General features: G+C 69.5%; 51 protein-coding genes and 1 pseudogene (1 of these 52 only partly in view). 27 read left to right on the plus strand and 25 right to left on the minus strand.

Annotated elements, in window-relative coordinates; all coding sequences use genetic code 11:
- Positions 1-382: pseudogene (locus tag BLT59_RS23170) on the plus strand (sugar transporter); the annotation flags it as partial.
- Positions 383-827: 445 nt separating this feature from the next.
- Here the strand turns inward: BLT59_RS23170 and BLT59_RS23175 are convergent.
- From BLT59_RS23175 to BLT59_RS23185, 3 genes are all read right to left on the minus strand, one after another.
- Positions 828-2,195, minus strand: a complete 1,368-nt coding sequence (locus BLT59_RS23175; protein ID WP_091786168.1) for an aminotransferase class I/II-fold pyridoxal phosphate-dependent enzyme — start codon at positions 2,193-2,195, stop codon at positions 828-830.
- Entirely contained in the window at positions 2,192-9,634 is a 7,443-nt protein-coding gene (locus BLT59_RS23180) for a type I polyketide synthase (RefSeq protein WP_175544109.1), read from the minus strand. Before BLT59_RS23180 ends, BLT59_RS23175 begins: the two co-directional genes overlap by 4 nt.
- Before the next feature lie 368 nt (positions 9,635-10,002).
- Complete coding sequence (locus BLT59_RS23185) at positions 10,003-11,346, minus strand: UDP-glucose dehydrogenase family protein (protein WP_091786180.1); 1,344 nt, start codon at positions 11,344-11,346, stop codon at positions 10,003-10,005.
- A 292-nt stretch (positions 11,347-11,638) separates the two neighbouring features.
- Between BLT59_RS23185 and argB the strand changes: the two genes are divergently transcribed.
- The 3 genes from argB to rplS all read left to right on the plus strand — a co-directional run bounded on the left by argB (position 11,639) and on the right by rplS (position 14,046).
- Positions 11,639-12,532 carry an acetylglutamate kinase gene (gene argB / locus BLT59_RS23190; protein ID WP_091786186.1) on the plus strand — a complete coding sequence of 298 codons (894 nt, stop codon included), beginning with the start codon at positions 11,639-11,641 and terminating at the stop codon, positions 12,530-12,532.
- 171 nt (positions 12,533-12,703) lie between these two features.
- Positions 12,704-13,453, plus strand: a complete 750-nt coding sequence (locus tag BLT59_RS23195; RefSeq protein ID WP_091786376.1) for a pyrimidine 5'-nucleotidase — start codon at positions 12,704-12,706, stop codon at positions 13,451-13,453.
- 191 nt (positions 13,454-13,644) lie between these two features.
- A complete protein-coding gene (gene rplS, locus BLT59_RS23200) occupies positions 13,645-14,046 on the plus strand; it encodes a 50S ribosomal protein L19 (protein WP_091786191.1) in 402 nt (133 codons plus the stop codon).
- 125 nt (positions 14,047-14,171) lie between these two features.
- On the opposite strand, the gene BLT59_RS31455 is transcribed toward rplS, so the two are convergent.
- From BLT59_RS31455 to BLT59_RS23215, 4 genes are all read right to left on the minus strand, one after another.
- The gene (locus BLT59_RS31455; protein ID WP_175544107.1) at positions 14,172-14,312 is read right to left on the minus strand and encodes a hypothetical protein; all 141 of its coding nucleotides are present in this window, start codon (positions 14,310-14,312) and stop codon (positions 14,172-14,174) included.
- A 75-nt stretch (positions 14,313-14,387) separates the two neighbouring features.
- Positions 14,388-14,771 (minus strand): RidA family protein, encoded by a 384-nt coding sequence (locus tag BLT59_RS23205; RefSeq protein WP_091786197.1) that lies wholly within the window; start codon positions 14,769-14,771, stop codon positions 14,388-14,390.
- A complete protein-coding gene (locus tag BLT59_RS23210; protein ID WP_091786204.1) occupies positions 14,768-15,952 on the minus strand; it encodes a lytic murein transglycosylase in 1,185 nt (394 codons plus the stop codon). Before BLT59_RS23210 ends, BLT59_RS23205 begins: the two co-directional genes overlap by 4 nt.
- A gap of 150 nt (positions 15,953-16,102) precedes the next feature.
- Positions 16,103-16,756 carry a TetR/AcrR family transcriptional regulator gene (locus BLT59_RS23215; RefSeq protein WP_091786210.1) on the minus strand — a complete coding sequence of 218 codons (654 nt, stop codon included), beginning with the start codon at positions 16,754-16,756 and terminating at the stop codon, positions 16,103-16,105.
- Between the two features lie 94 nt (positions 16,757-16,850).
- On the opposite strand from BLT59_RS23215, the gene BLT59_RS23220 reads away from it, so the two are divergent.
- Positions 16,851-17,522: an O-methyltransferase gene (locus BLT59_RS23220; RefSeq protein WP_091786215.1), complete on the plus strand. Its 672-nt coding sequence runs from the start codon at positions 16,851-16,853 to the stop codon at positions 17,520-17,522.
- Between the two features lie 66 nt (positions 17,523-17,588).
- Here BLT59_RS23220 and leuD read toward each other — a convergent pair whose 3' ends face one another.
- Together leuD and BLT59_RS23230 are read right to left on the minus strand one after the other, a co-directional pair.
- Positions 17,589-18,191, minus strand: a complete 603-nt coding sequence (leuD, locus tag BLT59_RS23225; RefSeq protein ID WP_091786218.1) for a 3-isopropylmalate dehydratase small subunit — start codon at positions 18,189-18,191, stop codon at positions 17,589-17,591.
- Between the two features lie 70 nt (positions 18,192-18,261).
- Complete coding sequence (locus BLT59_RS23230) at positions 18,262-18,993, minus strand: HisA/HisF-related TIM barrel protein (RefSeq protein ID WP_091786221.1); 732 nt, start codon at positions 18,991-18,993, stop codon at positions 18,262-18,264.
- 9 nt (positions 18,994-19,002) lie between these two features.
- Between BLT59_RS23230 and BLT59_RS23235 the strand changes: the two genes are divergently transcribed.
- From BLT59_RS23235 to BLT59_RS23250, 4 genes are read left to right on the plus strand one after another with little or no spacing between them, the layout of a single operon-like run.
- Positions 19,003-20,052 carry a hydantoinase/oxoprolinase family protein gene (locus tag BLT59_RS23235; protein WP_091786224.1) on the plus strand — a complete coding sequence of 350 codons (1,050 nt, stop codon included), beginning with the start codon at positions 19,003-19,005 and terminating at the stop codon, positions 20,050-20,052.
- Positions 20,049-20,249 carry a hypothetical protein gene (locus tag BLT59_RS23240; protein ID WP_091786227.1) on the plus strand — a complete coding sequence of 67 codons (201 nt, stop codon included), beginning with the start codon at positions 20,049-20,051 and terminating at the stop codon, positions 20,247-20,249. Before BLT59_RS23235 ends, BLT59_RS23240 begins: the two co-directional genes overlap by 4 nt.
- Positions 20,250-20,272: 23 nt before the next feature.
- Complete coding sequence (locus BLT59_RS23245) at positions 20,273-21,055, plus strand: hypothetical protein (protein ID WP_091786229.1); 783 nt, start codon at positions 20,273-20,275, stop codon at positions 21,053-21,055.
- Positions 21,056-21,089: 34 nt separating this feature from the next.
- The gene (locus BLT59_RS23250; protein WP_091786231.1) at positions 21,090-21,710 is read left to right on the plus strand and encodes a GNAT family N-acetyltransferase; all 621 of its coding nucleotides are present in this window, start codon (positions 21,090-21,092) and stop codon (positions 21,708-21,710) included.
- A gap of 81 nt (positions 21,711-21,791) precedes the next feature.
- On the opposite strand, the gene hpnH is transcribed toward BLT59_RS23250, so the two are convergent.
- Entirely contained in the window at positions 21,792-22,955 is a 1,164-nt protein-coding gene (hpnH, locus tag BLT59_RS23255) for an adenosyl-hopene transferase HpnH (protein WP_091786234.1), read from the minus strand.
- Positions 22,956-23,580: 625 nt separating this feature from the next.
- Between hpnH and BLT59_RS23260 the strand changes: the two genes are divergently transcribed.
- Complete coding sequence (locus tag BLT59_RS23260) at positions 23,581-26,247, plus strand: MMPL family transporter (protein WP_091786379.1); 2,667 nt, start codon at positions 23,581-23,583, stop codon at positions 26,245-26,247.
- A gap of 21 nt (positions 26,248-26,268) precedes the next feature.
- Here the strand turns inward: BLT59_RS23260 and BLT59_RS23265 are convergent, their stop codons facing one another.
- The 6 genes from BLT59_RS23265 to BLT59_RS23290 all read right to left on the minus strand — a co-directional run bounded on the left by BLT59_RS23265 (position 26,269) and on the right by BLT59_RS23290 (position 32,638).
- Complete coding sequence (locus tag BLT59_RS23265) at positions 26,269-27,144, minus strand: helix-turn-helix domain-containing GNAT family N-acetyltransferase (protein ID WP_091786237.1); 876 nt, start codon at positions 27,142-27,144, stop codon at positions 26,269-26,271.
- A 32-nt stretch (positions 27,145-27,176) separates the two neighbouring features.
- Positions 27,177-28,019: a hopanoid biosynthesis-associated protein HpnK gene (gene hpnK / locus BLT59_RS23270; protein WP_091786241.1), complete on the minus strand. Its 843-nt coding sequence runs from the start codon at positions 28,017-28,019 to the stop codon at positions 27,177-27,179.
- 107 nt (positions 28,020-28,126) lie between these two features.
- Positions 28,127-29,560: a hopanoid biosynthesis associated radical SAM protein HpnJ gene (gene hpnJ / locus BLT59_RS23275; RefSeq protein WP_091786244.1), complete on the minus strand. Its 1,434-nt coding sequence runs from the start codon at positions 29,558-29,560 to the stop codon at positions 28,127-28,129.
- Positions 29,561-29,617: 57 nt separating this feature from the next.
- On the minus strand, positions 29,618-30,826 hold the full coding sequence (hpnI, locus tag BLT59_RS23280) for a bacteriohopanetetrol glucosamine biosynthesis glycosyltransferase HpnI (RefSeq protein ID WP_091786247.1): 1,209 nt from the start codon (positions 30,824-30,826) through the stop codon (positions 29,618-29,620).
- An 85-nt stretch (positions 30,827-30,911) separates the two neighbouring features.
- Positions 30,912-31,535 carry an MlaC/ttg2D family ABC transporter substrate-binding protein gene (locus tag BLT59_RS23285; RefSeq protein WP_091786250.1) on the minus strand — a complete coding sequence of 208 codons (624 nt, stop codon included), beginning with the start codon at positions 31,533-31,535 and terminating at the stop codon, positions 30,912-30,914.
- Positions 31,526-32,638: a flippase-like domain-containing protein gene (locus BLT59_RS23290; protein WP_091786254.1), complete on the minus strand. Its 1,113-nt coding sequence runs from the start codon at positions 32,636-32,638 to the stop codon at positions 31,526-31,528. The genes BLT59_RS23285 and BLT59_RS23290 overlap by 10 nt, the downstream gene beginning before the upstream one ends.
- A gap of 210 nt (positions 32,639-32,848) precedes the next feature.
- On the opposite strand from BLT59_RS23290, the gene BLT59_RS23295 reads away from it, so the two are divergent.
- A complete protein-coding gene (locus BLT59_RS23295; protein ID WP_091786257.1) occupies positions 32,849-34,024 on the plus strand; it encodes an amidinotransferase in 1,176 nt (391 codons plus the stop codon).
- Positions 34,025-34,112: 88 nt separating this feature from the next.
- On the opposite strand, the gene BLT59_RS23300 is transcribed toward BLT59_RS23295, so the two are convergent.
- Both BLT59_RS23300 and BLT59_RS23305 read right to left on the minus strand, forming a co-directional pair.
- Positions 34,113-35,117, minus strand: coding sequence for an alpha/beta fold hydrolase (locus BLT59_RS23300; RefSeq protein WP_091786260.1), 1,005 nt, complete (start codon positions 35,115-35,117; stop codon positions 34,113-34,115).
- 154 nt (positions 35,118-35,271) lie between these two features.
- Positions 35,272-36,036 (minus strand): FkbM family methyltransferase, encoded by a 765-nt coding sequence (locus BLT59_RS23305; protein WP_091786263.1) that lies wholly within the window; start codon positions 36,034-36,036, stop codon positions 35,272-35,274.
- 418 nt (positions 36,037-36,454) lie between these two features.
- Between BLT59_RS23305 and BLT59_RS23310 the strand changes: the two genes are divergently transcribed.
- Both BLT59_RS23310 and kdsA read left to right on the plus strand, forming a co-directional pair.
- Complete coding sequence (locus tag BLT59_RS23310; protein ID WP_244514119.1) at positions 36,455-36,946, plus strand: hypothetical protein; 492 nt, start codon at positions 36,455-36,457, stop codon at positions 36,944-36,946.
- Between the two features lie 10 nt (positions 36,947-36,956).
- On the plus strand, positions 36,957-37,811 hold the full coding sequence (kdsA, locus tag BLT59_RS23315; RefSeq protein WP_091786266.1) for a 3-deoxy-8-phosphooctulonate synthase: 855 nt from the start codon (positions 36,957-36,959) through the stop codon (positions 37,809-37,811).
- A 5-nt stretch (positions 37,812-37,816) separates the two neighbouring features.
- Here kdsA and BLT59_RS23320 read toward each other — a convergent pair whose 3' ends face one another.
- Positions 37,817-38,491: a class I SAM-dependent methyltransferase gene (locus tag BLT59_RS23320; protein WP_091786269.1), complete on the minus strand. Its 675-nt coding sequence runs from the start codon at positions 38,489-38,491 to the stop codon at positions 37,817-37,819.
- Positions 38,492-38,824: 333 nt separating this feature from the next.
- On the opposite strand from BLT59_RS23320, the gene BLT59_RS23325 reads away from it, so the two are divergent.
- Complete coding sequence (locus BLT59_RS23325; RefSeq protein WP_091786272.1) at positions 38,825-39,163, plus strand: hypothetical protein; 339 nt, start codon at positions 38,825-38,827, stop codon at positions 39,161-39,163.
- An 85-nt stretch (positions 39,164-39,248) separates the two neighbouring features.
- On the opposite strand, the gene queF is transcribed toward BLT59_RS23325, so the two are convergent.
- The gene (queF, locus tag BLT59_RS23330) at positions 39,249-39,701 is read right to left on the minus strand and encodes a preQ(1) synthase (RefSeq protein WP_091786382.1); all 453 of its coding nucleotides are present in this window, start codon (positions 39,699-39,701) and stop codon (positions 39,249-39,251) included.
- A 193-nt stretch (positions 39,702-39,894) separates the two neighbouring features.
- On the opposite strand from queF, the gene eno reads away from it, so the two are divergent.
- Both eno and BLT59_RS31460 read left to right on the plus strand, forming a co-directional pair.
- The gene (gene eno, locus BLT59_RS23335; protein WP_091786276.1) at positions 39,895-41,184 is read left to right on the plus strand and encodes a phosphopyruvate hydratase; all 1,290 of its coding nucleotides are present in this window, start codon (positions 39,895-39,897) and stop codon (positions 41,182-41,184) included.
- A gap of 104 nt (positions 41,185-41,288) precedes the next feature.
- Positions 41,289-41,585 carry a DUF3574 domain-containing protein gene (locus BLT59_RS31460; protein ID WP_280141074.1) on the plus strand — a complete coding sequence of 99 codons (297 nt, stop codon included), beginning with the start codon at positions 41,289-41,291 and terminating at the stop codon, positions 41,583-41,585.
- A 128-nt stretch (positions 41,586-41,713) separates the two neighbouring features.
- On the opposite strand, the gene BLT59_RS23345 is transcribed toward BLT59_RS31460, so the two are convergent.
- The gene (locus tag BLT59_RS23345) at positions 41,714-42,895 is read right to left on the minus strand and encodes an adenylate/guanylate cyclase domain-containing protein (protein WP_091786279.1); all 1,182 of its coding nucleotides are present in this window, start codon (positions 42,893-42,895) and stop codon (positions 41,714-41,716) included.
- A gap of 78 nt (positions 42,896-42,973) precedes the next feature.
- On the opposite strand from BLT59_RS23345, the gene BLT59_RS23350 reads away from it, so the two are divergent.
- The 8 genes from BLT59_RS23350 (at position 42,974) to lpdA (ending at position 50,598) form a co-directional block, all read left to right on the plus strand.
- Complete coding sequence (locus BLT59_RS23350) at positions 42,974-43,285, plus strand: FtsB family cell division protein (protein WP_091786282.1); 312 nt, start codon at positions 42,974-42,976, stop codon at positions 43,283-43,285.
- 233 nt (positions 43,286-43,518) lie between these two features.
- A complete protein-coding gene (gene pdhA / locus BLT59_RS23355) occupies positions 43,519-44,496 on the plus strand; it encodes a pyruvate dehydrogenase (acetyl-transferring) E1 component subunit alpha (RefSeq protein WP_244514122.1) in 978 nt (325 codons plus the stop codon).
- Between the two features lie 55 nt (positions 44,497-44,551).
- Positions 44,552-45,997: a pyruvate dehydrogenase complex E1 component subunit beta gene (locus BLT59_RS23360; protein ID WP_091786288.1), complete on the plus strand. Its 1,446-nt coding sequence runs from the start codon at positions 44,552-44,554 to the stop codon at positions 45,995-45,997.
- Positions 45,998-46,057: 60 nt separating this feature from the next.
- Positions 46,058-46,345, plus strand: coding sequence for a DUF5076 domain-containing protein (locus BLT59_RS23365; RefSeq protein WP_091786291.1), 288 nt, complete (start codon positions 46,058-46,060; stop codon positions 46,343-46,345).
- A gap of 15 nt (positions 46,346-46,360) precedes the next feature.
- Positions 46,361-46,954 (plus strand): Uma2 family endonuclease, encoded by a 594-nt coding sequence (locus tag BLT59_RS23370; protein WP_091786293.1) that lies wholly within the window; start codon positions 46,361-46,363, stop codon positions 46,952-46,954.
- 4 nt (positions 46,955-46,958) lie between these two features.
- The gene (locus tag BLT59_RS23375; protein ID WP_091786296.1) at positions 46,959-48,386 is read left to right on the plus strand and encodes a pyruvate dehydrogenase complex dihydrolipoamide acetyltransferase; all 1,428 of its coding nucleotides are present in this window, start codon (positions 46,959-46,961) and stop codon (positions 48,384-48,386) included.
- Positions 48,387-48,687: 301 nt separating this feature from the next.
- Complete coding sequence (locus tag BLT59_RS23380) at positions 48,688-49,158, plus strand: endonuclease domain-containing protein (protein ID WP_091786299.1); 471 nt, start codon at positions 48,688-48,690, stop codon at positions 49,156-49,158.
- On the plus strand, positions 49,159-50,598 hold the full coding sequence (gene lpdA, locus BLT59_RS23385; RefSeq protein WP_091786302.1) for a dihydrolipoyl dehydrogenase: 1,440 nt from the start codon (positions 49,159-49,161) through the stop codon (positions 50,596-50,598).
- 46 nt (positions 50,599-50,644) lie between these two features.
- Here lpdA and BLT59_RS23390 read toward each other — a convergent pair whose 3' ends face one another.
- Complete coding sequence (locus BLT59_RS23390) at positions 50,645-50,869, minus strand: hypothetical protein (RefSeq protein ID WP_091786305.1); 225 nt, start codon at positions 50,867-50,869, stop codon at positions 50,645-50,647.
- Positions 50,870-51,094: 225 nt separating this feature from the next.
- Between BLT59_RS23390 and BLT59_RS23395 the strand changes: the two genes are divergently transcribed.
- Positions 51,095-52,078: a threo-3-hydroxy-L-aspartate ammonia-lyase gene (locus BLT59_RS23395; protein ID WP_091786308.1), complete on the plus strand. Its 984-nt coding sequence runs from the start codon at positions 51,095-51,097 to the stop codon at positions 52,076-52,078.
- 122 nt (positions 52,079-52,200) lie between these two features.
- Positions 52,201-52,578: a HesB/IscA family protein gene (locus BLT59_RS23400; protein WP_091786312.1), complete on the plus strand. Its 378-nt coding sequence runs from the start codon at positions 52,201-52,203 to the stop codon at positions 52,576-52,578.
- Positions 52,579-52,869: 291 nt separating this feature from the next.
- Here the strand turns inward: BLT59_RS23400 and BLT59_RS23405 are convergent, their stop codons facing one another.
- The 3 genes from BLT59_RS23405 to BLT59_RS23415 all read right to left on the minus strand — a co-directional run bounded on the left by BLT59_RS23405 (position 52,870) and on the right by BLT59_RS23415 (position 56,172).
- Entirely contained in the window at positions 52,870-53,928 is a 1,059-nt protein-coding gene (locus tag BLT59_RS23405; protein WP_091786314.1) for a GGDEF domain-containing protein, read from the minus strand.
- A gap of 101 nt (positions 53,929-54,029) precedes the next feature.
- Positions 54,030-55,574, minus strand: a complete 1,545-nt coding sequence (locus BLT59_RS23410; RefSeq protein ID WP_091786317.1) for a DEAD/DEAH box helicase — start codon at positions 55,572-55,574, stop codon at positions 54,030-54,032.
- A 220-nt stretch (positions 55,575-55,794) separates the two neighbouring features.
- Entirely contained in the window at positions 55,795-56,172 is a 378-nt protein-coding gene (locus BLT59_RS23415) for a hypothetical protein (protein ID WP_091786320.1), read from the minus strand.
- A 438-nt stretch (positions 56,173-56,610) separates the two neighbouring features.
- Between BLT59_RS23415 and BLT59_RS23420 the strand changes: the two genes are divergently transcribed.
- On the plus strand, positions 56,611-56,697 hold the start of the coding sequence (locus BLT59_RS23420; RefSeq protein WP_091786323.1) for an outer membrane protein. 780 nt of this gene lie beyond the right edge of the window; only the first 87 of its 867 coding nucleotides appear in the window; it begins with the start codon at positions 56,611-56,613; its stop codon lies off the right edge, out of view.

The raw sequence follows: 56,697 nt of genomic DNA on the forward strand, positions 1-56,697 counted from the left end.
CGCGCTGGGCAACAGCACCGAGCTGCCGTTCCAGGCCGACGGGATCACGCTGGCGCAGGCCCTGGCCAAGGCGCGCGGCCTGTCGGACTTCGCCGCCGATCCGGCCGGAACCTTCATCTTCCGGTTCGAGCCGGCCAGCGTGGTGCGCCGTCTCAGCCCCGGCTCGAAGCTTCTGGGCACGCCGCTGGTGCCGGTGGTCTACCGGATCAACATGCGCGACCCGAACAGCCTGTTCGTGTCCCAGGCGTTCCGGATGCGCAACCGCGACCTGATCTACGTGTCGAACGCCCCGTTCACCGAGGTCCAGAAGGCGCTCACGGTGTTCAGCGGTGTTACCGGCCCGGTTGCCTCCGCGGCCACCGCTTACGGCTACGCCAAGTAGCCGTAGGCCGCTTCCAGGCCGGCAATCACGGCGATTCCGGCTCCCACGACGGGCTGGCCGCGACGCCTCGGGCGGGGCCGCCCACACCGGCCGTGAACCGGTCTTGCCGGGGTCGCGCGGCGGAGCCCAGGCTTTTTGCGTCCCGATGCGCCAAAGGCTTCGACCGCGACCCCTCAGGAGCTCGGGCTCGCCTCCGCTCTGTCTTTGCGAGCAAAGCGAAACCGTCCGGTGAACGGCAGGTCTCTTGACTGCACGCCTCCCTGGCTCACTTCGATTGCTGCGTCATGACCCAATGCGCTGGGTCGACTGACGCTTTCCCTCGGGCGCGGTATCGAACCTGCGGATGCCCCTGTCCCGAACACGAAGCCGGGCGCGGATGTCATCCGCGCCCGGCTTCGCTTCGTCATTCCGCATCACGGCTCCGGGGCCCGCGGCCCCGGCGGAGTCAGACCCGCTTGGCCAGCAGCTGCTCGATCAGCGAGCCGCCCTTGTCGATGGCCGCCAGCTCCTCGGCCACCGCGTTCACGGTGTCACGGATCTGGTCGGGGGTGTGCTCGGAGGTCAGGAAGAAGCGCAGGCGCGAAGCCCGCTCCGGCACGGCCGGGTGGATGATCGGCTGAACGTTGATGCCCCGGCGGAACAGCCGGTCCGACAGCGTCACAGCCTTCAGCGAATCGCCGACGATGATCGGCACGACCGCGAGGCCGAGGCTGAAGCCGGTATCGAGGCCGAGCTTCTTGGCGGTTGCCAGGAACAGCGTGCCGTTCTGGCGCAGGCGCTCGACCCGCTCCGGCTCGGCATGCATCACGGCCAGCGCCGCCTCGGCGGCGGCGGCCAGCGGCGGCGACATGCCGACGCTGTACACGAAACCGCCGGCCGTGTGCTTGAGGTACTCGATCAGTGCGATCGGGCCGCAGATATAGCCGCCGCAGGTCGACAGCGTCTTCGACAGCGTGCCCATCCAGATGTCGACCTCCTTGGGGTCGACACCGCAATGCTCGAACAGGCCCGCGCCGGTCCGGCCGGTGACGCCGAGGCCGTGCGCCTCGTCGACCATCAGCCACGCGTCATAGCGCTTCTTGAGGGCCACGAGACCGGCAAGGTCCGGCGCGTCGCCGTCCATGCTGTAGAGGCCCTCGACCACGATCAGCGCCCGGCGATGCTCGTGGCGGGTCGACTGAAGCAGGGTTTCCAGGGCGTCGAGGTCGTTATGCGCGAAGGAGCGCCGCTGCGCACCGGAGAGCTGGGCGCCGGTGACGATGCTGTTATGGGAGAGGGCGTCGTGGAAGATCACGTCGCCGGCTTCCAGCAGGGCACCGATCGTCGTGACGTTGGTGGCGTGCCCGCTCACCATCACGATGCAGCCCTCGGAATGGTAGTGCTTGGCCAGGGCCTGCTCGAGGCTGATATGCCCCGGCCGTTCGCCAGCGACCACGCGGCTCGCCGACGCGGAGGTGCCGTAGGCGTCGATTGCCTCGCGGGCGGCGTTGCTCACCCGCGGATGGCCGTTCAGGCCGAGATAATCGTAGGACGAGAAGTTGGTGAAGGTCTTCTGGTCGATCCGCGTGGTCGCGCCGGCCTTGGCGTCGTGGACGCGGAAGAACGGGTTTCCGAGGCCGATCAGCTCGGCCGCCTGACGCTGCAGCTTCAGTTCGCGGTAGCCCGGCAGGTTCTCGAAGTTCTGAGCCGCCGACTTGCCGGCCGGGGAGGCGGCCTTGACGGGAGCCGGGCGCGGCGTCGCGCGCCCGAGCCGGTTGGTCACGAAGCCGGCGAGCGCCGCGCGCCCGCCGTCCGGCCGTGCCGTATCGGTCATGAGTTGGTCTCTTTGATCTCGCTGGACGTCTGTTCGATGAGTTCCCGGAGCGGCGCGATCATCTGCGCATCGACCTCACCGCCGACATGCTTCGAGACGAGGCTCATCGCGACGCCGGCCGTCTCGTCCATGGGCGCGGAAACCGCCTGAATTAAGGACTCCGACAGCTCATTGACGGTCATGCCTGAGGACAGGCCCGCGGGCGGCGCGTCGAGGGCGAAGCGCTCCTGCAGGCTGGCGCCGAGCTCGACGCCCATCAGCGAGTCGAGGCCGATCTCCGAGAGCTGGCGCACGCGGCTAATATCGTCCTTCGGCAGGCGCAGGATGCGGGCGATGTCCTCGACGATCGCGTCCGAGACCGTCTTGCGGGCCACATCGAGGTCGCCCCCCTTGAGGAGCGCCGCGATGTTGATCGCCTGGACGCCGCCGGCCTCCGCCTGCTGGTCCGACCCGAGTTCGGCGTAGCTCGGCGAGCGCATGGTGGCGAGACGCTCGCGCGCCTTGCCCCAGTGCATCGCCGCGATGGCGATGACGGCCTCGTCCGGCGAGGCGCCCTGGCTTCCCAGCGCCTCGGCCATCAGGTCGAGGCAGCGGCGGGCCTCCATCGGCGTGACGCCGACACGGCCGGCGAGGCCTTCCATGACCGCCTTGTTGCGGGCGAGCATGCCGACGTCGCCGATGGCGCCCCAGGCCACCGCCAGAGCGGGCAGGCCGCGGCGACGGCGCTGCCGCGCCAAGCCTTCCATGAAGCCGTTGGCGGCCACGTAGGAGCCCTGACCCGGATTGCCGATGAAGGTCGTCGCCGACGAGAACAGGACGAAGTAGTCGAGGCTCCGGTCGCGGGTGGCGGCGTCCAGGTGCTGGGCACCGATCACCTTCGGACCGATCACCGCGTCGAGCGCCGCGGCGTCGATGTTGGAGATCAGACCGTCCTGGAGCACGGCCGCCGCGTGGAGCACGCCCGCGAGCTTCTTGCCGCCCTGCTCGATCCCGGCGATGAGCCGGTCGACCGAGGCGCGGCTGGTGATGTCGACGGCCTTGGCCTCGACGGTCACGCCCCGCGCGGTGAGCTCCGCGACGATCGCCTTGGCTTCGTCGGTGGCCGCGCCCTTGCGGCCGGCGAGCACGAGGTGCTTGGCACCCCGGTCGATCAGCCAGCGGGCCGCCTCCAGGCCGAAACCGCCGAGGCCGCCGGTCAGCAGGTGGACGCCCTCGGCCGAGACCGTGAACGGCTTAGCCGTGTCCTTCATGATCGTGCCGGCCTTGGGCGGGCTGATCACGATCTTCCCGATGTGACCCGACTGCTGCATCAGCCGGAACGCGTCCGAGGTCTCGGCCGCCGTGAAGGGCTGGTATGGCAGGGGCTTCAGGCCGCCGTCGTTGAACAGGGCCATGACCTCGCGGAACATCCGCGCGCCGTCGTCGCCCTGGTGCTGGATCACCTGATCGAGGTCGACACCGAAGTAGCTGAGATTCCGCCGGAACGGGCGCAGCCCGATATGGGTGTTGGCGACATAGTCGCGCTTGCCCAGCTCGATGAAGCGGCCGAAGGGCCGGAGCGCGTTGAGCGAGCGTTCCATCGCTTCGCCGAACAGGCTGTTCAGCACGATGTCGACGCCGTCACCGGTGATCGCCCGAACCTCGTCCACGAAGGCGAGGGAGCGGGAATCGAGCACGTGCTCGGCGCCGAGCGCCTTCACCAGAGCCCGCTTCTCGCGGGAGCCGGCGGTGGCGATGACCCGCGCACCCTTCAGCTTGGCGATCTGCAGGGCCGCGAGGCCGACGCCGCCTGCGCCGCCATGAACCAGCACCCACTCGCCGCGTCGCATGCGGGCGCAGGAGACGAGGCCGTAATAGGCGGTGAGGAAGGCCACCGGCACGGTGGCGGCCGCCATCGGGTCGAGGCCCTGCGGCATCGGCGCGACGACGAGGTCGGGCACCACGATGTGCGTGGCGAAGCCCGACTGGGCGAAGGCGACGACCGGATCGCCGACCTTGAAGCCCTTCACGCCCGGGCCAACGGCCGTAACGCGGCCGGCGCATTCAAGGCCGAGACGGGGGCCGGCGAAGCCGTCCTCCAGGATCTCCTCGGGGAGCATCGAGAGCGCCCAGAGCACGTCGCGGAAGTTGAGGCCGGTGGCCTCGACCGCGATCTCCATCTCGCCCTTGCCGGGGGTGCGGCGCTCGGCCGGACCCCAGACCATCTCGCTCAAGCCGCCGGTGTTGCTGCGCTCCAGCCGCGCGGCCTCGGCCGGGACGGCATCCGCCGGATCCCGGTGCTGCGGCCGACCGGCATGGAAGCGCACGACCTGGGTCCGCTCGTCATCCAGCACGATCTCGGTCTCCGGGGTGCCGGAGAGGATGAGGTCGCGCAGGCGCTCGGAGGCGCGCTTCGACGACATCTCGGGGGAGAGGTCGATGCGGCGGACGTCGAGGTTCGGGGCCTCGTTGGCGAGCGTGCGGGAGAAGGCCCACACGCCGGCCTCGATGTTGGTGGTCTGGCCGCCGCGGTCGCGGGTGGCGCCGGGCGCCACGACCCAGAGCTTGGTCTGGCGGGATCCCAGATGCTCCGTGCAGCGCTTCAGGCTGAGACAGCGATCGCGCAGCCGCTCGGCCGCCTCGCCGCCGCGGGTGAAGGCGCCGGCCAGGAACACCACCGTATCGGGTGTCTCCTTCTCCAGCTCCATCAGCGAGGTCTCGGAGTCGAGGATGATCGAGACGTGCACGCCGCCCGCGACCAGCAGGGTCGCCAGGGACGAGGCGGTCTCCGCCGCGAACTCATCGTCGGAGCCGATGATGAAGGCGAAGCTCTGCGCCGGGGCCGGTCCCGGACGCACCGGGGCCTCGGCCGTCAGCAGCAAATCGTCGCCGTTGGCGGAGGCCGCCCGCTCGACCTCGACCTTGACGAGGCCATGGGCGCTCAGGATGCGCTGCCAGCCCTCGATATCCTCGAGCCGGCCCACCGGCATGCCGCCCGCGGCCTCCTCGAACCAGCCGGCCGTGAGGCCGAACACGAGGTCGCGGAACAGGGAAGCGCCCGGCTCCACGGCCACCAGCAGGCCGCCGGTCGCGAGCACCCCGGCGAGCTGGCCCGGAAGGGCGCGGTCGCCGCGATGCAGGCTGCCCGACGCGAGGATCAGATCGAAGCTGCCGGGAGCGAGTTCCTCGGCGCTCTCGACGACCGCGGCGGCGCGGCCGAGCGACAGGCGGGCACGCTCGGCGAGACGGCGATCGGTCTCGAAGACGGTGAGCCGGGCCTCGGCGGCGGCCGCGAAGGTGGCGGTCTGGGCCGAGAGCGGGCCGAAACCGACTTGGAGAACCCGCAGCGCGCGCTCCTTCGGAAGCTGGGCGCGGCTCCGCTCGATCAGCCCCGCGACCACGTCGGCGCCGTGGCGCGCGGTGGCGGAACGCAGCACGAAGGCGTCGATCGCCCCCTGCGGCAGGGCCGGCGCGTCGGTCAGCTTGCCGGCGAGCAGGCGGTCGACCAAGGCGCCGACATCGGCAATCAGCACCAGCTCGGCCGAGAGGTCCGGGTGGTCGCCGGCGATCCAGCGCATGATCTCGTCAGGCGCCGGCAGCGCGGAGCCGTCGCCCAGCGTCCAGTTCTGGCCGGCGCGCTCGGCGAGGCCGCTGCTCTCCAGGGCGTAGAGGGCGTTCAGCAGCCAGGGGCGCAGGGCCTCGGGCACGCGGCTGTCGGTCACCGAGACGGTCTCGCCTTGCGCCAGCCCGGAGGCGAGGCGGTAGGCGAGGGAGGTCGCCCAGCCCTCCAGCAGGAGATGACCCGGCGACAGGGCGGCGTCGGACGGTCCCTTCGCCTCGGCGGCCAGCGGACGCAGCCGCGCGGCCACGCTCGGGCGGCGCTCCATCGGGATTGCGGTCGGCTCGGTGGCGAGTTCCGGCACCTGCGAGATCGCGAAGGCCGAGAGGTCGCCGCCGCTCTTGGCGCGCAGGGCCTGGAACCGGCCCTCGCGGATCGTGGCGATCACCGCGCCCTCGGCGTCGAGGAGCGTGAAGTCCGCCAGGATCGAGCGCTCGTTGCAGCGGCGGGTGCGGATGATCGAACGGGCGATCACCACGCCGGGGCGCAGCAGCCGGACCTCGCCGAAGCGCACCGGGATGTAGGCCTTGCCGCCGTTCTCGCCGAGAAGATCGGCGAAGAGCAGGATCAGCCCGTGGAAGCAGGCATCGAGCCGGTTCGGCACCAGGCCGTAGCGGGTGTCGGGCTCGGCCGGAATCAAGTCGGACACGATGGTGACGTCGTCCAGCCGGGCGCTCATCGCCACTTGCCGGAAGCTCGGGCCGAAGGCGAGACCGGAGGCGAGGGCCTTGGCGTAGAGCGCGTCGCCGGTGAGCACGTGATCGCCGGCCGTGTCGAAGCTGAACCCGTCGAGGTCGGGCATCTTCGGGGCCGAGAAGGTACCCTCGACGATCTTGGCCTGGGCGTGGAGCTGCCAGGGGGTCTGCGTCAGGCGCGGACGGCTCAGCACTTGGATGCCGTTGCCGGAACCCGACAGCCGCACCGCGACCTCGCGCAGGGCGTCCTCCGTGAACACCATCGGCGCCACGATCTCGAAATCGGCGAGCACGACCTCGTCGTCGCGCAGGGCTTCGCGAACGCAGGCCAGCGCCATCTCGACGAACCCGGCGCCGGGCATGATCACCTGACCGTCGACCTTGTGGTCCTCCAGCTCGGGCACGGTGACCGGATCGACGAAACCGTTCCACTCCAGGCCGTCGAAGGTCGTGCGCGAGCCGATCAGCGGGTGGTAGGGGCGGGGGCTCATCGCGCCGACGCCCTCGGTGGTGTCCGCCAGCCGGAACGGGCGACGCTGCCACGGATAGGTCGGCAGGCGTACCTCGCCCTTCGGCGCGTCACCGAACAGCAGGGTCTCGTTGACCTGCGCGCCCTGCACGAGGGCGGCACTGACCGCCTTGGCGATCGGGTCGCCGCCGGAAGCCTTGCGGTGCATCACCCCGACCGTGGCGGTCTCGATGCCAAGCGGCTCGACCGCGTCGCCGACATGCGACATCAGGGTCGCGCGCGGGCCGACCTCGACGAAGACGCGGGCGCCGCGGCGGGTGGCGTCCTGCACGGCCTCGCAGAAGCGCACCGGCTCGCGGATGTTGCGCCACCAGTAGGAGGCGCCGAAATGGCTGCCGTCCAGCACCGAGCCGGTGACGGTGGAGACCATCGCGGTGGTGCCGGCCTTGGCCTTGAGCCCGGCGAGGTCGCGCAGCAGCGGCTTCTCGGTCGGGTCCATCAGCCTGCCGTGGAAGGCGTAGGCGAGATCGAGCTTGCGCCCGCGGCGGCGCTTGCGCGACAGGGCCTTCAGGGCGGCGTCGATATCGGCGACGGGGCCCGCGACCGTGACGGCCTTCGGGCTGTTGTAGGCGGCGATGTCGAGGGTCGGATAATCCTTGAGGAAGGCCTCGACCTCCTCGGACGGCATCAGCAGCACCGCCATGGTGCCCTGGCCGTGCGTCGTCTCCTGATGGTGGCTGCGGTAGTAGATGACCCGGACCGCATCCTCCAGGCTGAGGATGCCGGCAGCCTCGGCCGCCGCGATCTCGCCGACGCTGTGGCCGAGGACGTAGGATGGGATCAGGCCCTTCGCCTTGAGCGCGGCCGTGGACGCGCTCTCGATGGCGAAGATCAGCGGCTGCGAGACGCTGGTCAGGACCAAGCGCTCGTCGAGGTCGTCGGCGTAGAGGGCGTCCTTCAGCGACCAATCCGAATAGCCCTGGAACAGGGTGTCGATCCGGTCGAAGGCGGCGCGGAAGGCAGGGTTCTCCTCATAGGCCTCACGACCCATGCCGGCCCACTGGCTGCCGTTGCCGGAATAGACGAAGGCCACCTCGGCGACGCGGTCGACCGCGGTACCGGTGAAGGCATCCTGCGTGTCCTCGCCCTCGCCGACGGCGCGCAGGGCGGCGACCACATCGGCCTTTCCGTCCAGCGCGACCGCGAGCCGGGCCGGCATGCGCTCGCGGCGATGCGCGACCGCCGCGGCCATGGTGGCGGCCTGTTCGGGCGCGGCCTCGAGGCGCTCAGCGTAGTCGAGGGCGAGTTCGTTCAGCGCCGCCCGGCTCTGGGCCGAGAGCAGCAGCACCTGAGCCTGGGGCTCCGGCGCCGCTGCGGAAGGCTTCGCCCAGGCGGGCGCGTCGGTGATGACGACGTGGGCGTTGGTGCCGCCGAAGCCGAAGGAGTTCACGCCCGCGAAGCGCTCGCGCGAACCGCGGCTGATCGGCATGGCCTCCCGCACGACGTGCAGGTTGAGTTCGCCGAAGGGGATCTCGGGATTCAGTTCGGCCGCGTGCAGCGACGGCGGCACGAGGTCGTGCTCCAGCGCCAGCGTCGCCTTCATCAGGCCGGCGAGGCCCGAGACCGGCTCGGTGTGGCCGATATTGGTCTTGATCGAGCCGATCGGCAGCGGCGCCTGCCGGCCGCGGCCGAGCTTCGAGCCGATGGCCGAGGCCTCGATCGGGTCGCCGACCGGCGTGCCGGTGCCGTGCGCCTCCATGAAGGCGAGGTCGTCGAGCCGGATCTCGGCCTCGCGATAGACCTTCTCCAGCAGGGCGCCCTGGGCGTAGCCGGAGGGGAGCGAAATGCCGGTGGTGCGCCCGTCGGAGTTGATCCCCGAGGCGGCCACCACGGCGCGCACGGTGGCGCCGTTGCGCCGCGCGGCCTCGGCCGATTGCAGCACGAACACCACGCCGCCCTCCGAGCGCACGTAGCCGTCGGCGTTCTTGGAGAACGCCTGGCACAGCCCGGTGCGCGAGAGCATCTGCGCGGTGGAGAAGCAGATGAAGTTGAACGGGCTCGCCAGCACGTTGACGCCGGCGACGACGGCGGTATCCACGCGGCCCGACCGGATCGCCTGCACGGCGTTGTCGAAGGCGACAAGCGAGGACGAGCAGGCCGTGTCGACCGTGAAGCTCGGGCCCTTCAGGTCGAAGATGTAGGAGATGCGGTTCGAGATGATCGAGAGCGTGTTGCCGGTGGCGGCGTAGGCATCGCCGGACGGCGCGTCGAGGATGCGCAGGTTGCCGTAATCGAGCGAGGAGGCGCCGACGAAGACGCCGATATTGCTGCCGGCCACGTTCGAGGGGCGCAGGCCCGCATCCTCGAGGGCTTCCCAGGTCAGCTCCAGCAGCATCCGCTGCTGCGGATCCATCTGCTCGGCCTCGCGGGGCGAGATGCCGAACACCGCCGGGTCGAACGACCACACGTCGTCGATGACACCGGCGGCCCAGGTGTAGCTCTTGCCGCGCTCATGGGCGCGCGGATGCGCGAACCGCTCCAGGGAGAAGCGGTCTGCCGGAACCTTGCTGACGGCGCAGCGTCCTTCGGACAGGAGTTGCCATAGCCCGTCGACGCTGGGGGCCCCGGGCAGTCGGCATGCGCGTCCGACGATCGCAATGTCTGTACGTTGTGTCACGTTCGGTTCGCACACGCTCGTTATCGGAAGTCGGCTCGGCTCTCGACGAGTGAGTACCCTCTCACCCCTTACTGTGGCACCATTGCGGTGTCCAACCAGCCCCAACGCGAGGTCATCCCTGCGCGGCGAAATTGCCGGAGGCTGTGACATGTATTCATCAGAAGCTTATCCAATTCCTGCGGTCAAAACGCCAAGATTGAACCGCTGGACCGGCTGTCGAGACGCGAACTCGATCACGAGAAAGCCACAGTTGCGTCTCGGCGGGGGCGGCCCGTCTAGCGGCATCGCGGCTGATTCCGGAAGAAACCTTCGCGGTCCGGCGCAGATCCCACACAGAAATTCAGGCCCCGCGGCCGTCACGGCGTCGATCAAGACCCGTTCCGTGCGACGCTCTCTGCGGTTCGTCCAATCCCGCAATAGGTGAAACCGTGGCGCGCCGCGCTCGCGGGGTCGTAGATGTTGCGCAGGTCGATCAGCACCGGGGCCGATCCGCCGGACGCCATGGCCTGACGCAGCCGGTCGAGGTCCAGCGCCCGGAAGGCGTTCCACTCGGTGACGATCACCAGGGCGTCGGCGCCTTCCGCGCAGGCATAGGCGTTCTCGGCGTAATCCACAGCCGGCATCAGAATTCGCGCCTGCTCCATGCCTTCGGGATCGTAGGCGCGGACCGTCGCGCCGGCATCCTGCAGGCCGGCCACGATCGCCAGGGAGGGTGCGTCGCGCATGTCGTCGGTGTTGGGCTTGAAGGTCAGCCCGAGCAGCGCCACCGTCCGGCCCCGCACCGAGCCGCCGCAGGCCTTGATCACCTTGCGGGCCATGGCGCGCTTGCGCTGGTCGTTGACCGCCACCACCGTCTCGACGAGCCGCAGCGGCGTGCCGGCATCCTGGGCGGTCTTGACCAGCGCCAGGGTGTCCTTGGGAAAGCACGAGCCGCCATAGCCCGGGCCGGCATGCAGGAACTTCGACCCGATCCGGTTGTCCAGGCCGATGCCGCGCGCCACCGCCTGCACATCCGCGCCGACCGCCTCGCACAGGTCCGCGATCTCGTTGATGAAGGTGATCTTCGCCGCCAGGAACGCGTTCGCCGCGTATTTGGTCAGCTCGGCGGTGCGCCGCGACGTGACCATGATCGGCGCCTGGTTCAGGTAGAGCGGCCGGTAGACCTCGCGCATCACCGCCTCGGCCCGGGCCTCCTCGGCCCCGACGACGATGCGGTCGGGCCGCTTGAAATCGGCGATGGCCGCGCCTTCGCGCAGGAATTCGGGATTCGAGGCAACCGCGAACTCGGCCTCGGGGTTAGCCTCGCGGATGATGCGCTCGACCTCGTCGCCGGTACCCACCGGCACGGTCGACTTGGTCACCACCACCGTGAAGCCCGACAGCGCCCCGGCGATCTCCCGGGCGGCCGCGTAGACGAAGCTCAGGTCGGCGAAGCCGTCGCCGCGGCGGGACGGCGTGCCCACCGCGATGAACACCGCGTCCGCCTCGGCCACGGCCTCCTGCATGCTCGCGCGGAAGGCGAGCCGGCCCTGGCGGACGTTCTCGGCCACCAGCGCGTCGAGACCCGGCTCGTAGATCGGCATGCGGCCGGCGTTCAGGCTGGCGATCTTGTCGGGCTCACGGTCGATGCAGACGACGCTGTGGCCGAAATCCGCGAGGCATGCACCGGAGACCAGGCCGACATATCCGGCCCCAATCATCGCAATCCGCATCGGGCCCTCCCGGCAGCTCGCCCAGCGGCTTGCTGCGATGCAACATGATCCCGGCTGTCCGAGGATGCAAGCCGGGTCAGCCTGGATCTGCTCCAGTCTGTCATGGGAATGCAACACCCGCGAAGGATGACCGGCGTTTGACAGCAGGCGCCCGGCCGCGCTGCCGCCCGTATGCGAACGCGCGCGGCGCGGCTTCGCAGCGCGCGCGGCTTCCTGTAGAAGCGCCACCGCCCGACGGGGAGGCACAAATCCGCCCCCGAGGACCCGACCCAAGGATCGGCGAAGGACCGTGATGACCGAATTGCCCAACGTGCATGTGCGTGCCGAGGTCCTGGCCCAGGCGCTGCCTCACATGCAGCGCTACGACCAGGAGATCGTGGTCATCAAGTATGGCGGCCACGCCATGGGCGACCGGGCCGCGGCCGAGGACTTCGCCGAGGACATCGTCCTCTTGGAGCAGTCCGGTTTGAAGCCGATCGTCGTGCACGGCGGCGGGCCGCAGATCGGCAAGATGCTCGACCGGCTCGGCATCCAGTCCGAGTTCCGCGGCGGCCTGCGCGTCACCGATGAGGCCACCGTCGAGGTGGTCGAGATGGTCCTGGCGGGCCTGATCAACAAGCAGATCGTGGGCTGGATCTCCGCCGAGGGCGGCCGGGCCGTCGGCCTGTGCGGCAAGGACGGCAACATGGTCCGCGCCAAGCGGGCGATGAAGACCGTCGTCGACCCCGAGAGCCACGTGGAGCAGACCGTGGATCTGGGCCTCGTCGGCGAGCCGGACCACGTCGAGCGCGGCGTCCTCGACGCGGTGCTGAAGGCTGAGCTGATCCCCGTCCTCGCCCCCGTGGCCTACGGGGAGGACGGCCAGACCTACAACGTCAATGCCGACACCTTCGCGGGGGCGATCGCCGGGGCGCTCCGGGCCAAGCGCCTGCTGCTGCTCACCGACGTGCCGGGCGTGCTCGACAAGGACAAGAAACTGATCCCCGAACTCACCGTGGAGGATTGCCGGCGCCTGATCGCCGACGGCACCATCACGGGCGGGATGATCCCCAAGATCGAGACCTGCATGTACGCGATCGAGCGCGGCGTCGAGGCGGTCGTCATCCTCGACGGCAAGGTCAACCACGCGGTGCTCCTCGAGCTGTTTACCGATTACGGCGCGGGCACGCTGATCCGGCGCGGCTGAACGCCCGTCCGCCGGGCGAGCCGGCGGCATCCATCGGCGACCGGGACGGCAACTTCCACCCCGGTCGCGCATTGTCGTGCTCCCGTCCAGGCCGGTGCAAGCCAGCCTTGCGAGCTTGACCTTTCAGGTCCAGACTCAGCCCTAGGGGACCACGACGACGAAGGGATGCCGGTGCATCACCCCGACAAGGCTCAGTTTACCACCGCCGCGTCCCGCGGGTTCGCCGACGTCGACACCTGGGTGTTCGACCTCGACAACACGCTCTATCCGAGCGACGCGCAGGTCTGGCCGAAGGTGGACGAGCGTATCACCCTCTACGTGATGCAGCTCTACGGACTCGACGGGATCTCCGCCCGGGCCCTTCAGAAATACTTCTATCACCGTTACGGCACGACGCTGTCGGCGCTGATGCAAGAGGAGCAGGTCGATCCGCACGACTTCCTCGATTTCGCCCACGACATCGACCATTCGTCGATCAAGCTCGACAAGGATCTGGGCGACGCGATCGAGCGGCTTCCGGGCCGCAAGCTGATCCTGACCAACGGCTCGCGCCGGCACGCCGAGAACGTCGCCGCCAAGCTCGGCATCCTCGACCATTTCGAGGACGTGTTCGACATCGCGGCCGCCGACTTCGTGCCGAAGCCCGAGCGCTCGACCTACGAGCGGTTCCTGCTCGCCCACGGGGTGGAGCCGACCCGCGCCGTCCTGTTCGAGGACATCGCCCGCAATCTCGCGGTGCCGCACGACCTCGGCATGGCGACCGTGCTGGTGGTGCCCAAGATCACCGATCCCTACCGCGAGGCCTTCGAGCAGGAGGCGGTGCGCGAGCCGCATATCGACCACATCACGGACGATCTCGCGGCCTTCCTGTCCGCCTGCGTACTGCCCGAGGCGGGGTGCGGGTCCGGGGAGCGCCGCTGACGCAAAGCCCACGGCTCATGGGCAGACCCCGGAACGTCCGCGGATACGGGCCGCGTCGCGTTGGGTTTGCAACCCAATCGACAAGCCGGCGGCGATCCTGTAGAGAGCCGGCCAACTCACAACAGGATCGCCGAAATCCTGGCGCCGATCGCCCATGAGGGGCGGGACGGCGCGACGGCCGGAGCTATGCCATGAACATCATCGAGCAGCTGGAGCGCGAGGAAGTCGCGCGCCTCGCCAAGACCATCCCGGATTTCGAGCCGGGCGATACACTCATCGTCAACGTCCGCGTGAAGGAAGGCGAGCGCACCCGCGTCCAGGCCTACGAGGGCGTCTGCATCGCCCGCTCGGGCGGCGGCCTCAACGAGAGCTTCACGGTCCGCAAGATCTCCTACGGCGAGGGCGTGGAGCGCGTCTTCCCGGTGCATTCGCCGATGATCGATTCGATCAAGGTGGCCCGCCGCGGCAAGGTGCGCCGCGCCAAGCTGTATTACCTGCGCGACCGCCGCGGGAAGTCGGCCCGCATCGTCGAGCGCACCGATCGCTACAAGACCAAGGACACCCCGGCCGCGGCGCCCGCTGCCGCCGAGTGATCCGTCCGGATCGCCCCGCAGGCCGGAGCGACCACGCAGTTTCAGACCGGTCCGGCTCAGCCGGGCCGGTTTTTTCTTGGCCATCCACCTTCGCGGTCAGGCCTTCGGCCGCCGCCATCGTCCGCTCAGGCGGCCCGGACCCCATCGAGGAACCGGTGGATCTCGGCGGAGAGCTGCTCGGACGTACGCGACATCTCGGCCGCGGCGCCGAGAACGCGCTCGGCCGTGACTTGGATCCGGTGGAGACGTTCGACCCGGTGAACCAAAGGGGAGGCCGGCTCGGCGGAATACCCGTCAGGGTATCCGCTTTCATCGCCAGCGCTCGCGGGTTCGGGGCGCCGCTACCCGATCCGCGCCGTAACCTCGATCTCGACGCGCATCTCGGGGCGCAGAAGGCCCGCTACGACCACGATCGTGGCGGCCGGCCGGATATCGGCCAATACCCGCCCGCAGACCGCCAGCACGGCCTCGGCATCATCCCGGTCGGTAACGTAGTAGGTGGCGCGCAGGACGCCGCCGAGGCCGGTTCCGGCCTCGGCGAGCACCGACCGGATCGTGCGCCAGCAAGCCTCGGCCTGCGCGGCGGCTCCCTCCGGCATCGTCATCGTGGCGTAGTCGTAGCCGGTTGTCCCGGACAGGTAGACAATGTTCCCGTCGACCACCGCCCGGGAGTAGCCGTAATCGCGCTCGAACGGCGAGCCCGACGTGATCAGCCGCCGGCTCATCCGCCGCGCAGCGCCTCCAGCACCTTGCCGCCGGGACGGCCGGTCGGCGTCATCCCGAGCCGGCGTTCCACGTCCTTGATGGCATCGCGGGTCTTCTGGCCGACCTTACCATCCGGCTCGCCGACATCGTAGCCGCGGGCGGCCAGCCGGGTCTGGAGGTCGCGGCGCTCGGCCCGGGACAGGGGCGGGTCGTCGGTCGGCCAGGCGGCCTGGACGCCGGCCTTGCCGCGCAACCGGTCGGACAGGACCGCGATGGCGAGGCCGTAAGATTCGGCGGCGTTGTACGAGTAGATCGCGTCGAAGTTCCGGGTGACCAGGAAGGCCGGGCCGTCGATGCCGGCGGGCGCGATGATCCCGGCCGGGCCCTCGCCCGAGAGCGGACGCCCGTCCACGCGGGTCACACCCAGCGAGGCCCAGTGGGCGACGGGCTTCTTGTTCTTGCGGCCGGCAGCGGCGACGCTGAAGCCGCGCGGCAGCTTCACCTCGTAGCCCCAGACCTGGCCGTTCTGCCACTTGGCGACGTGCAGGAAGTTGGCGGTGGAGCCGACGGCGTCGGCCACGGAATCGACCACGTCACGCCGGCCGTCGCCGTCGCCGTCGACCGCGAGCCGGTGATAGGTGGTCGGCATGAACTGGGTCTGGCCGAAGGCGCCCGCCCAGGAGCCGGTCAGGCGCTCCGGCGCGATGTCGCCGCGCTCGATGATCCGGAGCGTGGCGATCAGCTCGCCGCGGAAGAAGTCGCGGCGGCGGTTGTTCGAGCAGGCCAGCGTCGCCAGGGACTGCACCAGCGGCATCTTGCCGAGATTCTTGCCGAAATTCGATTCGACCCCCCAGACCGCCGCGATCGTGTAGCGGTCGACACCGTAGCGCGACTCGGCCTGGGCGAGCGCCGCCGCGTTCTGGCGCATGGCCGCGCGCCCGTCCTCGACCCGCTCGTCGTCGACCAGCGCCGCCATGTAGTCCCAGATCGGCGTCTTGAACTCCGGCTGCGCCTGGGACAGCTCGATCACCTTGTCGTCATAGCTGATGCCGCTCGTGGCGGATCGGAAGGTCTGCGCCGAGACGCCCGCAGCTGCGGCCTGTCCCTGGATGCCGGCGAGGCAGCTGTCGAAATCGGCCCGCGCGGGAAGACCCGCGAGCGGGACGGCCGCGAGACCGGCGAGCAACCCGAGCGCGCGCATTGTCCTCGGTCCCGTCGGGTGTTTCGGCATGCTGACGATCCTCACGATGCGGGCGGAGTCTGGGCGCGGATTCAGGCGACATGTGGGTTAACGAAGGGTGAGGAAATCCGCGTCGCCTGTATCCGTTTGCCGGCCAATTGGGAGCCGGCATCAAGACGATGCGGCCGCCTGGCCCACGCACCGCAGGCGGTCTAGGTAGGCGCAGAGCATGTCGGCCAGGGCGCCCGCGGAAACCTCCAAGGCGGCCTCGGTCCGGACCGTTTCCGAGATGCGCTCGCCAACCTCGCCGAGAGTCATCGCGATGATCTCGCCCGCGACGCGCAGCTCCGCGTCGGGGATCGCGGGAAGCGCCTCGCGCAGGAACATCTGGAACGCCTGCGTGCCGATCAGCTGCGGCTCCGCGGCCTCGGGCGCGTCGCGGTAGGCCGGGGCGGCCTCGTCGAGGGCCCGGCGCATCGCGGCCTCGGCGCATTCCGAGCGCACGAAGGCGTGGACGGCGGCGCGCAGACGCTCGCCGGGCGCCGTCTCCGGATCCGTCAGGATGCCGGACAGCAGGGCGGTCGTGTCCCGCCACTCGTCGCTCTGCAGCTGGAACAGGACCGCCGCCTTGTTGGGAAAGTACTGGTAGAGCGAGCCGATGCTGACGCCGGCGCGCTCGGCGACCCGCGCCGTCGTGAAGCGCTCCGCGCCGACCTCCGCCAGAACCTGAGTGGCCGCCTCCAGAATAGCCGCGACAAGGTCGCTGGAGCGGGCCTGTCGGGGCTGCTTTCGCCTGGAAATTCCGAGACTTGGCCGATCAGGCATGGGGTGGTGCTCGGAACGCGAATAGGCGAGGGCAGGGTGCGCCGGTATTCTGCGTCGTGTTCAGTTGAACACGCAAGACGGAAAGCAACACGCCATGTCACTCTCAGTTTCTAAACTCACCGAACCGCGCATCGCGTCGCTGTTGGACAATCTCTTCGTGCAGGCGGAAGCATCCTCACCCTTGAGCACCATCGGCGATCTTTCGGCCGAAGAGCGGACACGCCTCATGGGCAGCCGCACTGGCTACCGGGACTTCTACAGCCGGCTCAAGGACATGCCGCTCGCGGTCTCGCGAGAGACCGGCCGGCTGCTCTACATGCTCGCCCGGAGCTGCCGAGCGCGGACGATCGTCGAGTTCGGCACCTCCTTCGGCCTCTCGACCCTGCACCTCGCTGCGGCCCTGCGCGACAACGGCGGCGGCCGGCTCATCACCTGCGAGTTCGAGCCGTCCAAGGTGGTGCGGGCGCGGGCGAACCTGATGGAGGCCGGGCTGGCGGATCTCGTCGAGTTCCGCGAGGGCGACGCCCTCCAGACCCTCGGCCTCGACCTGCCCGACTCGGTCGACCTGCTGCTCCTCGACGGAGCGAAGGGTCTTTATCCGGAAGTTCTGAGCCTCGTGGAGAGCCGCCTCGGACCGGGTGCCCTGGTGGTCGCCGACAATGCGGAATACAGCCCGGACTATCTGGCCCGGGTGCGCGCGCCGAGCCGCGGCTACCTGTCGGTGCCGTTCGCCGAGGATGTCGAGCTGTCGATGCGGCTCGGATGAGGCAGGGCCCGGTATCCAGGCCGGACCGGCGGTCGCCTCAGCGCGACGCGACCGCCGTCGGGATGCTCAGGCCCATTCCCGCTGGGCGAGCTTCTGCTCGTAGGCGTCGATGGACGCGGCGCGTGCCAGCGTCAGGCCGATCTCGTCGAGGCCGTTCAGCAGGTTGTGCTTGCGGCCCTCGTCGATGTCGAAATGCAGGGTGCCGCCGTCCGGCCCCCGGATGGTCTGCGCCGCCAGATCGATCGACAGGGTGGCGTTCGCGCCGCGCTCGGCATCCTCGAACAGCTTCTCCAGATCCTCGGGGGACACGACGATCGCCAGGATGCCGTTCTTGGCGCAGTTGTTGAAGAAGATGTCGGCGAAGCTCGTGGAGATCACGCAGCGGATGCCGAAATCGGCCAGCGCCCAGGGCGCGTGCTCCCGGGACGAGCCGCAGCCGAAATTATCGCCGCAGACCAGGATCTTGGTGTTCCGGTAGGCGGGCTTGTTGAGGATGAAGTCCGGGTTCTCGGAGCCGTCCTCGCGGTAGCGCATCTCGGCGAACAGGCTCTTGCCCAGCCCGGTGCGCCGGATCGTCTTCAGGTACTTCGCCGGGATGATCCGGTCGGTATCGACGTTGATCGTCCGCAAGGGCGCCGCAACGCCCTCCAGGGTCGTGAACTTTTCCATCGTCTGGCAGCTCGTGTCGGTGGTCTCGCTGGGGCAACGGTTTAGCAGCCGCCGGCCCGGGCCGGAAGCATCACGCGAGGTCGGGCGCCGTCGCCCGGGACAGGGCGCCGTCGTGGAGGGCCGAGGCGACCAGCGCTCCGGCGATCCCGGCCGCCCGCAGCGCCCGCAGGTCGTCCGGGCCGCGCACGCCGCCCGCCGCGTAGAGGCGGCGATCCGGCGCCCGCGCGCGCAGGGCCCCCAGGGCCGCGAGGTCCGGGCCGGCCCCGGCCCCGACTTGCGCCAGCGTCATGGCGATCACCTCCGGGGGCCAGAGCGCGGGATCGTCGTGGAGCGCCGCCGGGCCGAGCCGCTCCGCGCCGCGCGTGTCGAGGGAGAACACCGCCCGGTCGCCGAGCCGCGTCACGAGGCCGGCATCCGCCTGGCTCTCGCTGCCGATCACCGGTCGCCCGAGTCCGGCCGCCAGGAACGCCGCGATGCCCGCCGGGTCGGCGAAGCCGGCATCGACCCACAGGGCGATCCCCGGGCAGGCGCGGGCGATCGCCTCCAGGGCGCGGAGATCAGGCGCGGCGCGATCGATGATCGCGTCGAGATCGGCGACGTAGAGGATCGCGGCGGGCCACGCCTCGACCAGCCCGCGGGCCACCGCGTCCGGCGCCGAGCCCTTTGCCAAGGGCGTCTCGATCGGGGCATAGGAGGAGCGCTCGCCCCGGCGCGCCCGCACCACGCGGCCGCCCCGGAGATCGAGCACCGGGATCACCGCGAAGCCGGGGCGCCCGATCCTGTGGTCCATCGAGGCGCTCATCGCGGTCCCATGCGCTCATCAAACCCAATGACGATCGGGTGGGACCTCGGCGGGGTCCACGTCAAGGTCGCCCTGGTCGAGGACGGCCGGGTCGTGGCCGCCGCCCAGGTGCCGTGCCCGCTCTGGCAGGGCCTGCCGGCCCTCGACCGGGCCCTGGAGGCCGCGCCCGCCTGGGCCCGCGTCGAGGCCTTCCACGCCGTGACCATGACGGGCGAGCTGACCGACTGCTTCGCCGACCGGCGCGATGGCGTCGCCGCACTGTCCGGCTGGGCCGGATCGCACCTCGCCGGGACTGTGCGGATCTACGCCGGCCGCTCCGGCTTCGTCGCCCCGGAGGCGGCCGCGTCCCACGCGGCGGACGTGGCCTCGGCCAACTGGCACGCCACCGCGGCGCTCGCCGGCCGGCACGTCCCGGACGCGCTGCTGATCGATGTCGGCTCGACCACCGCCGACCTGATTCCCATCGTCGCTGGGCGGCCGGCCGCGACCGGCTACAGCGACGCCGAGCGTCTGGAGACCGGCGAACTCGTCTATACCGGCGCGGTCCGCACGCCCGTGATCGCGCTGTCCGACCACGCCCCCTTCGCGGGTCGCCGGACCCGGCTGATGACCGAGACGTTCGCCCACATGGCGGACGTCTACCGCATCCTCGGTCTGCTCCCCGAAGGCGCCGACCAGCAGCCGAGCGGCGACCGCAAGGGCAAGACGGTCGCCGAGAGCGAGACCCGGCTCGCACGGATCGTCGGGCGGGACCGGGCGGAGGCGCCCGAAGCGGCCTGGACGGCGCTCGCCGCCCACTTCGCCGAGGCGCAGCTGCGCCTGCTGCACGATGCGGCGGCGGACCTCCTGAGCCGGCCCGATCTCGGTGCGGACGCGCCCCTCATCCTGTGCGGCGCCGGCGCCTTCGTGGGCGCCCGCCTCGCCGAGCGTCTCGGCCGGCCCTCGACGCCGCTGGTGGCGCTGCTGGCGGACCGGATCGGCGGCGCCCGCGACGGGATCTCGACCTGTGGGCCGGCGGTGGCGGTCGGCCTCATCGCCGCGGAGGAGGCAGTCGCATGAGTGCAATCAAGATCCTGGCCCGGATCCTGACGGCCCGGGTCGGGCCGCATATCGAGCTGGCCGTGGAGACGGAGACCGGGGAAGTGCTGAAGGTGCTCGCCACCGAGGATCAGGTCGACCGGCTGGTCGACGAGTTGGAGGACATCCTCAACTCGCCCGCCGATCCGGAGGATGACGGACCGCCCGAGGCGGCCTGACACCGCCTGCCGCCGGTGTCGCCATGGGCCTGATCGCCGCCAAGATCATCGTGACGCCGACCCTGATGTGGGCCGTGTCGGCGGCCGCGCGCCGGTGGGGCAGCCTCGTGGGCGGCCTGCTCTCGGGCCTGCCACTCACCTCGGCGCCGATCTCGATCTACCTCGCCGCCGAGCAGGGCGAGCGCTTCGCCGCCGATGCCGCCATCGGTTCGGTGGAGGGGCTGGGAGCGGTGACCGCCAGCTACCTCGCCTACGCGTTCTGCGCGCCGCGGACGGGGATCCTCGCGTCCGTGTTCCTCGCCCTGGCGGCCTTCGTCCTCGCCGGCGCGCTGCTGCACAGTGTGATCCAGCCCGGCCTGTGGCTCGCCACGGCGATCGACCTTCCGGCGATGGCGCTGGTGGTCGCCCGGCGCCGGCCGATCACCAAAGATGAGGCACCGCGGCGGCGGGCGCGCCCGCCGCGCTGGGACATGCCGGCCCGGCTCGCGGCCGCCACCGCCCTGGTCCTGCTGGTCTCGGGGCTGGCACCGCATCTCGGCTCCGGCCTGAGCGGCGTCCTGGCGCCGATCCCGATCATCTCCTGGCCGCTCATCGTCTTCGCGCGGGCGCAGGACGGGGTCGGCGCCGCGCTCGACGTGGTGCGCGGCAGCGCACAGGGCGCGTTCGGCGTTCTGGCCTTCTATGTCTGCGTGCACCTGCTGCTCGGGCGGATCGACCCGGTCGCGGCCTACACCGCCTCGATCGCGGTGTCGGCGGCCTGCGTGCTGCCGTGGCTGATCGCGCGGCGCCGTCCGCGGGCGGTGTGATCGGGATGGGCCGACGCGACCGAGGAGGAGACGCATGCTGCCGGATACGGGGATCCCGACTCTCGCCCCGGGCACCGTGGCGGTGCCGCCGGGCCATCTCGCCACCATCGTCACCAGCCTGGAGATGCTCCACCCGCCGCCGCCGCGTCCCGGACGGCCGTTCCCGCCCGGGCTCGCCCTCGAGCCATTGGCGCGCGCCGGCCCGGAGGCCTACCGGGTCCTGTTCCGGGAGGTCGGTGCCGACTGGCTCTGGTTCTCGCGGCTCACCCTGGCGGACGGGGCGCTGGCCGCGATCCTGGCCGACGGGGATGTCGAGGTTTTCGCGCTCCGCCAGGACGGGCGGAACGTCGGCCTGCTGGAACTGGATTTCCGCCAGCCCGGCACCTGCGAGCTGGTCTTCCTCGGACTGACCGGGGACGCGGTCGGAACCGGAATCGGCCGCACGCTGATGAACGCGGCGATCGGCCGGGCGTGGGCGCATCCGATCACGCGGTTCTGGGTGCATACCTGCACCCTGGACCATCCCGGCGCGCTCGCCTTCTACCGGCGTTCGGGCTTAGTCCCCTTTGCCGTCCATGTCGAGGTCGCGCCCGATCCACGGCTCGACGGGACCCTGCCGCGGAATTGCGCCCCGCACGTGCCGCTGCTCGGCTGACGCGCCGCAGGCATCGGAAAACGACGAGACCCGCGGCCTCGCGGCCGCGGGTCTCGTCGTGTCGTCGACCGTGCGCGCCGGTCAGGCGGCGGTGCGCTTGCGGGCTTCCTGCTTCGTGTCGACGCCGGCCGCTTTGATCTCGGACAGCTTCTGCGCGACGTTGCGCGAGAACACGAACTCGGCCGGGCGCTGGTTCTCCAGGCTGACCTCGGGGGCCATCGTGCCGTCGGTCTTGATGCCGCGGATCGCATGCACCAGCGGCTTCCAGGGCTTGCGGACCGAATCGACCACCGAGGAGGCCTCGTAGCCCGAATGGACCATGCAGTCGGCGCACTTCTCGTAGTTGCCGGTGCCGTAGGAATCCCAGTCGGTGGTCTCCATCAGCTCCTTGAAGGTCGCCGCGTAACCCTCGCCGAGCAGGTAGCAGGGCTTCTGCCAGCCGAACACGGTGCGGGTCGGGTTGCCCCACGGGGTGCAGTGGTAGGTCTGGTTGCCGGCCAGGAAGTCGAGGAACAGGCCCGACTGCTGGAAGGTCCACTTCTCGCGGCCCTTCTCCTTGCCGTGCCGGAACACGCCGCGGAACAGCTCCTTCGTCGCCTTCCGGTTCAGGAAGTGCTTCTGGTCGGGGGCGCGCTCGTAGGCGTAGCCGGGGGAGACGGTGATGCCGTCGATGCCCATCCGGGTCACGCTGTCGAAGAAGTCGGCGATCTTCTCCGGCTGGGAATTGTTGAAGAAGGTGCAGTTGATGGTGACGCGGAAGCCCATCTCCTTGGCCTTCGCGATCGCCGCCACGGCCTTGTCGTAGACGCCGCGCTGGCACACCGACTGATCGTGCATCTCCTTGTCGCCGTCGAGATGGATCGACCACGTGAAGTACGGGCTCGGCTTGTACTCCTTGATCTTCTTCTCGAGGAGCAGCGCGTTCGTGCAGACGATCGCGAACTTCTTCTGGGCGATGATGCCCTCGACGATCTGAGGCAGGTCCTTGTGCAGGAGCGGCTCGCCGCCGGCGATCACCACCACCGGGGCGCCGCACTCACGCACCGATTCGAGCGCGTCTGCGACCGGAAGGCGCTTGTTCAGGATCTCATCCGGGTAGTCGATCTTGCCGCAGCCGGCGCAGGCCAGGTTACAGCGGAACAGCGGCTCCATCATCATCACAAGCGGGTAACGCTTGCGGCCCGTGAGGTGCTGCTTCAGGATGTAGCCGCCGATCTTCGCGACGTACCGGAGGGGGATACCCAAGATTGCGGCTCCTTACTTCGTCGGCCCCGGGGCGTCGGGGTGCTTAACGCGAAAAAATCTCGAATTCCAGCGATCTAGCTTGGAACTAATCTGAAACGACCCCGTTTCGGCGAGGTCATGACATCTTATTCTGCTCCTGACGCATCGGCGCCACATGGACTGCCTCGGTGGTGTCCACGGGCGAAGGCGCCTGATCGTTGAGGACAGCACGTGCATTGCGTCGGCAATACGACCGGAATCCCAGGATTCTGTCGGCCGCGCCAGGATCGCCGTGCGCTAGCGCACACGGGCTGGCGCGGGATGCGCGCCATGGCGGCCGCGTTGCAATCTGGCATCGCCCTCTTTACTGAGCCTCGTGGCCGGGATGCAAGTCCTGGCCCGCGGCTCCTGGCCCGCGGCGCGTGACCAGGCCGCGGACCGCGTCATCGGGCGGCGTCGGGTCCTGGCCGCGGTCGGAACGGGCGGTACGGCGTTCCTGGAACCCGATGCGCAGCCGACCTGATCGCGGAGCGATCGACCGGCGGAGCCCGGGGCCGGCTTGTGCCGGTGGCTCGGGTCTGGACCGGATAGAGGGCAGGAGCCGGTCGCGCACGGGGCGCGTCCGATGCGAACAGGCAGGGTGCTCGTGATCGAAAGTCTCGTCGCGTTCTCGGTGCGGTATCGGTGGATCGTGATCGCCCTGACGGCGTTCGTCACGGTCGCGAGCCTCGGGGTCGCGGCGCACCTGTTCCGAATCAATACCGATGTCGAGCGGCTGATCGACCCGAAGGAGCCGTGGCGGCAGGACGAGATCAACTACGAGAAGGCGTTCCCGCAACGCAGCAACACGATCGTCGCGGTGATCAACGGCGAGACGCCCGAAGTGACCGAGGAGGCGGCCGCCAACCTCGCCAAGGCGCTCACGGCGCACAAGAACCTGATCGAGACCGTCTACCGGCCCGATGGCGGCCCGTTCTTCAACAAGAATGGGCTGCTGCTGATGTCGCAGGCGGACCTCGACAAGACTCTCGAAGCGCTCACCCAGCAGCAGGGGCTGCTCGGGCCGCTCGCCGCCGATCCGTCGCTGCGGGGCGTGATGCGGGTGCTGACGCTGGGCGCGCGCGGCGTGAAGACCGGCGACGCCAAGCTCGAGGATCTCGAGAAGCCCATGGGGCAGATCGACGCCACCCTGCAGAAGGTTCTGGCGGGCGAGCCGGCGCGGATGTCCTGGCAGGAACTCCTGTCGGGGGGTGAGACCAGCGTCACCGACAAGATGAAGTTCGTGGTGATCCAGCCGGTCCTCGACTTCAACGCCCTGGAGCCAGGCTACCAGGCGACCAAGCTGATCCGCAACGTCGCCAAGGATCTGGGGATCGACGCGCAGAACGGCCTGCGGATGCGCCTGACCGGCACGGTGGCGGTGGCGGACGAGGAGTTCGCGACGCTGTCGGAGGATGCCGGCCTCAACAACAGCATCATCGTCGGCGCGATCGTGCTGTTCCTGTGGCTGGCCCTGCGCTCGGGCAAGCTCGTCGGCGCGGTGATCATCACCACCTTCGCCGGCCTCGTGGTGACGGCCGCCCTCGGCCTCGTCATGGTCAAGGAGCTGAACCCGATCTCGGTGGCTTTCGCGGCCCTGTTCGTCGGGCTCGGCATCGATTTCGGCATCCAGTTCTCGGTCCGCTACCGGGCGGACCGGTACGAGCAGCCGACCCTGGAGAGCGCGATCCGCGCCGCGGCCCGCGGGGTCGGCTGGTCGCTGACGCTCGCCGCCGTGTCGCTGGTGGCCGGCTTCTTCGCCTTCCTGCCCACGGCGTTCCGGGGCGTGTCGGAGCTGGGCCTGATCGCCGGCGTCGGCATGGTCGTGGCCTTCCTGTTCTCCCTGATCCTGCTGCCGGCGCTGATCGCGGTGTTCAAGCCAGCGGGCGAGAAGGCGGCGGTCCAGACCGAGTGGCTCGTCGGAGTCGACCCGTGGATCATCCGGCACCGCAAGCCGATCCTGATCGGCGTCGGACTCGTGACCCTGGCCGGTGCGCCGCTGCTCTGGCACCTGCCGTTCGACTCGAACCCGATGCATCTGCGCAGCGCCAAGACGCAGTCCATCGCGACCTACCTGGACCTGATCAAGAATCCCGAGACCAGCCCGAACTTCATCGACGTGCTGGCACCGAGCGTCGACGCGGTCCCGGCCTTGTCGAAGACGCTTCTGGCCCTTCCGGTCACCGCCTCGGTCAACAGCATCGACACCTTCGTGCCGCGCGACCAGGACAAGAAGCTGGCCCAAATCGCCGATACGGCCCAGCTCCTCGACCCGGTGCTCAATCCCGGCCGCCGGCCGCCCCCGCCGACGGATGCCGAGAACGTCAAGGCGCTCAAGGATGCCGCGACGGCGCTCAACGGCGTCGCCACCGACACCAAGGGTGACGCGAAGGGCGTTCAAGAGGCCAAGCAGCTCGCCGGCACCCTCGACAAGCTCGCCGCCGGCCCGGTGCCGCTGCGCGAGGCCGCCTCGGTGGCGCTGACCAAGGATCTCGTGCCGCTGCTGGCGCGGCTGCGCGACCTGCTGCATCCCGAGAAGATCACGCTGGAGAACCTGCCGCCGCAGCTCAAGGCCGACTGGGTGGCGGCGGACGGCCGGGCACGCATCGAGGTCCATCCCAAGGGCGATTCGAACGACGACACGGTGCTGCGCCGCTTCTCGGACGAGGTCCTGAAGGTCGCCCCACACGCGACCGGTGCGCCCGTGGCCACGACGCAGTCGAGCTACACGATCCTCGGCGCCTTCGTGCAGGCGGCGGTGACAGCCTTCGTGCTGATCTTCGTCATCCTGTCGGTCGCCCTGCGCAAGCCGTGGGACGTGGCGATGACGCTCGGCCCGCTGGTGATCGCGACCCTCTGGACGCTGATGGCGATGCGCATCGTCGGCATGCCGCTGAACTTCGCCAACATCATCGCCCTGCCGCTCATGCTGGCGGTCGGCGTGGCGTTCCACATCTACTACGTGATCGCCTGGCGGGCAGGCGTGACCGACATGCTCGCGTCCAGCCTGACCCGGGCGATCTTCTTCTCGGCGCTCACCACCGGCAGCGCCTTCGGATCGCTGGTCCTGTCGAGCCATCCGGGCACGGCGAGCATGGGCAAGCTGCTGGCGCTGTCGCTGTTCTTCACCCTGGTGGCGGCGTTCTTCGTCGTGCCGGCAACCCTCGGCGAGCCGCCGGACCAGCCCGACGAGGACCGACCGGAGCCCGAGAAGGCCGCCGCCGCCGCATTGCGGAAGAGCGTCGCGCGGAAGGATCCGGTGCCGGCCAAGTAGAGGCCGGCGCCTCGGGGGCCGTCAGAGGGCCTTCTCGAAGAAATGGTTTGGGTAGGGATCGTCGTTGAAGCGGTCGATCTCCACCCAGCCCGAGGTCCGGTAGAGCTTCAAGGCCTCCGGCAGGGCGCTGTTTGTGTCGAGCCGCAGCGTCCGGACGCCGAGGTCGCGGGCGACGCGCTCGGCCTCGTGCATCAGGCGCTTGGCGAGGCCCAGGCCACGGGCCACGGGATCGATCCAGAGCCGCTTGATCTCCGCCGCCGGACCGCCGCGCCCCTTGAGCCCGACGCATCCGACCGGCAGCCCGTCGGCCACGGCGAGCAGGAAAGCGCCGCGCGGCCGCACCAGATCGCCGGCTTCCGGATCGCACGACAGCGCGACATCGAACCCGCCGGCGAACCGGGTGGCCAACTCGGTGTAATAGGCCGCGAGGCAGGCGCGGGCCGCCGAATCGGCCGGATCGGCCTCGACGATCGTGATGGCGTCGCGGCCAAGGGCGAGGGCGACCCGATCCATGGCGCGCAGAAGGGCATCGGGTTGCGACGCGCGCTCCAGCAGCGCGACGGCGCGGGCATCCGACAGCGCCTCGTAGGCCTCGTATTCCCGCTCACCCGCCTCGGTCAGGGACGCGACCCGGCGCCGGGCGTCCGCGGGATGCGGCGCCGTGGCGACCAGCCCCTCCTCCTCCAGATTCCGCAGCAGACGGCTCATCAGCCCGGAATCGAGGCCGAGATAGGTGCGGATCTCGCCGACCTCCGCGCGTCCGGCACCGATGGCGTTCAGGACGCGGGCGGCGCCCAAGGGACGGCCCCGGCCGAGGAACGAGGAGTCGAGCGCCCCAACCTCCGCGGTGACGGCGCGGGCGAACCGGCGGACGCGGGCGATGTCGGCGGACGTCATGATACCTGACTAAAGTCAGATATCGACTTCGGTCAATCGCCAAAGTCGGAGAAGCCGCCGCGGATCGCGCCCGAGGCCTCGGCCGTCGCCAGCGTCCTCGGGGCGATCAGCGCGTCACGCTCGTCGGCGTAGCGGTAGCCCGGCGCCTCGCCGGGGAAGCCGCCGGAGGTAGCCGGATGGGTGTAGAGTTCGGTCAGGCCGTCCGGAAGCTCGGCCAGCAGTGCCGCGACGCGGGTCGGCGTCATGGCGCCGGACCATGCGAGGCCGAGGGTGCGGTCCGGGATCAGCAGCCCGGCCTGCCGGGCGCGCACGGCGAGCAAGGCCGCCCAGGGGGCGATGTCGAGGGCCGGCCGCGGGCGGGCGCCGGGTTCGGCGCGCCGCAGGATCTCCCGCGGCTCCCGGGGCACCCGCAGGGCGCGCATCCCGAAGTCGCGGCCGATGCGCAGAACCGCGCCCGCAATCAGCGGGTGGACGTGGAAGTGCTTGTGAGCGTTGACATGGTCCAGCGGCAGGCCGGTCGCCTGGTAAGCCTCGAACTGCGCCCGGATCTCGGCGGCGAGTTGTCGGCGTGCAGCGGGCTTGCGGGCGAAATCGAGGCCCAGCCGGCCCATATCGGCGCGCATCAGGCCGGCCGCATCGGTCAGGTCGGGGAGTTGCGCCGAAGGGAGCGTCGGCCACGCCTCCACGAGGACGAGGTGCAGCCCGACCCGCAGGGACGGCGTCCGCTTCGCCCGCGCCACCGCGTCGGCGGCGGCGGGCGCCGAGACCATCAGGCTCGCGGCGGTAAGGATCCCGTCGCGATGCGCCTGCTCGACGGCCTCGTTGACCTCGGGGCTCAGCCCGAAATCATCCGCGGTGACGACCAGACGCTTCACGCAAACCTCGTAGCGGGTGTCGACGGGTCCAGGGCAGAGCCCTGGGAGAAGGGGCGGGGCTCAGCCCCGCGCGCCCCGCCGGGGCCGGTTGGCCCCGGACCCCTGACTTACGCCGCCTTCGCGGTGCCCTGGCGCTCCTTGAGGAAGCGGTAGAACTCGACGCCCTCGCGCAGGCGGCGCTTCATCATGTCGGGCGAGCGCACCATCTCGCTGACGATCGAGGCGATCTTCGGCGCCCGGAAGTAGAACTTCTTGTAGAATTCCTCGACCGAGGTGAAGATCTCGGTGTGCGAGAGGTGCGGGTAGTGCAGCGGCGCGACCTGCACGCCGTTCTCGTCGACGAGCTCGGCGTTCTCGATGTCGAGCCAGCCGTTCTCCACCGCCTGCTTGTACAGGAAGGTGCCCGGGTAGGGCGCCGCCAGCGAGACCTGGATCGTGTGCGGGTTGATCCGCTTGGCGAAGGCGATCGTCTCCTGGATCGTCTCCTTGGTCTCGCCCGGCAGGCCGAGGATGAAGGTGCCGTGGATGGCGATGCCCAGGTCGTGGCAATCCTTCGTGAATTTTTCCGCGACCTCGACCCGCATGCCCTTCTTGATGTTGTGCAGGATGGTCTGGTTGCCGGATTCGTAGCCGACCAGCAGCAGGCGCAGGCCGTTCTCCTTGAGAACCTTCAGGGTCTCGCGCGGCACGTTCGCCTTGGCGTTGCACGACCACGTGACGCCGAGCTTGCCCAGCTCGCGGGCGATCTCTTCCGCGCGCGGCAGGTTGTCGGTGAAGGTGTCGTCGTCGAAGAAGAACTCCTTGGTCTGCGGGAACTCCTTCAGGCAGTACTTGATCTCCTCGATCACGTGGGCGACCGAGCGGGTGCGGTAGGTGTGGCCGCCGACCGTCTGCGGCCAGAGGCAGAAGGTGCAGCGGCTCTTGCAGCCACGGCCCGAATAGAACGAGATGTAGGGGTGCTTCAGGTACCCGATGAAGTACTTCTCCATCTCCAGGTCGCGCTTGTAGACGCTGGTGACGAAGGGCAGCTGGTCCATGTCGGTCATGATCTCGCGGTCCTCGTTGTGGACCACGACACCGTTGGCGTCGCGATAGGACAGCCCCTTGATCTGGGACATCGGGACGCCCTCGGCGACCTCCTTGACGGTGAAGTCGAACTCGTTGCGGGCGCAGAAATCGACCACCGGGGCCTGGGCCATCGCGCCGGCGGCGTCGACCGCGACCTTGGCGCCGATCAGGCCGGCGATCAGCTTCGGATTGGCGGCCTTGAGCGCCTCGATCGTCTTCACGTCGGACTTGAACGACGGCACCGAGGTGTGGAGCACGACGAGGTCGAAGTCGTTGGCCTGCGCCACGATCTCGGGGAGCTTGATGTTGTGCGGCGGCGCGTCGATCAGCTTCGAGTTCGGCACCAGGGCGGCCGGCTGGGCCAGCCAGGTCGGGTACCAGAACGACTTGATCTCGCGCTTGGCCTGATAACGGGAGCCGGCACCGCCGTCGAAACCGTCGAAGGTGGGGGCCTGGAGGAAGAGCGTGCGCATGGGGTTCAAGGCCTCAGGGCAATGCCGGGGGAGGGCGGAGGAACGAGGAAGCCGGGTTCAGCGGAGCGGCGCGCCGGCATCGCGGCCGAGTTCGGCGTCCGGGATCAGGGTGCCATCCGCAACCACGTGATAATCGTGACCTTTCCATGTCACCGCCCCCGACACGAAGGCCCAGGAGAAGTTCAGGAAGGAGAGGATGTCGCGGATCGGCAACAGTCCGTAGGGGTGCGGGGCGAGGCCGAAGGCCCGCTCCAGCTGCCGGCAGAGCAGGACGCGGCTCGCCAGCGCCGCGGCCGCGACCCAGAGCGCGCCGGTGCCGGCGCCCGGCAGCAGGGCGCCGAGCAGGGCGAGGGGGAAGGCGTGGGTGACGATCGAGCCCGCATAGCCCGCCGGATCGACGGCGCGGATCGTGCGGTTCCAGCGCAGCTCGTGCCGCCACAGGCCGGAGAGATCGGTATCGACGCTGGTATGGCCGATGGTGAAGCTCGGAATCGCCACGCGGCCGCCGAGGCCGCGCAGGGCGGCGCCGATGGCGTAATCGTCCGCCAGGTCGTTGCGGAAGGTGCGGAAGCCCCCCACCGCCTCGAGGCTCGCCCGGGTGAAGGCCACGGTGGAACCGAAGCAGGGCTTCGCCAGCCCGAGGCTCAGGCCCATCACGACGTTGGGCAGGAACTGGGTGTCGATCGCCAGCGTCGACAGCTGGTCGTAGAGCCCCCGGAAGGCCGGGACGCCGTGATACAGGCAGGTGACGCCGGTGACGCCGTCCTGCGAGAGCTCCGCGACGAGGCGCTCCAGGTAGTCGGGGCCCACCACCATGTCGCTGTCGGCCAGCACCACCACGTCGTACGCGATGGCCTCGGCCATGTTGATCAGGTTCGAGACCTTGCGGTTCGAGCCGTGCTGGCGGCCGTCGATCACGAGGTCGATGCGCGCCTCGGGATAGGCCTGCTGCAGGCGCTCCACCACGCCGATAGCCGGATCCGTGGTCCTCTGGACGCCGAACAGAACCTGGACCGGCCCGGCATAATCCTGGCGCAGCACGGTCTCCAGATTTTCGTAGAGGTTCGGTTCGAGGCCGCAGAGCGGCTTGAGCACGGTCACGGAGGGCCGGGCTGCGCTGGCGGCGAGCACCGGCGGGCGCCGGGCCGCATAGCGGCCGGCGCAATAGGCGGCGGTCAGACCGTAGACGCAGCCCGCCGCCGCCAGGATCAGGCAGAGCAGCGAGAACCACGAGAGGCCGAGCAACGCCAGCGAGGAGACATCCATCCGGTCGGGTCCGTGCGGTCGTCCGGCCGCCCTCAGGCGGCGATGGCCGCGAGCGGCCGGTTCAGGTCGGCGCTGGCGGCGCCGCTCACGGTGTCGGCTTGGCCGCGAGCATGCCGTCGGCCCGCTGGCGGAGGAACTTCACGACGCCGTCGGCGCCACCGGCCTTCAGCGGCGCCGACAGGGCGTTCCGCTGCGCGGCGATCTCGCTGACATCGCCGTTGAGCAGGACGTCCTGGATGCGGTTGTCGCCATTGACGACGAAGTCCACGGCGGAATCGTCGCCGTCCGCGGCGGTGACGCGGGTCGGCACCACGCGCTGGGCGCCCCGCTCCTCGACCTTCGGGGTCACGTCGAACTTGCCGCCGGCGGCGCGGGCCAGCCGGTTGGCGTAGGTGACGGTCAGGCTGCGCTTGAAGGCGTCGATCACCGCCGCCTGCTGCTCCGGCGTGAAGCTCGACCATTTCGCGCCCACAGCGATGCGGGTCATGGCCGGAAAATCAAATGCCTTGTCGAGGGCCGGGCCGACGGCCTCGACCCGTGCCGGCAGGGGGCCGGGCCCGTCCTTCAGCGCGGCCGCGAAGGCGGCGTAGAGATCGCGCACGGTCTGAACGGCGGGATCGTCCGCGGCCCAAGAGGAAACCGGGACGAGCCAGGACAGGGCCAAGGGAGCGGCAATGAGGGCGGCCGCGAGCCGTCGGGTCAGGCGCACTTCTTCAACTCCTCGCCGTCGCCGAGTCGCGCCCCCATGCGCGGCGGGGCGTAGCTGTAGAACGGTCCGAGGGTCGCGGGCTGCGCGATCATCCTCTTGGCCTTGCGTCCCGCCTCCGGCTCCGGCTCGCGCTCCTCCTCCGGCGCCTCGGCGCGGAGACGGGCCTCGATCCGGTGCCAGAGCAGGAGGCTCGGGAGCCCGACGCCGAGATCGGCGAAGCGCTTGACCAGGGAGAGGGCGAGCGCCGCCTCGACCGGAATGTTGAACAGGCCGCACAGGGCGATCAGGCCGCCTTCCTGCGCGCCGAGCGCACCCGGCACCGCGAAGGCCGCACCGCGCACCGCCTGGGCGAGGCTCTCGATCATCAGCGCCTGCGCGAAATCGATGGGGTAGCCCATGAAGCGCAGGCAGACATAGACCTCGAGCGTTCCGATCACCCATCCGGCCAGGTGGACCACCAGGGCCAGCACGAAGCGGCCGTGGTTGCCGTAGAGGCGGCGCAGGCTGTCGTAGAGCTGATCGATGGCGCCGAAGGCCCGCCATTCGCGCCCGGAGGCGAAGCGGCTGAGCAGGCCCTGGATCAGGCGGTGACCGGCCCGCCGCTGGATCAGGTAGAACGCGCCGAGCGCCGGCACCGCCAGGGCCAGGCCGCCCTCGACCGTGCGGGCGATGGGGCCGTCGCCGGAGATCAGGACCAGCAGGGCGAGACCGATCACCGTGAACAGGAGCTGCGTCAGCGCCTGGGTCATCAGATCGACGAACATGCTGGCGCCCGCGAGCGCCCCCGGGACGTTGCGCTTCGACAGAAGGCGCGCGCCGACGAAGTCGCCGCCGACGGTGGCCACGGGCAGCAGCGTGTTGATGCCCTCGCGCACGAACCGGAGCGAGATGCAGTCGGCGAGCTTGGTCGCGCCGGCCGGGAACACGACGTACCAGCCGAGCCCCGCCCAGGCGACGGCCACGATCCGGGCCAGCACCACGAGGGCGGCGCCCCAGCCGGCGCTCACGACGGCGGCCGACACGTCCTCCAGTCCGGAGGACATGAACAGGCCGACGACTGTGCACAGACCGGCAATCGAGGCCAGAGTCGTCAGGCGCTTCATTGTCGTCTTTCAAGCTCGCAAAAGGCTTGATGCGGGAAATCGGTCACGGTCGCGGCAGAAATAGGTCCGCCGGGCCAGGAACGTTTCTGTCACGTTGCAGCAGGGATTAGCGGTGTCTATCACCCGTTTGACACACCGAGGGCCAAAGCGGCGGCAGGGCTGGGAAGCCCGCGCAGAAGGCCGCGGCACGTCGCAGAAGGGGCACACGTCATGGAGCGCGAATCACCGATCACGGCCGCTGAGGCCGTGACCGACGACACGCATGCGAGCGGATTCCCCGGCGGGACCGGTCCGGGCGTGCCCGTGCCCCAGTCGCCGGTGATGGCCTGGAACGAGTGGGATCCGCTGGAAGAGGTGATCGTCGGCTCGCTGGACGGCGCCACGATCCCGACCCACCACTTGACCGTGATCTTCAACCTGCCGCGCGCCGCGCAGCCGTTTTACCGGCTGGCGAGCGGCTGGAAGTATCCGAAATTCATGAAGAAGCTCGCCCAGGCCGAGCTCGACAACTTCATCACCATCCTGGCCGGCGAGGGCGTGAAGGTCCGTCGGCCCGACGCGGTGGATTTCTCCAAGAAGTTCAAGGCGCCGCGCTGGTCCTCCCGGGGCTTCTGCGTCGCCTGCCCGCGCGACCCGTACCTCGTCATCGGCGACGAGATCATCGAGAGCCCGATGTGCTGGCGCTCGCGCTACTTCGAGGGTGACGCCTACCGGTCGCTGTTCAAGGAGTATTTCCGCGCCGGCGCCCGCTGGACTTCGGCCCCGCGCCCGCAGCTGACCGACGACCTCTACAATTACGATTACCGGGTGCCGAATCTGAAGGCCGGCGAGCCCATGCAGTTCACGGTCAACGAGTTCGAGCCGGTCTTCGACGCCGCCGACTTCGTCCGCTGCGGCCGCGACCTGTTCGTCACCCGCTCGAACGTCACGAACCTGATGGGCATCGAGTGGCTGCGCCGCCACCTCGGCCCGGGCTTCCGGATCCACGAGATCGAGAGCCGCTGCCCGCAGCCGATGCATATCGACTCGTCGTTCATGCCGCTCGCCCCCGGCAAGGTGCTGGTGAACCCGGATTACGTCGACGTCGAGAAGCTGCCGGCCGTGCTCAAGAAGTGGGACGTGCTGGTCGCGCCGCGCCCCGACCCGGTCGAGGGCTTCATGAGCAAGATCTCGATGTGCTCGCCCTGGACCTCGATCAACGTTCTGGCGATCACCGAGAAGAAGATCGTCGTCGACCAGAGCCAGCCGACGCTGATCAAGGCGCTCAAGGATTGGGGCTTCGATCCGATCCCGGCGCCGTTCCTCAGCTACGGCCCCTTCGGCGGCTCGTTCCATTGCGCGACCCTCGACGTCCGCCGCCGCGGCGTGCTGAAGTCGTACTTCTAGGACCCGCCGACCTGACCATCCGTCATTCCGGGCTCGCCTGCGGCGCCCGGAATGACGGGCGACGGTGCGATTTTCGGGACCGTGACGCTCACCGCGCCGCGATGCCTTCGATCAGCGCCTTGTTGAACCCCTCCGGGTCGGACATCTGCGGTGCGTGGCCGAGATCCGGAAACTCCACGAGCCGCGCATTCGGGATGGCCTTCGCGGCCGCCCTGCCGAGTGCGGGGTAGTTTCCGAGGTGCCCCCGCATCTCCGGCGGCGCCAGATCCTTCCCGATCGCCGTGGTATCCTTCTGGCCGATCAGCAGCAGGGTCGGTACCGCGATCTGCGGGAAGCGGTAGACCACCGGCTGGGTCAGGATCATGTCGTAGAGAAGCGCCGAATCCCAGGCGACCGCCTCCTTGCCGGGGCCGTTATTGAGTCCCGCCAGCATCGCCACCCAGGGCTCGTAGCGCGGCTCCCAGGCGCCGGCGTAGTAGGTCGCCTTCTCGTAGGCGCGGATCGATTCCGCCGTCACCTTCAGCTCGCGCTGATACCATTGCTCGATCGAGGTGGGCGGCACGCCCTTGGCGGCCCAATCCTCGAGGCCGATCGGGTTGACCAGCACGAGCTGTTCCACCGCTGCGGGATAGAGCAGGGCGTAATGGGCGGCCAGCATGCCGCCCGTGGAATGGCCGACCAGGATCGGGCGCTCGACCCCGAGCCTGGCCAGCAAGGCGTGGGTGTTCTCGGCGAGTTGCCGGAAGGTGAACTGGTAGGCTGCCGGCTTGCTCGACTTGCAGAAGCCGATCTGGTCCGGCGCGACCACGCGATATCCGGCCGCGCTGAGGGCACGGATCTGGCTCTCCCAGGTGGCGGCGCAGAAATTCTTGCCGTGCAGCAGCACGGCGGTGCGACCGTTCGGCGTCGCCGGACGGATATCGAGATAGGCCATCTGCAGCGGCTGGCGCTGTGACGTGACGGTGAAGCGCTCCACCGGGAACGGGTAGGCGAAGCCTTCGAGCTCCGGGCCGTAGCTCGGCAGCGGCTCGGCATGGACACCGCCGGGCTGTGCGAGGATCAGCAGGAGGGAAGTGAGGACGGTTCTGAGCATCGGCAGCGTCGGAGCCTGATCTGTGCGCGGCGCGAGGCGCCGCGCCGCACGCTCAGATCGTGCATTCAGGCCGCCCTGTCCATGCGCCGCCCCGGCGGCGCGAGCCGTCCTTCGATCCCCGAGGTCCGGATACCGGCTCGCCGGAGCGGCCGAATCAGCCCTTCACATACCAACCGTCGAACATGGAAAAAGCCTCGAATTTTCGACGATACCCGTTCCGCTGCATCAGATCACAAATGTCGTTGCGTCGATCGGTATAGTTATGCTCGACGGTCAGCAACCTGATATCGTATTCGGAAAAGTCGAAATCCTTCAGAATATCGTATTCGCTGCCTTCTGTATCGATGCTCACATAATCGATCTGCCTTGGCGCGTCGGCCGAACGGAGGAAGCTCCGAAGCGTCACGGTCTCGACGTCGTACCGAACGCCACTTCGGCGGCGGCCCGCATGAAGGTCGGCATACGACAAGGCATCGAGGGTCGAGAACTCCGCCTCAGGCGTTTCGTTGAACGGGAGCTTCGCCCCGTCCTCCGTGTAGACGCAGCGATCCGTGATGAAGCACGTCCGCTTCGCGCGAAGCTTGTCGTGCCAGATGCGGGCCGGTTCCGCGACGGCGCCCTGCCAGCCGAAGACCTCCTCCAGCAGCAGCGTATTGCTCAGGGTCGAACCGTCACAGGCTCCCAGCTCCACGAAGTAGCCGTTCCGCTTCTGCCCAAGCTCGTACAGGACCCACAAATCCTGCAGCAGCTGCGCGTTCGAGAGCGCCGCCCTCCGGGCCGCATAGATCAGGAAATCGACCTGGTCGCCATGGCCGTCCCGGCCCGGATTGAGGACACCCTTGATGTCCCGAATGGATGCATCCAGGGACTCTCTCACGTCCAGGATCGATTTGAACACTTTCAGGAACTGCGTTTCCACGATCGTATCCCCGCTCAGTCCACCTGCTGTCGACATCTGAGATGCCGCAGCCGCCCACCCGCCCATCCAATAACGACCTCGAAATTCAGTATTTATTCGACATATAATTCCGATACATAATCTCTTTGAGCCAGAATTCGCTCAAGATAACGAAGCTTTTTCAGCAAACATTCCGGTGTTCACGCGCCGGATCAAGCCATACAATGATGACAGAGCGATTCAAGTCTGAAAAGCAGGGCACTATACGTTCGTTAAAAATCGTGGCCGCGACAAAATCGACCGAATATATCTTAACAAATCAGCGGTATAAATTTTATAGAGCAGATATTTATGGGTTTTCTATTGGCACCCATCCGTCATGGAGCTATCTCTTCAACGCCATGCGGCGACGCCTCTGCACAGGATTCGATGATCGGCAATGACCCGGCTCCCGCGATCAACCCTCCTGCTGGCGATCCTGGCCTGCCTTCCCGCCGGGGTGGCATGCGCGGCCGATGCCTGCGACGTCCTGACCGCGCAGGTGATCCGCGCCACGGGCGCCTCCCTGGCCGGTCGGACGGGTCCTATCGCCGTGTTCCGGGCGCAGGACGCCGAGCGGATGAGCCTCGATTGCCGCGCCCCGGCCCGGCTCACCGTGGCATCCCTCGATCGCGAGCCGACCCCGGCCTACTTCATCCTGATGGGCCGCGCAGCGCAGGCACTGGCCGGCGCCGATGCCGTTTCGGCCGAGGGCCTCGCGCTCAATCTCCACCAGTCCAGCCTTCTGACGCAGGCCCCGCGCCGGGGCGGCACCGGACCGGTCGTGATGCTGTGCGAGACCGGCCCCCGGACCGGCAGCCTGCGGGATGACCTCACGGTCTGCCGGGTGGCCCGCCGGCCCGGGCTTTCGCGGATCCGCCGCGCGGGCTAGACCGGCCGGCATGTCGAAGATCGAGACACCCGGCCCCGTCGTCCAAGTTGGTGGCGTGCGCTTCGCCAACCACCTGCCGCTGACGCTGATCGCCGGCCCGTGTCAGCTCGAAGGGCGCAATCACGCCCTCGAGATCGCGGCCGCGCTCAAGGAGATGGCCGCGGGCCTCGGCCTGGGCCTCGTGTTCAAGACCTCGTTCGACAAGGCCAACCGCACGTCGGGCGGCGCCGCACGCGGCATCGGCCTCGACGGGGCGCTCCCGGTCTTCGCCGAAATCCGCGAATCGCTCGGGCTGCCGGTGCTGACCGATGTGCATGCCGCCGAGCAATGCGCCCGCGCCGCCGAGGCGGTGGACGTGCTCCAGATCCCCGCCTTCCTGTGCCGCCAGACCGACCTGCTGCTGGCCGCCGCCGCGACCGGCCGGGCGGTCAACATCAAGAAGGGGCAGTTCCTGGCCCCGTGGGACATGAAGCATGTCGCCGCCAAGGTGACCGGGGCCGGCAATCCCAACGTCATCGTCACCGAGCGCGGCGCTTCCTTCGGCTACAACACACTCGTCTCGGACATGCGCAGCCTGCCGATCATGGCGCAGGTCACGCAGGGCGCGCCGGTGGTGTTCGACGCCACCCACTCGGTCCAGCAGCCCGGCGGACAGGGATCGAGTTCCGGCGGCCAGCGGGAATTCGTCGCCGTCCTCGCCCGCGCCGCCGTGGCGGTGGGCGTGGCGGGGGTGTTCATCGAGACCCATCCCGATCCGGACAGGGCGCCCTCCGACGGCCCCAACATGGTGGCGCTGAAGGACATGCCGGCGCTGATCGAGGAGCTCCTCGCCTTCGACCGCCTCGCCAAGCGCCGGACCGCCTGACGGGTTCAGGCCCCTGCCGGCTCCAGCACGTGGATCCGCAGGGGCTGGACGAGGCGAAACGGCCCGTCGGCTTCGCGCGCGGCCGCCTTGAGGAAGGCTTCCTCCACGACGGGGCGCCGTTCCCGGATGGTCGCCTCGCGGGCCGGGTCCACGGCACTGACGCGGGCGAGAAAAGCGTCGAGGGACTCGAAGCTCTCATGCCGCGCGACGGTCACGTCGCGGCGGCACGCGTAAGCGCCGCGGGCGAGGGCGGACGCGATGGCATCCTGGGCGGCGGCCCGGACCGCGGTCTCGTCCTCGATCGGCCGCAGGGCATCGAAGAAGCTGCCCTCGGCCAAAGGCTCCACGACGACGAGGCGACCGCCGGGGACTAAAACGCGTGCCGCCTCGGCGAGGGCGGCCGCCGGGTCGGGTACATGGTGCAGGGCGTTCAGCATCACGGCGCCCTGGAAGCTGGCATCGGGGAAGGGCAGGGCCTCCCCGGTTGCGGATTCGAAGCGCGCCTCCGGCACGGCGTCCCGGGCCCTGGCGAGCGCCGCCGCGCCGGGATCGATCCCGGTGACCTCTGCCCCCGCATCGACCAGCCTCCGCGCGAGCGTCCCGGACCCGCAGCCGATATCGAGGATCCGCTTGCCGGCCAGCGGCGCGAAACTGTCGCGAATCAGGGTCAGCGCATCCATCGTCGGTCCTCCGAGCCGAGCCGTAGCATGACCGATCCGAGGAGACATGGTTTTCCGCCTCCGGGATCGGACGGCCGTCCTGACGCCAGGACTGGAATCCCGCCCTGTATAGTCACCCCGCCGGCCGGGCTGGCTATTATCAAGAGTTGGGATACCGTCCGCACGCAGAGGCGCAAGCTTGACCGCAGGCCGTGATAAAGACGGGCACGATGAACGGCGGTTCATAATCCCGACCGCGTGCGGATCCGCACGCATGGACGGAGCGAAATCTGGAACTGTCTGGGTGCGGCCACGTTATTGGGCATGTTCGATCGAGGATCGAGAAGGAACACTATGCGCAAGATCGGTATCATCGCCACTGCTGCCGCCATGGCCATCGGCAGCGTCGCTGCGACCACCGGCGCCGAGGCGCGTCCCTACGGCTACCACGGTGGCTACGGCGGTTACGGTCACGGCTACTACCGCGGCCGTCGCGGCATCGGCACCGGCGCCGCCATCGGCCTGGGCATTGCCGGCCTCGCCGCCGGTGCGATCGCCGCCGGTGCGGCCCGCGACAGCTACTACGGTGGCGGCTACGGCTACGCCCCGTCCTACGGCTACGGCTACGCTCCGGTCTATGGCGGCTACGGCTACGCCGCCCCGGGCTACGGCTACTACGGCTACGGCTACTAAGATCTGAGATCCGAACGGATCGGGGGCGACCGGCGCGAGCCGGTCGCCTTTTTTGTGCGCGCTCCGCCGTCGAAACAGGGCCCGCTCACCGTCCGCGATAGGGCGGCACGCCGGGATCCGGGAGCCAGGCGTTCTTCGGCAGTTCGCCCGCCTGCCAGAACACGTCGATCGGGATGCCGCCGCGGGGATACCAGAAGCCGCCGATGCGCAGGTAGCGCGGCTCCAGCAGGTCGCGAAGCCGCTTGCCGATCGCCACCGTGCAATCCTCGTGGAACGCGCCGTGGTTCCGGAAGGAACCGAGGTAGAGCTTCAGCGACTTCGATTCCACCAGCCACGCGCCGGGCACGTAGTCGATCACCAGGATCGCGAAATCCGGCTGCCCGGTGACCGGACAGATCGAGGTGAATTCGGGCGCGGTGAACCGCGCGACGTAATCGGTATCCGCGTGGGGGTTCGGGACCCGGTCGAGCCGCGCCTCCTCGGGGGAGGTGGGGAAGGGCGTCGGCTGGCCGAGCTGGAGGTCGTTCGTATCCGTCATGGCCCGCATATAAAGCGCGCCGCCGCCGCGCGCATCCGTTTGATCCGCGGCGCTTTCTCCGGAGGATCGGACGCCGCTCGGCCCGCTCCGGAGCTTGCCGCCGGCCGCGGCTTGACGGATAAGCCGCCGCGATGCGCCGCACCCCTGATTTGGGTACGGCCGCCGACCCGCGGCCCCCGCGAGAGGACGTTCCATGACCGCGATCACCAATATCAGCGCCCGCGAGATTCTCGACAGCCGCGGCAACCCCACGGTCGAGGTCGACGTCATCCTGGAGGACGGCTCCTTCGGCCGCGCCGCGGTGCCGTCGGGCGCCTCCACCGGCGCCCACGAGGCGGTGGAGCTGCGCGACGGCGACAAGAGCCGTTTCCTCGGCAAGGGCGTGCTGAAGGCGGTCGAGGCGGCCCAGACCGAGATCCTCGACGCGATCGGCGGCATGGAGGCCGAGGATCAGGTCGCGGTCGACGAGGCGATGATCGAGCTCGACGGCACGCCCAACAAGGCCCGCCTCGGCGCCAACGCGATCCTGGGCGTGTCGCTGGCGGTGGCCAAGGCCGCGGCGGAAGCCTCGGGCCTGCCGCTCTACCGCTATGTCGGCGGCGTGCAGGGCCGGGTCCTGCCGGTTCCGATGATGAACATCATCAACGGCGGCGCGCACGCCGACAACCCGATCGACTTCCAGGAATTCATGATCATGCCGGTGGGCGCGGACTCGATCGCCGAGGCCGTGCGCATGGGCTCCGAGGTGTTCCACACGCTCAAGGCCAAGCTCAAGAAGGCCGGGCACAACACCAATGTCGGCGACGAGGGCGGCTTCGCCCCGAACCTGCCGTCGGCCGAGGCCGCCCTCGATTTCGTGATGGACGCGATCAGCGCCGCCGGCTTCAAGCCCGGCCAGGACATGGCGCTCGCCCTCGACTGCGCCGCCACCGAGTTCTTCAAGGACGGCGCCTACGCGTATGAGGGCGAGGGCACGACCCGCACCATCGAGGCGCAGGTCGACTACCTCGCGCAGCTCGTCGCGACCTACCCGATCGTCTCCATCGAGGACGGCATGTCGGAGGACGACTGGGCCGGCTGGAAGCTCCTGACCGACAAGATCGGCGACCGCTGCCAGCTCGTGGGCGACGACCTGTTCGTCACCAACGTCGAGCGCCTGTCCCGCGGCATCGCCGAGGGCACGGCCAACTCGATCCTGATCAAGGTCAACCAGATCGGCTCGCTCACCGAGACGCTGGCGGCGGTCGATATGGCCCAGCGCGCCGGCTACACCGCGGTGATGTCGCACCGCTCGGGTGAGACCGAGGATTCGACCATCGCGGACCTCGCGGTCGCCACCAATTGCGGACAGATCAAGACCGGCTCGCTCGCCCGCTCGGACAGACTGGCCAAGTACAACCAGCTGATCCGCATCGAGGAGGGCCTGGGCCCGCAGGCCCTCTACGCCGGCCCGTCGGCGCTCAAGCAGCTCGCCCGCCGCTGATCCGGCGGATCCTGCTGGCCGGCCTGCTCATCCTCGGAGCGGCCGGCCCCGCCGGCGCGGACCCGCTCTGCGACGGCGCCCGCCCGACGCTCAGCGCGCAGCTGCTGTTCGGTCTGTCGCGGCCGGACGGCGGCCGCGTCTCGGAAAAGGCCTTCGCCCGGTTCCTGGCCGAGCGGATCACCCCCCGCTTCCCGGACGGGCTGACCGTGTTCGCGGGCCGGGGCCAGTGGCGCGGACCGGACGGACGGGTCGTCCGCGAGGCCGCCCGCATCGTCCTGATCGTCACCGAGCCGACGCCCGAGGCGGTCGCGGCCCTGCGCGCCATCCAGGACGCGTATCGGAGCCGCTTCGCGCAGGGCGCGGTCGGGCTGGTGCTGCAGCGGAGCTGCGCGCTGTTCTGAGGGCTTCGGACAGTCAGGCCGCGGAGCCCACGCGCTTTCCCCCTGCGAGGGAGGGAGATGCGCGGCGCCGTCGTCGAATCCTGGTCCCGGAACAATCCGGCCCCGCCTCAGGCCTCCGTGGCCCCGAACTACTCCCTGGGAACGGTCCAGACCCGCATCGGCCGCGACAGGCCTCGCAACTCGATCGTCCCGACCGGCTCCAGCTGCCGCGCGCAGCGCTCGGCGAAGGAGTCCGACACGAGGAGGTCGTGGCCGAGAGCCGCGCACTGGCTCTCGATCCGGCTGGCCTCGTTCACCGCGCGCCCGATGATGGTGAAGTCGAGCCGCCGCTCGGTCCCGACATTGCCGTAGATCACCGTCCCGAAATGCACGACGCAATCGGCGGCGAGTTCGGGCAGATCCGCGGCGCGGCGGCGGGCGTTGAGCGCCGCGTTGGCGGCGAGCCCATCGGTCGCGGCGTTCAGGGCGGCGCCGCAGACCGGGCAGGGGAGGGTTCCGGCGTCCGGGACCGGGAAGACCGCCAGGAAGCCGTCGCCCAGGAACTTCAGGATCTCGCCGCCGTGCCGCGCCACCGGGTCGCCGAGGGCGTCGAAATGCTCGTTGAGCCACGCGACCATGTCGGCCGGATCGATCCGGTCGGCCAGCGCCGTGAAGCCGCGCAGGTCCGTCAGAAGGATGGCCGCCGGCACGGCCCGCCCCTCGCCCCGTCGGATCTGGCCGTCGAGGATGCGCTCGGCGGTGGACCGGCCGAGATAGGTCGCCGACACCTCGCGGAACGTGTGGGCGAGGCCCATCTTGGCGATCGCCAGCGTCAGGAACGGCAGCACGTCGGCGATGGCCGACAGGTGCGCCGCGGTGAAGCCGGCGGCCTCACGGGTGCAGAACGAGACGGCGACGCCGCGCAGAGCGGTGCCGGGCGCGAACTCGACGATGTGCAGCACGTAATCGACGCCGCCCTGCGCCCCGAGGGCCTTCAGGACCGGAAAGTCGACCGCCAGTCCGGGCGCGTCGAGGCGCCAGCGGCCGAAGGTCTCGCCCTGCTCCACCAGGGCGTAGACGGGGCTCAGGAGCCAGTCGCTTTCCTCGTCGGCACCGTGGGCATTGGCCACGAAGGACATCCCTTCGCCGGCGTGCCAGTTGAGGCTGACGCCGCGCAGGGTCGGGTCGAGCGCCGGGGCCATGACGCTGACCCGCCAGACCGGGATCCCGGCTTCGACCAGCGCCTCGCAGAAGCCGGAGAGCAGGATGTCGTGGTCGTCGGTCGCCGTGGCGTGCTCGGCGATCCAGCGCCCCAGATGCGTCAGGTCCATCCCTCTGGCTCGCCCTCTGTTGGTGCCGGCCGTCGCGGCCGAAAAGATCCGTTAACCTTTCCGCGCGAGGGTCGCGCCATGGTCGTGCGCCGCCGAGTCAGAATGGTCGTGTTGCCGCTGGGTCTCTGGACCCTGTCGGCGCTCGTCGTCGGGTATTTCGTGTGGCAGGCGGAAAGCGGCAACCGCGGCCTCGAAGCCAAGAAGGCGCTGAAGATCCGCGCCTACGGTCTCACCCAGGAACTCGCCGCCGTGAAGGCCGAGCGCGCCATATGGGAGCACCGGGTCGCCCTGCTCAAGAGCGACCAGATCGACCGCGATCTTCTGGAGGAGCGTGCGCGGGTGGTGCTGGGCCGTGTCCAGGCCAACGACGTCGTGATCATCACGCCCTGATTGCCGCCGAACCCACTCCGTTAGTCCCGAAAGTGCTCTGACAAGAGCGGCTTCCTGTCAGAGCGGCAGCCCTCGCTTTCCCCTCGTCGCTGTCCTACACCCCCACGAAGTCGCGTGGAATCACGGGGAGAGCGCCGATGGACGCCGCCAAGGAGCCTGCCAAGGACGCTTCGTCCTCCCAATCGCAGGCCGCGAGCCCACAGGCCGCCGAGGCGCACAAGCCGGCGCCGAACATGCCGCAATTCACCCGCGACGAAGACCTCCACGCCTATCACGAGATGCTGCTGATCCGGCGCTTCGAGGAGAAGGCCGGCCAGCTCTACGGCATGGGCCTGATCGGCGGCTTCTGCCACCTCTACATCGGCCAGGAGGCCGTGGTGATCGGCATGCAGATGGCCTCGGTCGAGGGCGACCAGGTCATCACCGGCTACCGCGACCACGGCCACATGCTCGCCTGCGGCATGGACCCGAAGGGCGTCATGGCCGAGCTGACCGGCCGCCGCGGCGGCTACAGCCGCGGCAAGGGCGGCTCGATGCACATGTTCAGCCGCGAGAAGCAGTTCTTCGGCGGCCACGGCATCGTGGGCGCGCAGGTCTCGCTGGGCACCGGCCTCGCCTTCGCCGACCATTACCGGGAGAACGGCAAGGTCAGCCTGACCTACATGGGCGACGGCGCCGCCAACCAGGGCCAGGTCTACGAGAGCTTCAACATGGCGGCGCTCTGGAAGCTGCCGGTCGTCTACGTGATCGAGAACAACCGCTACGCCATGGGCACCTCGGTGGCCCGGGCCTCGGCGCAGACCGACTTCTCGAAGCGCGGCCTCTCCTTCGGCATCCCGGGCGAGCAGGTCGACGGCATGGACGTGCGCACGGTGCGCGAGGCCGCCACACGGGCGATCGAGCATGCCCGCACCGGCCAAGGCCCGTACATCCTGGAGATGCAGACCTACCGCTACCGCGGCCACTCCATGTCCGATCCGGCCAAGTACCGGACCAAGGACGAGGTCTCGAAGATGCGCGACGAGCACGACCCGATCGAGATGGTGCGCAAGCGCTTGCTCGAGCTGCACGGCGTGCCCGAGGCCGAGCTGAAGGCCACCGACGCGAAGGTCCGCGAGACGGTCAACGCCTCGGCCGAGTTCGCCACCAACGATCCCGAGCCGGATCCGTCCGAGCTGTGGACCGACATCCTTCTGGACGCGCACGCCTGAGCGCGGACGATACCGCTGGCCGCCCCCTAACGCATAAACGACCGCAGAGCTGAGCATGGCGACCGACATCCTGATGCCCGCCCTCTCGCCCACCATGGAGGAGGGCAAGCTCGCCAAGTGGCTCAAGAAGGAGGGCGACCCGATCAAGTCCGGCGACGTCCTGGCCGAGATCGAGACCGACAAGGCCACCATGGAGGTGGAGGCCATCGACGAGGGCGTGCTCGCCAAGATCCTGATCGCCGAAGGCACCGAGGGCGTCGCGGTCAACACGCCGATCGCCGTCATCGCCGCCGAGGGTGAGGATCCGGCGAGCGTCCAGTCGTCCGGCGGCGGCGCCAAGCCCAACGGCGCCGGCGGCCATCCGGCGCCCACGCCCGACATGCAGGCCGAGGGCATGGCCGACAAGGCCGCCCCCGCAGCGAAGTCCGGCGACGACGCCCCGAAGGCCCCCGCGGCGCCGGCCGTCATCACCAACAAGGCGCAAGAGCCGGTGATGGAGGAGTTCCCGGCCGACACGCCGATGGTCACCCAGACCGTCCGTGAGGCCCTGCGCGACGCCATGGCGGAGGAGATGCGCCGCGACGGCGACGTCTTCGTCATGGGCGAGGAGGTCGCCGAGTATCAGGGCGCCTACAAGGTCACCCAGAACCTGCTGCAGGAATTCGGGCCGAAGCGCGTGGTCGACACCCCGATCACCGAGCACGGCTTCGCGGGCATCGGCGTCGGCGCGGCGCTCGCCGGCCTGAAGCCGATCGTCGAGTTCATGACCTTCAACTTCGCCATGCAGGCGATCGACCACATCATCAACTCGGCGGCCAAGACCCTGTACATGTCCGGCGGCCAGCTCGGCTGCCCGATCGTGTTCCGCGGGCCCAACGGCGCGGCAGCCCGGGTCGCCGCCCAGCACAGCCACGACTATTCCGCGTGGTACTCCAACGTGCCGGGCCTCAAGGTGATCGCGCCCTACACGGCCTCCGACGCCAAGGGTCTGCTCAAGGCCGCGATCCGCGACCCGAACCCGGTGATCTTCCTCGAGAACGAGATCCTGTACGGGCAGTCCTTCCCGGTGCCGAAGCTCGACGACTTCGTGCTGCCGATCGGCAAGGCGAAGATCCACCGCACCGGCAGCGACGTGACCATCGTGTCCTTCGCCATCGGCATGACCTACGCTCTCAAGGCCGCGCAGGCGCTGGCCGAGCAGGGCATCGAGGCCGAGGTGATCGACCTGCGCACGATCCGCCCGATGGACAGTGCGACGGTGGTGGAATCGGTCAAGAAGACCGGCCGCTGCATCACCGTGGAGGAGGGTTTCCCGCAATCCGGAATCGGCGCCGAGATCGTGGCCCGCCTGATGGTCGACGCCTTCGACTTCCTGGATGCCCCGGTCCTGCGCATCACCGGCAAGGACGTGCCGATGCCCTACGCGGCCAACCTCGAGAAGCTGGCGCTGCCGACGGTCGCCGAGGTCGTCGAGGCCGCCAAGAGCGTCTGCTACAAGTGACGGGCGCGCGGGCGACGTCGTCGCCCGCCCCGGCCAGGATCGAGGAACAGCCGGCGCGCCATGAGCCAGGATTCCAGCAGCGACTTCGCCGAACTCGCGATCCCGCCCGACGCCCTGGAACAGGGCGGCATCGAGGTGCTGCGCGCGGCGGTGGTCGACGGCGCGGTGAGCGTGGCGCTGCGCCGCTCCTTCGACGATCCGGCGACCTGGGGCCGGCTGCTGGCCGACCTCGCCCGGCAGGCGGCCCGCGCCTACGCGCTGGAGACCGACATGTCGGAGGAGGAGGCGCTGGAGCGCATCCGCGCCGGGTGGGAGGCCGAGGGGCTCGACCCCGGCGGCCTCAACTAGCGATGGCGCTCGACCATGGCTGAGGCGGCTGTCCGACAGGCGACCTACGCGGATCTCGAAGCGGTTTCCGGGCATCTCGTCGCCGAGATCATCGACGGCGTGCTGGAGACGCATCCGCGGCCGAGGCCGCGGCACGCCAGCGCAACCGTGCGGCTCGGCGGTGAGCTTGATCTCACCTTCAGCCGGGGACGTGGTGGTCCCGGAGGCTGGATCTTCATGATCGAGCCGGAGCTCCATCTCGGATCTCAGATCGTGGTGCCCGATCTCGCAGGTTGGCGCCGCACGCGAATCCCAACCGAGCCCGAGGGCGCCTACATCGAGACTTCTCCGGACTGGGTCTGCGAGATCCCCTCGCCGTCAACGACTCGCCTCGATCGTGGGCCGAAGCGCCGGATCTACGCCGAGTCCGACGTCGGTCACCTCTGGCTGCTCGATCCGGCCGCGGGCGTGCTCGAAGGCTTCGCCCTCGCGGACGGGCGCTGGGTGCTCCTCGCCACGATCCAGCGCGGCGAGACCGTGGCGCTGTCGCCCTTCGACGCCGTGCCGTTCCCCTTCGACGACCTCTTCCCTTTCGACGATCCGGCCGCCCCGGCCCAGCCCGAGACCTGATGCCATGCCGATCAACGTGCTGATGCCCGCGCTGTCGCCCACCATGGAGAAGGGCAACCTCGCCAAGTGGCTGAAGAAGGAGGGCGACCCGATCAAGTCCGGCGACGTCCTGGCCGAGATCGAGACCGACAAGGCCACCATGGAGGTGGAGGCCATCGACGAGGGCGTGCTCGCCAAGATCCTCGTGCCCGAGGGCACCGCGGACGTGCCGGTCAACGACCTGATCGCCATCATCGCCGCCGAGGGCGAGGACCCGTCGAGCGTGCAGGCCGGCGGCGCGCCGAAGGCGGCCTCCAACGGGGCGGCCGAGCCCAAGCCCGAGCCGAAGGCCGACGCCTCGGCGGCCGGCCAGAACACCACACCCGGCGGCGGCCACATGTCGTACGAGCGCGTCAACGCCGCACCGGAGGGCGCGCAGCCGAGCGGCGCTCCGCAGGCCGGCGCGCAGGCCAGCTCGGGCGGCCGGGTCTTCGCCTCGCCGCTGGCCCGGCGCATCGCCAAGCAGGAGGGCGTCGATCTCGGCGCCGTCCAGGGCAGCGGGCCGCACGGCCGCATCATCGCCCGCGACGTCCAGGCCGCGAAGGCCTCCGGCGCCACCAAGGCGCCCGCCGCCGCGCAGCCCACCGCCGAGGCGCCGAAGGCGGCTGCCCCCGCGCCGAAGGCCGCCCCCGCGGGCGGCGCGCCGGCCGGACTCACCACCGATCAGGTCAAGGGCTTCTTCGCCAAGGACGCCTACGAGGAGGTGCCCCTCGACGGCATGCGCAAGACCATCGCCAAGCGCCTCACCGAGGCGATGCAGGTCGCCCCGCATTTCTATCTGACGGTGGATTGCGAGCTCGACGCGCTGATGAAGCTGCGCGAGACGCTCAACGGCTCCGCCGGCAAGGACAAGGACGGCAAGCCCGCCTTCAAGCTCTCGGTGAACGACTTCGTCATCAAGGCGATGGGCTTGGCACTCACCCGCGTGCCCGCCGCCAACGCGGTCTGGGCCGAGGACCGGATCCTGCGCTTCAAGAACGCCGAGGTCGGCGTCGCGGTGGCGATCGACGGCGGGCTGTTCACCCCGGTGATCCGCCGGGCGAACGAGAAGACGCTCTCGACCATCTCCAACGAGATGAAGGATTTTGCGGCGCGCGCCCGCGCCAAGAAGCTGAAGCCCGAGGAATACCAGGGCGGCGTCACCTCGGTGTCGAATCTCGGCATGTTCGGGATCAAGCACTTCACCGCGGTGATCAACCCGCCGCAATCCAGCATCCTGGCGGTCGGCGCGGGTGAGAAGCGCGTCGTCGTGAAGGACGGGGCGCCGGCGGTGGTCCAGGTGATGACCTGCACCCTGTCGTGCGACCACCGGGTGCTGGACGGAGCGCTCGGCGCGGAGCTGATCTCGGCCTTCAAGGGGCTGATCGAGAACCCGATGGGCATGCTGGTGTGAGCAGGGCTTCTCTCCTCCCCCTTGTGGGGAGGAGCGCTTTTCCCCTCCCCCTTGCGGGGAGGGGCCAGGGGTGGGGGTGGTGCAGGATGGAGCGCCCCGGTGCCGTCTGCACCACCCCCACCTCCAACTCCTCCCCGCAAGGGGGAGGAGCGCGCGTCGGCTAGAGATGCGTGAATACTCTAGTGGCTCGCGCGGAAGATGAGGGGTGTGGTTGGCTCACGATAAGGCTTACGGCGCTCTTCGCATCGCCTGCACGCCCTCTCCAACGGACAGCACACTCGTTGGTTTGGAACATCCTGCCATGCCGTGGAACGAGCCTCCGAAGACTTTCGTCGCAGCGCGAGCACAGACGAACGCGAAGAAGCTTCGTCGTGCATTGACTGAACCTGAAAAACGCCTCTGGTGGCACCTGCGTCACCGCCTACCGGTGGAAGGCTCGCATTTCCGCCGGCAAGTCGCCCTCGGCCCCTACGTAGCCGATTTCTGCTGCCTGTCGGCTCGCCTCATCGTCGAGGTCGACGGCGAGCAGCATGGCTTCGAGGCCGGGTCAGCCTACGACGCCCGCCGCGATGCCTATCTCCAATCCGAAGGCTTCCGCGTCCTGCGCTTCTCGAACCGCATGGTCCTGCGGGAGATCGACACCGTCCTCGACACGATCCACGCGGCCCTGGCCACATCTGATGCGCCTCTTCCGGATTCAGCCGGCCAGGCGGAGCCACCCCCACCCCCAGCCCCCTCCCCACAACGGGGAGGGGCGTTCGCGGAGAGGTAAATGTCCGACACCTACGACGTCCTCATCATCGGCGCCGGGCCCGGCGGCTACGTCACGGCGATCCGCGCGGCGCAGCTCGGCTTCAAGACCGCCGTGGTCGATCGCGAGCATCTCGGCGGCATCTGCCTGAACTGGGGCTGCATCCCCACCAAGGCCCTGCTCCGCTCGGCCGAGATCTTCCACTACTTCCAGCATCCCGGCGATTACGGCCTGACCGCGGAAAAAGTCGGGTTCGACACCGCCGCCATCGTGAAGCGCTCCCGCGGCGTCTCGGCCCGGCTCAACGGCGGCGTCGGCATGCTGCTCAAGAAGAACAAGGTCGACGTGATCTGGGGCGAGGCCGCCATCGACAGCGTCGCGAAGGGCAACCAGCCGGGACAGGTCACCGTCAAGGAGACCAAGCGCGCCGAGGCGCCGAAGGGCGCCAAGGGCGCGGGCACCTATCAGGCCAAGCACATCATCGTGGCGACCGGCGCCCGGCCGCGGGCGATCCCCGGGATCGAGCCCGACAAGAAGCTGATCTGGACCTACTACGAGGCCATGGTCCCCGAGACGATGCCCAAGAGCCTGCTGGTGATGGGCTCGGGCGCCATCGGCATCGAGTTCGCCTCGTTCTACCGCACCATGGGCGCCGAGGTGACCGTAGTGGAGCTGCTGCCGCAGATCCTGCCGGTGGAGGATGCCGAGATCGCCGGCCTCGCCCGCAAGCGCTTCGAGAAGCAGGGGATCAAGATCCTCACCGGCGCCAAGGTGACGAAGGTCGAGAAGGGCGCCAATTCCGTCACCGCAACCGTCGAGGGCGGCGACGGCAAGACCCAGCAGATCACGGCGGAAAAACTGATCTCGGCGGTGGGCGTGGTCGGCAACATCGAGAACATCGGCCTGGAGAAGCTCGGGGTGAAGATCGACCGCGGCATCGTGGTGACCGACGGCCTCGGCCGCACCAACGTGCCCGGCCTCTACGCCATCGGCGACGTCGCCGGCCCGCCGATGCTCGCCCACAAGGCCGAGCACGAGGGCGTCATCTGCATCGAGACCATCAAGGGCCTGCACACCCACCCGATGGACAAGGCCAAGATCCCGGGCTGCACCTATTGCCAGCCGCAGATCGCCAGCGTCGGGCTCACCGAGGCCAAGGCCAAGGAGCAGGGGTTTGCCGTGAAGGTCGGCCGGTTCCCCTTCGCGGGCAACGGCAAGGCGATCGCGCTCGGCGAGCCGGACGGGCTGATCAAGACCGTGTTCGACGCCAAGACCGGGCAGCTGCTCGGTGCCCACATGGTCGGCGCCGAGGTGACCGAGCTGATCCAGGGCTACGTGGTGGCGATGAACCTGGAGAGCACCGAGGAGGAGCTGATGCACACGGTGTTCCCGCACCCGACGCTCAGCGAGATGATGCACGAGAGCGTGCTCGACGCCTACGGCAAGGTGATCCACACGTAGGGACAGGGTCGCGCCGCCCGGCCACAGCCGGTCGGCGGCGCCCGGCCTACCCCCGCCCTGCTTCCACCGGCTCCGCCTCCTCCGGCGACGGCACGTAGGCGCACCATTCGCAGATGCCCCGCTCGGCCCCGTGTAGCGCATTGCGCTGCGAGCAGAGCGGGCAGACGAGCAGGATCAGCCGCGTGCCGGACCGGAGCGCCAGACCTCGGCCCCGGAACGTGACCTCGGTCACCCCGTCGCCAGAGGGGCGGTCTCGAATCCAGGCGCTCATCCGGTCCGGCCCGGCGCATGCCGGCGGACCCGATCCCCCGGCCTGTCCGTCGATCCCATCAGCATCCCGATCACGCCCCCCAGCGTTCCGGCGACGTTTGCCCCGGTGGGACAATCCGTGAAGCGCCGAATGGCTCCGCTTCGGAAGGGCGGCTCGGGTGGGATGCGCCCGGAGGCAATCGGCCCTATGGGTAGCGGGGCGGCGGACAGGGACGGTGCGACTTCGATGCGGGACGCGGACACGGACGGACTTCCCACCTTCGCCGACGTGGCGCGCGCCGCCGAGCGCATCGCGGGCGCCGCGCACCGCACGCCGGTCCTGACCTCGCGCACCGCCGACGCGATGACCGGCGGAAAACTGTTCTTCAAGGCGGAGAACCTGCAGCGGGCGGGCGCCTTCAAGTTCCGCGGGGCCTACAACGCGATCAGCGCCCTGCCGGAGGCGGCCCGCGCCCGCGGGGTGATCACCTTCTCATCGGGCAATCATGCGCAGGCGATCGCCCTGGCGAGCCGGCTGCTCGGCGCCCCCGCCACGATCATCATGCCGGGCGACGCGCCGGCGGCGAAGATCGCCGCCACCCGGGGCTACGGCGCCGACGTCGTCCTATACGATCGCTACACCCAGGATCGGGAGGCCCTCGGCCGGGAGATCGCGCAGGCCCGCGGTCTGACGCTGATCCCACCCTTCAACCATCGCGACGTCATCGCCGGCCAGGGGACGTTGGCGCTGGAACTGATCGAGACGGCCGGCCCCCTCGACGTGCTGGTGGCCTGCCTCGGCGGCGGCGGCCAGCTCGCGGGCTGCGCTCTGGCCGCCGCGGAGCTGTCGCAGGGCTGCCGGGTGATCGGCGTCGAACCGGAGGCGGGCGACGACGGCCAGCGGTCGTTCCGTGAGGGCCGGATCGTCACGATCCCGGTCCCCCGCACCATCGCCGACGGCGCCCAATCGACGGCGCTCGGCGATCTCACCTTCGCGATCATCCGCGCGCAGGTCACCGACATCCTTACCGTCACCGACGCGCAGCTCGTCGAGACCATGCGGTTCTTCGCGAGCCGGATGAAGCTCGTGGTCGAACCGACCGGCTGCCTCGCGGCGGCGGCAGTGCTGAACGGGCTCGTGGATGTCCGGGACAAGCGCGTCGGCGTGGTCATCAGCGGCGGCAATGTCGATCTCGCCACCTTCGCGCGGCTCACCGGCGCGGCGACCTGAGGCCGCGATTGCGGGGCCGGTGTGACCCGGGCGCGGTGGACCGGCCGCAACCCAATGCTTATCTTGTCGCTGTCAGAATGCGCGTCCCCGGGCCTTGAACCCGGCTGGGCGGGAGGGTGACGATGTCGACTGGGTTCAAGGTTCTCTCGCTGACCGATCGCGCCGCCGATCGGATCAAGGCGATCATGGCGGAGGCCGACCGGCCGATTGCGGGCCTGCGGGTCGGCGTCCGCAACGGCGGCTGCGCCGGCATGTCCTACACGATGGAATATGCCGAGGCGGTCAAGCCCGGCGAGGACGTGGTCGAGGATCGCGGCGTCCGGGTCTTCGTCGATCCGAAGGCGGTCTTGTTCCTGCTCGGCACCGAGATGGATTTCGCCACCAACAAGCTGGCGTCGCAGTTCGTGTTCAACAACCCGAACCAGACCTCGGCCTGCGGCTGCGGCGAGTCCGTGGCGATCACGCCGGTCTCGGCGGACCGCCTGTCCGCGCAGGCCTGACGGGTCGAGGAGAAGCTGAGGCGACGGGAGGCGGCCCACGCCTCCTGTCGGTGCAAGCGTCCAGCTTCGCAGGTCTCGCGCTCGTGAGGCTCGACGAGCGGTCATCCGCGCCGCCCATCCGGGGCCGCGCAGCAGAGCCCGGAATCGAGAGCCGCCGACGCGGCACGATCTTCCACCGACAGTGGTTCCAGGTTCCGGTCTCGCCTGCAGCCCCCTGGAAAGTCGGGGTGAAGCGTCTGCGCGGCGGCCCTGCGCTCGGGCACTCGGCGCGACTCGCGCCGGGGGGCGGCTCTAGGCCACCTGCGACAGCGACTCGGCGGCGTCGTCCAGGAAGCGGTTCCGGCCCGCGCGCTTGGCCGCGAACATGCACAGGTCGGCCCTTTCCATCAGCGAGGCCGGCGTGTCACCGGGGCGCAGCACCGCGACCCCCAGCGAGATGGTGACCTTGCCGAGCGACTCGCCGGTCGAGCGCTTGACCAGCTCGCGGCCCATCACGCTGGCGCGAACCGTCTCCGCCACCTGCTTGGCCGCGACCCGGTCGACGCCGGGAAGGATGATGCCGAATTCCTCGCCGCCGAACCGGGCGAGCTGCGCCTGCTTCCCGGCATTCTCGCGCATCACGATCGCCACGAGCCGCAGGACTTGGTCGCCGGTGAGATGACCGTACAGGTCGTTGAACCGCTTGAAGAAGTCGATGTCGAGGATGATCAGGCTCATGGGCGTGGTGCGCGCCCGCGCCGCCTCCATGGAGGCCTTCAGCGTCTCCTCGAAATGCTTGCGGTTCGCCAGCCCGGTCAGGGCGTCGGTCAGGCTCTCGCGGCGGGTCGCCTCGAGCTTCTCGCGCAGGGTCTCAATCTCGCTGCGCGTCTCGCGCATGCGGGCCTCGAGGATCCGATTGTTGGCGGCGACCTCCCGGGTCGTGGCGACCAGCGTCGCGACGATCTCGGCGAACCGCGCCCGGCTCGGGAGGCCCTGAGACAGGTCCTGGGCGACGCCGCGCAGGGACTCGCTGTACTGCGCCGTCGACCCCAGGGACAGGTCCAGGATCTCGGTGACGGCGGCGATCTCGCTCAGGACCACGCGGCTGACATCGTCGGTGGTGCTCGCGAGGTGACGCCCGTCGAGATAGGTCTCGTGCAGGTCGTCGATGTCGCTCTCGGTGAGGCAGCCGTTCTGGGTGGTCAGGCGCTTCACCGCATCGGCAAGGAGCGGCAGCTCGCCCGAGACGTAGGCGTACCAGACGGCGTAGGCGCGCGGCGTGGCGGACGGTCCGTAGTCGCGAATCAGATCATGGCTGCGCTTCGCCAACGCGAAGCTGCGATCGCGGTCCGAATAGGTCTCCTGGCTCATCCGTATCCCGTGGTCCGGGGCGACCGGCGCGCATGCGCCGCAGCCCTGACCTGATATACGGCAGCCTGGTAGCCGGACAGTTAAGCCCGACGAGACCTTTGTTACTTATCCTTCTTCGCCAAGACTGGTCGAAGCAGGAATGCCGGAACGTGGGACCCGAGGCCCACGGGCGTGTCCCCATCCGCGTCGATCCGGCGCCCACGTTCCTCGCGCGCGGACACGCCGCCGCGGCCGGTCGAACGCAGTGCGGCGCGCGGCTCGGGCCGGCTCTCAGGGCGACTTTCGGGACGGTCGTCCGGACGCGGCGCGGCGCGGCCACCGCGTGTGCGGGCCGGACGCTCGCGGACCTCCTCGGCCTCGCCGGTGCTCCGGGCGCTCTTCTCGACACCCCCCTTGTCGAAGCCGCTCTTCTCGCCGCCGCTCCGGCCACCGGCCTTCGCGGAACGTGCGCCGCGGCGGCCCTCGCCCGACCGGCCGCGATGACGCGTGCCGGTGTCGCCGGATGATTCGGCCACCGTCGTCAGGTCGCCGTCCAGCCAGGGAATCGGCTGGCCGATCAGCGCCTCGATGGCACCGAGGGACCGTGTATCCTCTGGGGCGACCAGCGTGTAGGCCGTGCCGCTCCTGCCGGCGCGGCCGGTGCGGCCGATCCGGTGGACGTAATCCTCGGGGTGATGCGGCACGTCGAAATTGAAGACGTGGCTGACGGCAGGGATGTCGAGGCCGCGCGCCGCAACATCGCTGGCGACCAGAAGGGCGGTCTCGCCGTTGCGGAACGCGTCGAGGGCCGTCGTGCGGGCGCGCTGGTCCATGTCGCCGTGGAGCGCCGCCGCGTCGAAGCCGTGGCTGACCAGGGACTTCTGCAGCAGCGCGACGTCGCGCTTGCGGTTGCAGAAGATGATCCCATTCTTCAATTCGTCCTCGCCGCGGATCAGGCTGCGCAGGCGCTCGCGCTTGGCGTGCCCCTCGGCACCGGTCGCGACGAGGCGCTGCGTGATCGTGGTGGCCGTGGAGGCGGGCCGCGCCACCTCGACCCGCTGCGGGTTGTGCAGGAACATGTCCGCCAGCCGCTCGATCTCCGGCGGCATGGTGGCGGAGAAGAACAGGGTCTGCCGGGTGAACGGCACCATCTTGGCGATCCGCTCGATATCGGGGATGAACCCCATGTCGAGCATGCGATCGGCCTCGTCGATGACCAGCAGCTCCACACCGGTGAGCAGCAGCTTGCCGCGCTCGAAATGGTCGAGGAGGCGGCCCGGCGTCGCGATCAGCACGTCGGTGCCGCGCGTCAGCTTGGCGTCCTGGTCGGCAAAGGACACGCCACCGATGATCAGCGCGACATTGAGCTTGTGGTTGGTGCCGTAGCGGTCGAAATTCTCGACCACCTGGGCGGCCAGCTCGCGCGTCGGCTCCAGGATCAGCGTGCGCGGCATCCGGGCCCGTGCGCGGCCGTTCTCCAGCAGCGTCAGCATCGGCAGCGTGAACGCAGCCGTCTTGCCGGTGCCGGTCTGGGCGATGCCGAGGACATCGCGACGCGCCAGGACGTGGGGGATGGCCTGCGCCTGGATCGGCGTTGGCTCGGTGTAACCCGCCGCTTCGACGGCGTTCAGGACTTTCTCACTCAGTCCCAGGTCGGAAAAAGGCATTTGCGTTCAGGAACCGTTGCGCGCCCGGCCGGCGCGAAGGACACCGTCGCGGCAACGGCTGGGGAAGGCTCGCGTGGGGCGCTCGGATGCTCCCGGGGCCGCGGGGCGCATCGTCCCTGTCAGTTAGGGCCTTGGCGCGACTTGTCAATCTCGCAATCGCCTCGTGGTGCCGGCAGCGCACGGCCACGCACAAGGGATCGAGCGTGTAACCCGGCGCCGATCAGGGTCGAAGACGGTCGGCCTCGGGCGCGCGGCAGGGATCCAGGCGGGTGGACCGGGCGGATGGCACCGACGCGAGGGCCCCGGTCGTCTCGGGATCGGCGGTCCCGGACTCTGCCGGATGCGCTGCGGCCGCGAGGGCGGTGACAGCCGGTCTGTCGTCGGACCGGTTCAGCCGCGCGAGCTGGGAGGCGGCGGTCACCGCAAGGATCCCGACCAGACCTGCCACCCGCAGCGCCCAGGGCAGGGGGCCGGCGGGCCGGCGCGGCCGGGCACCGCCCGTTCTCTCGATGGAGGGTTCAGCCTGGAGCCCGGGAGCGGCCTTCAGGAGCCGGCGCTTGCCGAAAGTCGTTCGGCTCCGGTCGTCGCGGCTTGGCATGAGGGGCGTTCTCCGCTGGGCGCCAGGCCGGACCCGGTGTGCGGCGCAACAGGCCCCGTGCAACCCAGGACAGTCGGGGGACATGGTTAACCATCCGCTTACGACAGAGTCGTCCCTTCGCCAAAGTTGTGCCGGAATAAAACGCCCGCCATCGCCCGCCCCTCCAGAGACCTCGGTCGATGTCATCCGGGCCGCGACGGCACCCTGAAATATGCACACCGCGCAACGCAGCTAGTCTTCCGAGACTTTCCAGCTGTCCCCGCCCTGTCGAGGCGCACGATCGAGCCGGGTGCTTTGGGATTGGGTCCGCTAGTCTTCATCTTTCGTTGACGGGATGTCCCTAATCTGAGGATGCTTGTTGCAGGAAAGCGACAGACCCGCCATCCGAGAGCGCCTAGAAGGCTGCCGGCTCAAGCTAACCCCAGGACCGACACCACCATGAAGAAGCTCCTCCTCGCATCCACCGTCCTCGCAGGCCTGACCGTCACGGCGTCCGCTGCCGACCTGCCGCGCCGCGCTGCGCCG

Origin of the sequence: Methylobacterium sp. UNC378MF, assembly GCF_900103195.1 — a bacterium.
GTDB lineage: Bacteria > Pseudomonadota > Alphaproteobacteria > Rhizobiales > Beijerinckiaceae > Methylobacterium.

Coding starts and splice junctions, on each gene's coding strand:
- BLT59_RS23175 (WP_091786168.1), bottom strand. CDS start 2,195: ATGACCGATACGGCACGGCCGGACGGCGGGCGCGCGGCGCTCGCCGGC.
- BLT59_RS23185 (WP_091786180.1), bottom strand. CDS start 11,346: ATGCGGATTGCGATGATTGGGGCCGGATATGTCGGCCTGGTCTCCGGT.
- argB (WP_091786186.1), top strand. CDS start 11,639: ATGACCGAATTGCCCAACGTGCATGTGCGTGCCGAGGTCCTGGCCCAG.
- rplS (WP_091786191.1), top strand. CDS start 13,645: ATGAACATCATCGAGCAGCTGGAGCGCGAGGAAGTCGCGCGCCTCGCC.
- BLT59_RS23205 (WP_091786197.1), bottom strand. CDS start 14,771: ATGAGCCGGCGGCTGATCACGTCGGGCTCGCCGTTCGAGCGCGATTAC.
- BLT59_RS23210 (WP_091786204.1), bottom strand. CDS start 15,952: ATGCGCGCGCTCGGGTTGCTCGCCGGTCTCGCGGCCGTCCCGCTCGCG.
- BLT59_RS23215 (WP_091786210.1), bottom strand. CDS start 16,756: ATGCCTGATCGGCCAAGTCTCGGAATTTCCAGGCGAAAGCAGCCCCGA.
- BLT59_RS23220 (WP_091786215.1), top strand. CDS start 16,851: ATGTCACTCTCAGTTTCTAAACTCACCGAACCGCGCATCGCGTCGCTG.
- leuD (WP_091786218.1), bottom strand. CDS start 18,191: ATGGAAAAGTTCACGACCCTGGAGGGCGTTGCGGCGCCCTTGCGGACG.
- BLT59_RS23230 (WP_091786221.1), bottom strand. CDS start 18,993: ATGAGCGCCTCGATGGACCACAGGATCGGGCGCCCCGGCTTCGCGGTG.
- BLT59_RS23235 (WP_091786224.1), top strand. CDS start 19,003: ATGCGCTCATCAAACCCAATGACGATCGGGTGGGACCTCGGCGGGGTC.
- BLT59_RS23240 (WP_091786227.1), top strand. CDS start 20,049: ATGAGTGCAATCAAGATCCTGGCCCGGATCCTGACGGCCCGGGTCGGG.
- BLT59_RS23245 (WP_091786229.1), top strand. CDS start 20,273: ATGGGCCTGATCGCCGCCAAGATCATCGTGACGCCGACCCTGATGTGG.
- BLT59_RS23250 (WP_091786231.1), top strand. CDS start 21,090: ATGCTGCCGGATACGGGGATCCCGACTCTCGCCCCGGGCACCGTGGCG.
- BLT59_RS23265 (WP_091786237.1), bottom strand. CDS start 27,144: ATGACGTCCGCCGACATCGCCCGCGTCCGCCGGTTCGCCCGCGCCGTC.
- hpnJ (WP_091786244.1), bottom strand. CDS start 29,560: ATGCGCACGCTCTTCCTCCAGGCCCCCACCTTCGACGGTTTCGACGGC.
- hpnI (WP_091786247.1), bottom strand. CDS start 30,826: ATGGATGTCTCCTCGCTGGCGTTGCTCGGCCTCTCGTGGTTCTCGCTG.
- BLT59_RS23290 (WP_091786254.1), bottom strand. CDS start 32,638: ATGAAGCGCCTGACGACTCTGGCCTCGATTGCCGGTCTGTGCACAGTC.
- BLT59_RS23295 (WP_091786257.1), top strand. CDS start 32,849: ATGGAGCGCGAATCACCGATCACGGCCGCTGAGGCCGTGACCGACGAC.
- BLT59_RS23300 (WP_091786260.1), bottom strand. CDS start 35,117: ATGCTCAGAACCGTCCTCACTTCCCTCCTGCTGATCCTCGCACAGCCC.
- BLT59_RS23310 (WP_244514119.1), top strand. CDS start 36,455: ATGACCCGGCTCCCGCGATCAACCCTCCTGCTGGCGATCCTGGCCTGC.
- kdsA (WP_091786266.1), top strand. CDS start 36,957: ATGTCGAAGATCGAGACACCCGGCCCCGTCGTCCAAGTTGGTGGCGTG.
- BLT59_RS23320 (WP_091786269.1), bottom strand. CDS start 38,491: ATGGATGCGCTGACCCTGATTCGCGACAGTTTCGCGCCGCTGGCCGGC.
- BLT59_RS23325 (WP_091786272.1), top strand. CDS start 38,825: ATGCGCAAGATCGGTATCATCGCCACTGCTGCCGCCATGGCCATCGGC.
- queF (WP_091786382.1), bottom strand. CDS start 39,701: ATGACGGATACGAACGACCTCCAGCTCGGCCAGCCGACGCCCTTCCCC.
- eno (WP_091786276.1), top strand. CDS start 39,895: ATGACCGCGATCACCAATATCAGCGCCCGCGAGATTCTCGACAGCCGC.
- BLT59_RS23345 (WP_091786279.1), bottom strand. CDS start 42,895: ATGGACCTGACGCATCTGGGGCGCTGGATCGCCGAGCACGCCACGGCG.
- BLT59_RS23350 (WP_091786282.1), top strand. CDS start 42,974: ATGGTCGTGCGCCGCCGAGTCAGAATGGTCGTGTTGCCGCTGGGTCTC.
- pdhA (WP_244514122.1), top strand. CDS start 43,519: ATGCCGCAATTCACCCGCGACGAAGACCTCCACGCCTATCACGAGATG.
- BLT59_RS23360 (WP_091786288.1), top strand. CDS start 44,552: ATGGCGACCGACATCCTGATGCCCGCCCTCTCGCCCACCATGGAGGAG.
- BLT59_RS23365 (WP_091786291.1), top strand. CDS start 46,058: ATGAGCCAGGATTCCAGCAGCGACTTCGCCGAACTCGCGATCCCGCCC.
- BLT59_RS23370 (WP_091786293.1), top strand. CDS start 46,361: ATGGCTGAGGCGGCTGTCCGACAGGCGACCTACGCGGATCTCGAAGCG.
- BLT59_RS23375 (WP_091786296.1), top strand. CDS start 46,959: ATGCCGATCAACGTGCTGATGCCCGCGCTGTCGCCCACCATGGAGAAG.
- BLT59_RS23380 (WP_091786299.1), top strand. CDS start 48,688: ATGCCGTGGAACGAGCCTCCGAAGACTTTCGTCGCAGCGCGAGCACAG.
- lpdA (WP_091786302.1), top strand. CDS start 49,159: ATGTCCGACACCTACGACGTCCTCATCATCGGCGCCGGGCCCGGCGGC.
- BLT59_RS23390 (WP_091786305.1), bottom strand. CDS start 50,869: ATGAGCGCCTGGATTCGAGACCGCCCCTCTGGCGACGGGGTGACCGAG.
- BLT59_RS23395 (WP_091786308.1), top strand. CDS start 51,095: ATGCGGGACGCGGACACGGACGGACTTCCCACCTTCGCCGACGTGGCG.
- BLT59_RS23400 (WP_091786312.1), top strand. CDS start 52,201: ATGTCGACTGGGTTCAAGGTTCTCTCGCTGACCGATCGCGCCGCCGAT.
- BLT59_RS23405 (WP_091786314.1), bottom strand. CDS start 53,928: ATGAGCCAGGAGACCTATTCGGACCGCGATCGCAGCTTCGCGTTGGCG.
- BLT59_RS23410 (WP_091786317.1), bottom strand. CDS start 55,574: ATGCCTTTTTCCGACCTGGGACTGAGTGAGAAAGTCCTGAACGCCGTC.
- BLT59_RS23415 (WP_091786320.1), bottom strand. CDS start 56,172: ATGCCAAGCCGCGACGACCGGAGCCGAACGACTTTCGGCAAGCGCCGG.